We start from the raw sequence: 46,424 nt of genomic DNA on the forward strand, positions 1-46,424 counted from the left end.
CCGAGCGGCATCTGCCAGCGGAGGGCCATGTATCGCAGGGCCTCGGTCTTGGAGGCGGTCAGCGGCAGCACATCGAGATACCAGTGGTGGAAGAGGTGGGGCCGGGCCAGCAACCTGTGCTGGCGAAGGGTCTGGCGCACCAGCGGGATGATCCCCTGATCGGGTTCGGTGAGCGTGTAGCTCACCTTGAAGGGTCCCTGATCAGCCTCGGGTTGCAGCTCCAGCCGAGTGCCCAGTTCCGAGAGGGCCCGCTCCACGGCTGCGCGGTCCCAGCGACGACCGATATGGCGCTGCCAGTGGGGATCCGACACATCGCCATGGGGTGTGGCGATGTGGATCTCAGTGCCCGAGCTGCTGATCCAGAGGCAGGGATCGGGCAGGTGCAGCTCGGCGTAGCGCTGGCGAGCAGCCTTGTAGCCACGGCCGGTGCAGACCGCCAGGGCCAGGCCGGGATGCCGGCCCAGTCGGCGCCGCAGTTCCGCCAGGCTGGCGGGCTCGGGGCAGGACAGGCTGGCGTCGAGATCGAGCACCAGCAATCGCTGGGGCGGCCGGCCGGAACCGGCCTGACCCTGCCGGAACCAGAGGGTGGGGCGCAGACTCACCGCCTGCCGGGCGCTGGCCAGAGCCTCCCCCAGGTAGTGGATGACGTGGGCATCCCAGCTGAAATGGCGGCTGACCACCTCGATGCCGTTGTCGCGCCAGCGGCGCCAGCGATTCGGATCGGCCAGGCTCTGCTCGATCGCCGACTGCAGAGCATCGAGATCGGAGACATCCACCAGCAGACCGTTGTGGCAGCGGTTGAGAATGTCGCGCGGGCCGCCGTCATCCGTGGCCACCACGGGCAGACCGCTGGCGGCCGCTTCCAGCAGGGTGAGCCCGAAGGGCTCTGTGAGGGCTGGATTCACGAACACGCCCCCGAGCCGGGAAGCCCAGCGGTAGATCTCGGCAATCTGACTGCGCTGGTGCTGCTTCGGATAGGCGACCTGGCCATAGAGGTCATAACGGTCCACCAGCTCGAATACCTGCTGGAGCACATCCCGCTGCGCCGTCTCCAGCTGGCGGGGGTCATCGCGACACCCCAGCACCAGCACCAGGTTGTGGCGCCGCCGCAGGCGCTCCGACCGGCCGAACACCTCCACCAGCGCCGGGATGTTCTTGCGCGGATCGGCTCTGCAGATCGCCAGCAGTGGTGGCTTGGCCGGATCGCGGAGGAAGGGGGCCATCAGTTCCCTGATCGCCGATTCATCGGCACCGGCCTGGGGTGGGAAGAACTGACGGCTGTCGACCCCCGGAGGAATCACCCGGGCCTGGTCCGCCCGGAAGCGCCCGTAGCGGGCGTACTGGTGGTCCAGCTCCTGGCGGGTGCTCGTCACCACCAGGTTGCTGTGGGCCAGAGCCAGCTCCTCGGCGTCGATCCGCTGCGCCATGGAGTAGTGGCTGTCGATCTGGACGGCATCGAGCCCGGCGGCCAGCAGCCGTCGCCGCTTCTCCCGCCCGAGCGAATGGGCGGTGAAGACCAGCGGGATGCCGAGGCGGCGACGCAGCAATGCACCCACATAGCCGGCATCGGCGTAGTGGGCGTGGATCCAGTCGGGCAGCCGCTCCTGAGCCAGCAAGGCCTCGGCCAGGGCATCGGCCAGCTCATCGAGATGGATCCAGAGAAGTTCCTTGCGCAGGTAGCGGCTGGGCCCGAAGGCGAACCGGCGGATCGTGGCGTCCGGTGCCAGGGGCTCGAGGGGCTTCGCGTAGTCGGCCGACACCCGCCTGTCGCGGATCAGCCGGGTCACCACATCGACCCGCTCCACCTCGGGACGGGCCGCCATGGCCCGAGCCAACTCCAGCACGTAGGTGGTCTGCCCGCCGGTGTCGGGATCACGACCGAGCTCGAGGTCATGGGATCGAAACAACCCATGCAGGTGCAGATGCAGCACGTAGAGGCCGGCCATGGCGGGCTCCTGGCGAACGACGAACGGCAATGGCGGTTGTCGTTATCGATAGCCGGGATCTGACTGGCTGTCAGCCCTGCAGTAGCGCGATCAGCGCAGCAATAGTCTCAGTCAGGATGGCGAGACTCGCTGTGTGGAGAGCCCACTGAGCGAACGCTGGGCAGGCGCGGGTCGGCAATGATTTGTGATGAAACGCCCACTTCAGGCCGCCGCCCGTGCAGACGGATGCTGCGCCAGCACCTGCCTGAGGTAACGCCCCGTGTGACTGGTGGAATGCTCGGCCACCTCCTCCGGGGTTCCCGTCACCACGATCTCGCCTCCCTTGTCTCCCCCTTCCGGCCCGAGGTCGATGACCCAGTCGGAGCAGCGGATCACATCGAGATTGTGCTCGATCACCAGGATCGAATTGCCCTTGTCCACCAAACGCTGCATCACATCCATCAGCTTGTGCACGTCGTAGAAGCTGAGACCGGTGGTGGGTTCGTCGATCAGGTAGAGGGTCTTGCCGGTGGCCCGCTTGGAGAGCTCGGTGGCCAGCTTCACCCGCTGCGCCTCGCCGCCCGAGAGGGTAGGCGCAGGCTGACCCAGCTTGATGTAGCCCAGGCCCACATCCACCAGGGTGCGCAGGCGATCGGCGGCCTGAGGGATGGCGGAGAACACCTCACAGGCCTGCTCCACCGTCATCTCCAGCACATCGGCGATGGTGTGGCCCTTGTAGGTCACCTGGAGCGTCTCGCGGTTGTACCGGGCGCCCTTGCAGACGTCGCACTGCACATAGACATCCGGCAGGAAGTTCATCTCGATCACGTTCACGCCCTGGCCGCTGCAGGCCTCACACCGGCCGCCCTTGACGTTGAAGCTGAACTGGCCCACCTGGTAGCCGCGGGCCTGGCCTCCACCGTGGCGGCGAACACCTGGCGGATGGGGTCGAACGCACCGGTGTAGGTGGCGGGGTTGGAGCGGGGGGTGCGGCCGATCGGGCTCTGATCGATCACGATCACCTTGTCGATCGCCTGGATGCCCCGCAGTTCGTCCAGCCCCGCCGGAAAGGGCACCTTCAGGCCCAGCTGGTGTTCGAGTGCCGGATGCAGCAGCTCGTTCACCAGCGTGCTCTTGCCACTGCCGCTCACACCGGTCACACACACCAGGCGGCCCAAGGGGATCTGCAGATCGAAGCCGCCGAGATTGTTGCGGCGGCAGCCCACCAGGGTGAGCCGGCGCGAGCCGCTGCTGCGCCGCTGGGAAGGGGTGGGGATGCTTCGCCGGCCGCTCAGATAGGCCCCGGTGAGCGACGTCTCGGCCGCCAGCAGGTTGGCGAGGCTGCCCTCCGCCACGATGTGACCGCCATGCACGCCGGCGCCGGGGCCGATGTCAACGATGTGGTCGGCGGCGCGGATCGTGTCCTCGTCGTGCTCCACGACGATCAAGGTGTTGCCGAGATCCCGCAGCTTGATCAGGGTGTTGAGCAGCCGGTCGTTGTCGCGCTGGTGCAGACCGATGCTCGGTTCATCCAGCACGTAGAGCACCCCGGTGAGGCCGGCACCGATCTGGGTGGCCAGGCGGATCCGCTGGGCCTCCCCACCACTGAGCGTCATCGCCGGCCGGTCGAGGCTCAGGTAGTCGAGCCCCACATCCAGCAGAAACTTCAGCCGCAGACGGATCTCCCGCAGCACCAGATCACCGATCTGGATCTGGCGGTCCGAGAGCAGCGGTGCGGACCCCTCGCTCTCGCCCACGCCCATCAGCTGCTCGATGCGGCGCAGACTCTCGGCCACGCTGGTGGAGGTGAGCTCATGGATCCGGTAGGGCCCCACCCGCACCGCCAGGGCCTCGGGCCGCAGGCGCAGCCCCTGACAGGTGGCACAGGGCACCAGCTCGAGATACTTCTCGAGCTTCTGGCGCATCGCCTCTCCACTGGCGTCGCGCAGCTGGCGCTCCAGGATCGGCAGGATGCCCTCGAAGGGCCTCACGTAGGTCTGGGAGCGGCGATAGCGGCTGTCGGCCTGGATCGGGATGGCTCGCGTGAACCGTGCAGCAGCACTTCGTGCTGCTCGGGGCTGAGCTGATTCCAGGGGGTCTTGATCTCGAACCCGAACGCCTCGCCCACCGAATAGAGCAGCGAGAAGTAGTAGGCGTTGTCCTTCTCGGCCCAGGGCGCCACGGCGGCATAGACCGGCAGCGAGGGATCGGGGATCACCCGCTCCACGGTGAACTTGCGCAGATGGCCGATGCCGTGGCAGTCGGCGCAGGCGCCGTAGGGGCTGTTGAACGAGAACAGCCGCGGCGAGAGCTCCTCCATCACCGCCCCGTGCACCGGGCAGGCGAAGTTCTCGGAATAGAGCCGCTCCCGCTCGATCCCCTCCGGCAGCGCCTGATCGGCCTTGGGCACCACCTCCACCAACGCCAGGCCATCGCCGCGCTTGAGGGCGGTGCGCAGCGAATCGGTGAGCCGCTCCTGGATACCGTCGCGGGCGACGAGCCGGTCGACCACAACCTCGATGTGATGGCTGTGGTTCTTGTCGAGCTCGATGTTGTCGGCCAGCTCACGCACCTCGCCGTTGATGCGCACGCGGGCGAAGNCCTCGGCCACCAGGCCACTCAGCAGCTTCACATGCGTTCCCTTCTTGCCCCGCACCACCGGAGCGAGCAGCTGGTAGCGGGTGCCCTCCGGCAGCCTGAGGATCTGATCCACCATCTCATCGATCGACTGGGGCCGGATCGATCGGTCGCACTCCGGGCAGTGGGGCTCACCGGCGCGGCCGAACAGCAGGCGCAGATAGTCCTGGATCTCGGTGACCGTGCCGACGGTGGAGCGGGGGTTATGGCTGGTGGATTTCTGGTCGATCGAGATGGCCGGGGACAGGCCCTCGATCGCGTCGACGTCGGGCTTGTCGACCTGCCCGAGAAACTGACGGGCATAGGCCGAGAGGCTTTCCACATAGCGCCGTTGCCCCTCGGCGAAGATCGTGTCGAAGGCCAGCGAGCTCTTGCCGCTGCCGCTGACGCCCGTGAACACCACCAGCCGGTTGCGTGGAATCGTCAGATCGACGTTCTTGAGGTTGTGCTGTCGAGCACCCCGGACCCGGATCACCTCCTCGAGTGAGCCGCCGTTGAGGCTCATCAGGGCGGCCTTTTCGTTCACGCTCTGGGCGAGGGCGCGGGGCATCCAGCCGGCTCGGGAACGGATGAGTCTACGGCGGATCTCCTGGGGTGCTCAGGCGGCCCGTTTGAGCAGGCTGGCGGCGTAGCTGCGGGCCTCCCCGGAATCGCCACCGGCCAGTTCGGCCAGTTCGGCCTGGCGGGCCTGAACGTCCCGCAGGTGGGACACTCGGGTCACGGTGGAGCCGTCGTGCACCTCCTTGCGCACCTGGAGGTGGTGGTCGGCCGCCGCCGCCACCAACGGCTGGTGCGTGACGCAGAACACCTGCCGGCGGTCCGCCAGGCGTCGCAGCAGCTCCGCCATGGCGCCGCTGACGCGACCACTCACGCCCGCGTCGATCTCGTCGAAGAGCAGGGTGACATGGGGATCGGCGGCAGCCAGGCAGGTCTTCAGGGCCAGCAGGAAGCGGCTCATCTCCCCACCGGATGCCACCTCGGCCAGGGGAGCCAGAGGCTGGCCGGGGTTGGCGGAGAAGAGGAACTGCACGGCATCTGCACCCTCCTCGCCGGGGGGAGCCGGTTCAATCAGCACTGCGAAGCGCACATGGGCCAGCCCCATCGGTCGCAGCGCCGCCATCAGTTGCTCCTGCAGCCGGGCCGCCGCCAGTCGCCTGGCCTCGCTGAGAGCGGCATTGAGCCGATCACGCCGACTCCGCGCCGAGGCCTCGGCGGCTTGCAGCGCCTCCAGACCGGCATCGGCGCCGCCTGGCGCGAGCCGCTGCCGCAGCTGGTCGCGCCAGGCGATCAGCTCGCCGAGATCCTTGCCATGGCGGCGCTCCAGCCCCTTGAGCTGGGCGATGCGCTCCTGCAGCTGAGCCAGGCTTTCGGGATCGCTCTCCAGGACCGCGCCGTAGCGGTCGAGATCGCGGGCCAGATCCTGCAGCAGGGCGAGGCCATCGCTGCAGCGACCGGCCAGTTCGGCCACGGCGGGATCGAGCTGCTGCATCTGGAGCAGCTCCAGCTCACAGGCGGCCAGGTGATCCAGCACCGACGGTGCCTGTTCCGCTCCCTCCAGCAGCCGGCCGATCAGGGTCATCACCCCCTCCTGGAGCCGCACGCCATGGGCGAGGCGGTTCTCCTCCGCCAGAAGCCGCTGCCGCTCGCACGGATCCTCCAGTTCGGCCGCCTCCAGATCGGCCAGCAGCTGTTCCTGGTGCTGCCGCTCCTGCTCCATCTGCTGCCAGCTGGCCTGGGCCTCCTGCAGGGCAGCGGCAGCCTGCTTCCAGGCGCGGTACGCGGCCATCGCCGGCACGAGCTGCTGCTGGAGGGTCTCCCCCGCGAACCGATCCAACCAGCGGCGCTGCTGACCGGGCCGGGCCAGCTGCTGGGTCTGACCCTGCATGGTGAGATCGATGAGCAGAGGCCTGAGCTCCTGGATCTGGGGGCGACCTACGGCGACCCCCTGAAGGCGATGCCGACTGCTCAGTCGACCTTCGCTCAGCCGCCACTCACGGCTGATCAGGATCTCTCCCTCCTCCACCTCCAGCTGCTGCCGCTCCAGCCAGGCCTGCAGCGGCGGTGTGAGGCTGAAACTCGNCTCGATCAACCCGCGCTTGGCACCCTGGCGCAACAACCGCGGCGCGGATCCACCGGATCCGCCCCCGAGCAGGGCGTCGAGGGCATCCAGCAGGATCGACTTACCGGCTCCGGTCTCGCCGGTAAGCACCGTGAATCCACTGCTGAACTCGAGCTGCAGTTGCTCGATCAGGGCGATGTTCTCGAGGCGAAGTCCGGTGAGCACANGCGCGTCCGGCAGCCGGAGGGTATGGGGCCCGACCGTAGCGGCTGCGTCTTTCGTTTAGAAGAGGATCGACCTCAACCGGCCCCACACGGCCCACGGCATGGAGAGCACCAGCGACTTCATCGAAGCCGCCGGCCTGCTGGAGTACGACCCGGCCGCGATCAGCCGGATCTACGCCGGCCATCCGCAACGGCTGCTGCGGCGTGTCTGGCAGACCCTGGTACCGATCGGGCTCTACCTGCTGGGCGTGACCACCGACTGGCTCACCCAGCGGATCAGGGATCCCGATCATGCCCGCGCCCGGGCCAAGGAGGCGGCCGATCTGGTGGCCTCCCTCGGCCCGGCCTTCATCAAGGCCGGTCAGGCCCTCTCCACCCGGCCCGACATCGTGCCGCCGGTGCTGCTCGAGGAGCTGGCCCAGCTGCAGGACCAGCTTCCCGGCTTCGACCCGGACCTGGCGATGGCCTGCATCGAGGAGGACCTCGGCCAGCCGGTGGAGGCGGTCTACGCCAGCCTGGAGCGGGAGCCGATCTCCGCGGCATCGCTCGGCCAGGTGCACCGCGGCACGCTCAAGGACGGCCAGAGGGTGGCGGTAAAGGTGCAACGCCCTGGCCTGCGCGAACAGATCACGCTCGATCTCTACATCGTGCGCAACATCGCCGCCTGGCTGAACCGCAACGTGGGCCTGATCCGCTCCGATCTGGTGGCCCTGATCGATGAGCTGGGCACGCGGGTGTTCGAGGAGATGGACTACTGCAACGAAGCCAGCAACGCCGAGCGGTTCGCCGCCCTGCACGCCCACAACCCGCGCATCGCGGTGCCGCGCATCCACCACGAGGCGACCAGCCGGCGGGTTCTCACCATGGAGTGGATCGACGGGGTGAAGCTCACCAACCTGGCGGCGGTGCGTGAGCTGGGCATCGATCCCGACGAACTCGTGTCGGTCGGGGTGAACTGCAGCCTCGAGCAGCTCCTCGAGCACGGCTTCTTCCATGCCGATCCCCACCCTGGGAATCTTCTGGCGCTGCCGGATGGCCGCCTGGCCTACCTCGATTTCGGCATGATGAGCGAGGTGAGCCGCGAAAGCCGCACCGGACTGATCCAGGCGGTGGTGCATCTGGTGAACCGCAACTTCGGCAAGCTCAGCCAGGACTTCGTGAGCCTGGGATTCCTGGCCGAGGATGTGAACCTCGAGCCGATCGTGCCGGCCTTCGAGCAGGTGTTCGGGCAGGCGCTGGAGATGGGTGTGAGCCGCCTCGACTTCAAGGCGGTCACCGATGACCTCTCCGGCGTGATGTACCGCTTCCCCTTCCGGGTGCCGCCCTACTACGCCCTGATCATCCGCTCGCTCGTGACGCTGGAGGGCATCGCCCTGAGCGTGGATCCCGACTTCAAGATCCTCGGCGCCGCCTACCCCTACTTCGCACGGCGGCTGATGGAGGATCCCGATCCCAGCCTGCGCCAGAGCCTCAAGGAGATGCTCTTCGATGGCGAGGTCTTCCGCTGGCAGCGGCTCGACAACCTGATCGCCAGCGCCGCCCAGGGCAGCCAGCTGGATCTCGAGAGCCTGCTCGATGAGGTGCTCGATTTCCTCTTTTCCGCCAATGGCGGCCTGCTCCGCCAGCAACTGGTGGAGGCCATGGTGCATCGGATCGATGTCCTGGCCTGGCAGACCACGTTGCGCATCGGCAAGCGGCTGCCGACGCGACTGCAGCCGCCGGGACTGCGCCAGCGATCGGTTCTGGACGCCAACGAACCCTGCTGGATCTCGAGCCGATCCAGCAGTTGCTCAGCATCCTCCGCGCGCTGCCGGGATTTGAACCTCAGCTGTTGCTGCGGCGCCTGCCGCGACTGCTGGGAGAACCGGAACTGCGGCGGATGGGCACCGATCTGGCCAGGGGGCTGGCGGAGCGGAGTGTGGTGCGGCTGGTGCGCGATCTGCTGGTGGCCCCGGGACTGGCCACCGCCTGAACCACCTACGCTGCTGCCATGCAACGCCGCTCAAGACCGCATCGGTTGCTGGCGACCCTGCTGGGTCTCAGCCTCTGCCTGGCCACTCCGGCCGGCCGGGCTGCCGAGAACCTGGTCTTCGTGAGCGGTGCCTTCCGGCGCTCGATCGCCGTGGCCGACCTCGATCACCTCGCCCGCACGGGCGAGGCGCGGGGACTGCTGAGTGACGTGCTCAGCTTCAGCAATCAGAACCCTGCCGATGTGGCCAAGTTGCTGAACCAGTCGGTGACCCTGCCGATCACCCTGGTCAGCCGGCTGCTGAACACGCGCATCGGCGAGGCGATCCTCAAACGGGTTGCCCAGATCGTCCATCCCCTCAAGGCATCCCAGGTCGGGGTGCCCGCGCTCCGCTCCGCCGTGGTGATGGCCCTGGCGGAAGGAAAGGGATCGGTCACGGCTCTGTCCTTCCTGCGGGCCTATCCCAGCCGGGAGATCGAGGTGAGCATTCCGGCCCTGCTGAGCCTGATCAACAAGACCGAGTCGATCTCCGATCTGGTGCGCTTCTTTTCCGAATCCCCTCTCGATGGCCTGAAGGGCAGCAGCCAGCCCGAGGCTGGAGCGGCGAAACCCGAGCCGTAGATTCGCCAGCACTGCATCCAGCCGGCCAGTGCCCCTGCTCCGATCCCTGCGGCGTCTGAGCAAGCGGCCCTCCCTGCACGACTGGCCCGGCCTGATCGAGGCCTACCGGCCCTGGCTCCCGGTGAGCGAGTCAACCCCCGTGATCACCCTGCGGGAGGGCGCCACCCCACTGATCCCGGCCCCTGCCATCGCCGCACGCATCGGCCGCAGGGTGCGGGTGTTCCTCAAGTACGACGGCCTCAACCCCACCGGCTCCTTCAAGGACCGGGGCATGACCATGGCCATCTCCAAGGCCAGGGAGGCGGGCTCCGAAGCGGTGATCTGCGCCAGCACCGGCAACACCTCCGCCGCGGCCGCCGCCTATGCCCGCCGCGGCGGCATGCGCGCCTTCGTGCTGATTCCGGATGGCTATGTCGCCCAGGGAAAACTGGCTCAGGCGCTCCTCTACGGCGNCGAGGTGATTGCCATCCAGGGCAACTTCGACCGGGCCCTGGCGATCGTGCAGGAGGTGGCTGACACCTACCCGATCACCCTGGTGAACTCGGTGAATCCCTACCGCCTGCAGGGCCAGAAGACGGCGGCCTTCGAAGTGGTGGATGCCCTCGGCGAGGCGCCCGACTGGCTGTGCATTCCCGTGGGCAATGCCGGCAACATCACCGCCTACTGGATGGGCTTCAACGAATACCGCCAGGCAGGGCATTGCCGCGGCCTGCCGAGGATGATGGGCTTCCAGGCAGCCGGATCCGCCCCGCTGGTGCTGGGGCACACCGTGGAGCAGCCCGACACGATCGCCACCGCCATCCGCATCGGCAATCCGGTGAACCGGGAGAAGGCCCTGCAGGTGCGCCAGGAGAGCGGCGGCGACTTCATGGCCGTCACCGATGCGGAAATCATCGACGCCTACAAGCTGCTGGGCAGCCAGGAGGGTGTGTTCTGCGAGCCCGCCAGCGCCGCCTCCGTGGCCGGCCTGCTGAAGCGGGGCGACGAGGTGCCCAGCGGCGCCACGGTGGTGTGCGTGCTCACCGGCAACGGCCTCAAGGACCCCACCACCGCGATCGAGCACAACGAAGCCCGCTTCCACACCGGCCTGGAAGCCGACACGGCGGTGGTCGCCAAGGTGATGGGCTTCTGAGTCCGGTCCAGGAAGCGGCCCTCGCCGAAGCCGGCTTCGACTGCGGAAAAGCAGCAGTCAATCTGCGGAATGCGTCACGAGGGGATGGCGGCAGGGAGGGCACCGGATTTCCGCATCGCCGGACATCGCCGCAGGAGGTCTCTCCCTTCCCCAGTCAGCGCTCCCCCATCCCCGGGCGATCGTGGCCCGGAACACCGGTCACAACTGGGGCGAGCAGGGCTTTTCCGCAATTCCCCAGTCCCTACTACGACGGTCTTGATGGTTCTCTTTCAATCCTTTGATGGAACCGGAATCAACCGCGCCGGGAAGGGGGAACCGACCGTTGCGTAACCGTCCGGTCTGTGGAAGGGTGGGACGCTCATCGGGCGGCCTCCGGCTCGCCTTGCCCTCAGCCCATGAAGCTGGTCTGCTCCCAGTCGGAACTCAGCTCCAGCCTGCAGCTGGTGAGCCGCGCCGTGGCCGCCCGGCCCACCCATCCGGTGCTGGCCAATGTGCTGCTCACGGCCGATGAGGGCACCGGCCGGCTCAGCCTCACCGGCTTCGACCTCAACCTCGGCATCCAGACCACCCTGCCCGCCTCCGTGCAGTCCAGCGGTGCGATCACGCTGCCGGCGCGGCTGCTNGGGGAGATCGTCAGTCGTCTGCCGGCCGACTCCCCGATCACCCTGGAGGCTGCCGACACGGCCGAGCAGGTTGAGCTCACCAGCCTTTCCGGCAGCTACCAGATGCGCGGCATGCCGGCGGAGGATTTCCCCGACCTGCCTCTCGTGCAGAGCGGCCAGCCGATCCGGCTGGAGGCCGAAGCCCTGGTCAAGGGCCTGCGCGCCACCCTCTTCGCCAGCAGCAGCGATGAGGCCAAGCAGCTGCTCACGGGGGTGCATCTGCATCTCGATGCCGATGGGCTCGAGTGCGCCGCCACCGATGGCCATCGCCTGGCGGTGTTGCGTCTGGCCCATGGCGGGCCGCTCGGGGAGCACGACGCGGCAGGCGAACCCTTCGCCGTGACCGTACCGGCCCGCTCCCTGCGTGAGCTCGAGCGGCTGCTCACCGGTCGCCAGTCGGAGGAGCCTCTGGCACTCTTCTGCGACCGGGGTCAGGTGGTGTTCCTGTGGGCCGATCAGGTGCTCACCAGCCGCAGTCTCGATGGCACCTACCCCAACTATCGCCAGCTGATTCCCGAGAGCTTCAGCCGCACGATCCGTGTCGATCGTCGCAGTCTGATCGCGGCCCTCGAGCGCGTGGCGGTGCTCGCCGATCAGCACAACAACGTGGTGAAGCTCAGCACCGATCACGCCGGTGAGCTGCTGATCCAGGCCGATGCGCAGGATGTGGGCAGCGGCTCCGAATCCGTGCCGGCCGAGAACAGCGGCGAGCCGATCCAGATCGCTTTCAATGTGCGCTACCTGCTGGATGGTCTCAAGGCCATGGGCGCCGATCAGGTGGTGCTCCACTGCAATGCGCCCACCACCCCGGCGGTGCTGCGGGCCGCCGATGAGGCGGCCTTCACCTACCTGGTGATGCCGGTGCAGATCCGCAGCTGAGCGGGGTGGCCCTGCCCGAGCAGCTGCTGTTGTCCGATCTGCTGCGCCGACGCGTGCGCTGTGATCAGGGCCTCGACCATGGCCCCGGAGCTGCGGTGTGGATGCACCCGCCGGTGCATCGGGTGCTGGGCTGGGTGAGCAGGCCCTCGGCCTTCGGCACGCGGCGGCAGGTGTGGCGCCTCGATCAGCTGCGAGGGCTGGTCGAGCTCGAGGCCCTGGTGAAGGGGGAGCCTGCCGACACCGACCAGGCCACGGTGGAGCGGCTGCCCACGCTGATCGAGGCCACACTGCTCGATGGTCGTCGCGAGGCGATCGGCCTGGTGGCCGATGCCGCCTTCGAGCTCCGCACCGGGCGGATCCTCCATTATCTGGTGAGTCGGAGTGATCCACGCCTGCCCGGCAGCAGCCGCTGGCGCCTCACGCCCGATCGCATCGTCGATCAGCAGCCCGGCCAGGTGTTCACCGCCCTCGANGGCCTGGATGATCTGCCCCTGGCCCGAGCCAGCGTGCGTCAGGAGCTGCTGCGCCGCTCCAGGCGCTGGCGCGATCAGGTGCAGCAGGTGGGTGATCGCTTCGAGCAGCGTCTCGAGGGCTGGCTCGACCAGCCCCCCTGGCAGGATGACTCGGCCGTCGGGCCGGNCCCGAGTGGCCTGGCGAGGAGCGCTCGGCTGAGCCCTGGGATGAATTCTGGGATCAGCCTCAGCCGCGCCGCCGGCAGCCGCCACCCGATCCCGATCGGGGTTCCGGCCCTGGCCGCGCCAGACGGCGCGACGACGAGGATCCCTGGATCTGAGGTGCTCAGCCACACTGGAGCGATCCGAACAGCAGGCCGTGGTAGCAGCTCCTGAGACCGCCACTCCCGACGTCCCTGCACCCGATGCCCCCCTTGCCGACGCGCTGAAGAAGGAGAACCTCAGCCAGTCCGACTACGACGAGATCTGCCGCCGCCTCGGCCGTGCCCCCAACCGAGCCGAGCTGGGCATGTTCGGCGTGATGTGGTCGGAGCACTGCTGCTACCGCAATTCCCGGCCCCTGCTGCAGGGCTTNCCCACCAGCGGCCCGCGCATCCTGGTGGGCCCTGGCGAGAACGCCGGCGTGGTGGATCTGGGCGAGGGTCAGCGCCTGGCCTTCAAGATCGAGAGCCACAACCACCCCTCGGCCGTGGAGCCGTTCCAGGGCGCGGCCACGGGCGTGGGCGGCATCCTGCGCGACATCTTCACCATGGGCGCCCGGCCGATCGCCCTGCTCAACGCCCTGCGCTTTGGCCCGCTGGAGGACGAGCGCAACGTCGGCCTGATGGAAGGCGTGGTGGCCGGCATCGCCCACTACGGCAACTGCGTGGGCGTGCCCACCGTGGGCGGTGAGGTGGCGTTCGATGCCAGTTATTCCGGCAACCCGCTGGTGAACGCCATGGCTCTCGGCCTGATGGAGACCGAGCAGATCGTGTGCTCCGGTGCCGAGGGGGTGGGCTATCCAGTGGTGTATGTAGGCAGCACCACCGGCCGTGACGGCATGGGTGGGGCCAGCTTCGCGAGCGCCGAGCTCAGCGAGGCCTCCCTCGACGACCGACCCGCCGTGCAGGTGGGCGATCCCTTCCTCGAGAAGGGGCTGATCGAGGCCTGCCTGGAGGCCTTCCAGAGCGGTGATGTGGTGGCCGCGCAGGACATGGGCGCCGCCGGCCTCACCTGCAGCTGCTCGGAGATGGCCGCCAAGGGAGGCCTTGGCATCGAGCTGGATCTCGACCGCGTGCCCGCCCGCGAGGCCGGCATGACCCCCTATGAATTCCTGCTCAGCGAATCCCAGGAGCGGATGCTGTTCGTGGTGAAGCCCGGCCGTGAACAGGCACTCATGGCCCGCTTCACCCGCTGGGGCCTGCAGGCGGCGGTGGTGGGCCGCGTGCTCGCGGAGAACGTGGTGCGGGTGCTGCAGCACGGGGCGGTGGCCGCCGAGGTGCCAGCCAGTGCCCTGGCCGACGACACCCCGATCAACCGCCACGAGCTGATCAGCGAACCACCGGCCGACATCCAGGCCCACTGGCGCTGGAGCGAGGCCGAGCTGCCCGCCGCCGGCGCTGCCGGCATCACTCCGGCCTCCGGCCCTCGCGCTGGCCAGCCCACCAGCTGGAACAAGGCCCTGCTGGCGTTGCTCGACGATCCCACCATCGCCTCCAAGCGCTGGGTGTACCGCCAGTACGACCACCAGGTGCAGGCCAACACCGTGGTGCCCCCCGGCGGCGCCGATGCGGCGGTGGTGCGGTTGCGGCCCCAGCAGGGCAAAGGGTCCCTCACCGCCTCACGGCGCGGCGTGGCGGCCGTGGTCGACTGTCCCAACCGCTGGGTGGCCCTCGATCCCGAGCGCGGGGGCATGGCGGCGGTGGCCGAGGCGGCCCGCAACCTCAGCTGCGTCGGCGCCGAGCCTCTGGCGATCACCGACAACCTCAACTTCCCCTCACCCGAAACCCCCACCGGCTACTGGCAGCTGGCGATGACCTGCCGGGGGCTCTCCGCCGCCTGCACGGCCCTGGAGACCCCTGTCACCGGCGGCAATGTCTCCCTCTACAATGAGACCCGCCTCCCCGACGGCACCATGCAGCCGATCCACCCCACGCCCGTGGTGGGCATGGTGGGCCTGGTGCACGATCTGGCGCATGTGCGCGGTCACGCCTGGCGCGAACCCGGCGATGTGATCTGGCTGCTGGGAGTGCCGCTGGCCGAGGCCGGCGATCCGCGGGTCTCCCTGGCCGGCAGCAGCTACCTCGAGCGGCTCCATGGCGCGGTCACCGGGCGCCCGCCGCTGATCGATCTGGCTCTGGAGAAGGCCGTGCAGACCTTCCTGCGCGAGGCGATCACCGCCGGCCTGGTGGCCTCCGCCCACGACCTCAGCGATGGCGGCCTGGCCGTGGCTGCGGCGGAATGCTGCATCGCATCCAAGCCGGTCGGGCTGCTCGGGGCCGAACTGGATCTGCCGCCCGCAGCCGGTCGGCTTGACCGTCAGCTCTTCGCCGAAGGTGGAGGCAGGATCCTGGTGAGCGTGCCGGTGGATCGCCATCCAGCCTGGGAGCAGGCTCTGGCGGCAGCGTCGATCCCCGCTGAACGGCTGGGTGTGGTGACGGCGCAGCCCAGCCTGCTCATCCGTCGGGCCGGAGAGGCTCTGCTTCAGCTCCCGATGGCTCTGATGGCTGACCACTTCGAGCAGGCGATCCCGCGCCGCATGGGTGTGGATCTTCCCCCCACCGCCTGAGGCCGTGGCGGCGTGGCCTGATGCACAATGTTGAAGTAAAGACGAATCCAGCTGGGCCCGTGCTGACCGATCGGCTGCTGCCGGAGCCCTGGCCCGGGGACAATCTCGCCGGGCATGAAGCCGGGATCGAGCAGCGCCCCGACAAGCCGGAGGAAGCCTGTGGCGTCTACGCCGTGCTGGCCGCCGACCAGCCGGTGGCCAACCTGAGCTATTTCGGGCTCTATGCCCTGCAGCACCGCGGGCAGGAGTCGGCCGGTATCGCCGTCTTCGGCGGCGACGGCAAGGTGCGCCTGCACAAGGACATGGGCCTGGTGAGCCAGGTGTTCGACCAGGAGGTGCTGGAGCGCCTGCCCGGTCATCTGGCGATCGGCCACACCCGTTACTCCACCACCGGCAGCAGCAGGGTCTGCAACGCCCAGCCGGTGCTGCTCAGCACCCGGCTCGGTCCACTGGCGCTGGCGCACAACGGCAATCTCGTGAACGCGGCCGAACTGCGCCTGGCGCTCGACGATCAGGCCACTGAACTCACCTCCACCACCGATTCCGAATTGATCGCCTTCGCGGTGCAGGCGGCGGTCAACGCCGGCCTGGGCTGGGACGCGGCGATCCGCCAGGCGGCCGGTCGCTGCCGCGGTGCCTTCAGTCTGGTGATCGGCACACCCGAGGGTCTCTACGCCCTTCGCGACGGTCACGGGATCCGGCCGCTGGTGTTCGGCCACCTTGGGGATGCGGCGGAGGCCCGCTGGGTGGTGAGCAGCGAGACCTGCGGTCTCGACATCATCGGTGCCGTCTATGACGACGATGTGCGGCCCGGTGAACTCATTCACTTCCGCCTGGGTGATCCGCAGCCTCTGCGGAGCCGCTGGATCGACGAACCGCCCAAGTTGTGCGTGTTCGAGATGATCTATTTCGCCCGCCCCGACAGCCGTTTCTTCGGTGAGTCCCTCTACAGCTACAGGGTGCGCATCGGGGAGGCGCTGGCCCGCGAAACCCCTGTCGAGGCTGACATCGTGATCGGTGTTCCCGACTCAGGCATCCCGGCGGCGATCGGTTATTCCCAGGTGAGCGGGATTCCCTTCGGCGATGGCCTGATCAAGAACCGTTATGTGGGCCGCACCTTCATTCAGCCCACCCAGGCGATGCGCGAGGCCGGCATCCGCGTCAAGCTCAACCCCCTGCCGGACGTGCTCGCCGGCAAGCNGGTGGTGGTGATCGACGATTCGATCGTGCGCGGCACCACCAGCCGCAAGCTCGTGGCCGCCCTGCGGGAGGCCGGTGCCACCGAGGTGCACATGCGCATCAGTTCGCCGCCGGTGACCCACCCCTGCTTTTACGGCATCGATACCGACACCCAGGACCAATTGATCGCAGCACGGCTCAGCCTGGCCGAGATCGCCGCTCACCTGGGTGTCGATTCCCTCGCCTACCTGAGCAAGCAGGGGATGGTCGATGCCGCCTTGTCCCATTCCGAGCACTTCTGCACCGCCTGTTTCGACGGCGCCTATCCGATCGAGATGGATGAGGCCGTGCGCAACAGCAAGCTGATGCTCGAACCGGCCGGAGTGGCTGCCGCCCCCGTTTAGTCCGTCTCAGTCCGTCAGCAACGGAAGCACGGCGGTGACCGTCGCACCGCTCGGCAGGTTCAGCCGCTCACCGGCGTCGCTGCCCGGTTCCTGAGCCAGCCCAGCGGGATCGAGCCGCAGACTGATGCCGCCGGCCTGAACGCTCACCAGCGGGGCATCCGCCGGGCAGAGATCCACCAGCTCGTCGTCGCGCTGGGCGAAACGCAGGCCGATCTGGCCCAGATCGCCCCGGGCGCAGGAGCGCAGCTCGTCGACGGCCTGGCGTTTGAGCTGACCGAGCCGACTGGCCAGCAGCAGATCCCCCCCGGACTCCACGGCAGCGGCCCCCACCACCCGCTCACCGGGCAGCAGGCGCAGCAGTGCAGGGCCCTGAGCTGCTCGCCCCATCACGGGCAGGTTGGCCTCGTTCACCGCCAGCCGCAGAAGCCGGCCGGTGCTGCTGCCCACCACCAGTTCCTGCCCCTCCCGGCAGAGCAGCACCCGCTGCAGGGTGACGCCCTCCTTCAGCCGCAGCACGGAAGCCGCCCGGCCGGAGAGCTCCTGGAATTCCTCCAGCGGCAGCCGTTTGAAGCGGCCATCGCTGCTCAGCAGGCCGATGCTGACGCCCGTCTCGGCAGTTTCTTGGGGTAGCCGCAGCAGCTGCACCACCCGCTCCCCCGCCATGCCCTCCGGCAGAAACCTCTCGAGCGTGCCGGGCTGCTGGCCGGCGAATTCCCAGCGCAGCAGGGCCACCCTGCCCGCATCGGTGAAGGCCAGCAGTGCCGGTCTTGCCCTGACCGCCAGGATCATCCGCGCCGGGGCGGGATGCTCACCCGGTTCGGCGGGCTCATCGAGGTGAAGTCGCCCCAGCTGCTGCGGACCGACGATCCGCACACTGCCATCGGCCTGGATCAGCAGCCGGCTGTCGTTCGAGAGGGCGTCCAAGGCTTGCTGGCGCTGCAGCTCGGCGTTGGGACGGGACACGGCGGCCCGCTGCGCCACGAGGACATCGCCACCCTCCACCAGGCGGGTGCGGCGTGGCGTGGCATAGCGCTTCCTGAGCGCCCTGAACTCCGCCACCATGGCATCGAGCAGGGCGCCGCGGTCATCGAGCAGGTGGCGCAGGCGGCTGCGCTCCTGCCGCAGATCCTCCGCCTCCTGGCGCAGGCCTTCCTGCTCGAGGCCGGTGAGCCGCCGCAGCGGCATCGCCAGCACGGCATCCGCCTGGCGTTCGCTGAGATCCAGGTGCACCTGCAGGCTGGCGCGCGCGCTCGAGGCGTCGCGGGCCTGCTGGATCATCTCGATCACTCGTGGCAGGTCATCGAGAGCCCTGATCAGNNCTTCCANCCACTTCGAGCCGATCCTCGGCCTTTCGAAGGGCATGGCGGGTGCGGCGGATCAGGGTGAGTTCCCGGTAATCGAGGAACTCCTGAAGCATCTGTCGCAGGCTCAGTTGCCGCGGCTGGCCGTTCACCAGCGTCAGCAGGATGGCTCCGAAGTTGCTCTGCAGGGCGGTGCGGCGCTGCAGCTCGTTCAGCACCGTCTCGGCGTTGGCGTCGCGGCGCAGCTCCACCACGACACGCATGCCCTCGCGGTCGCTCTCGTCGCGGATGTCGGCGATGCCTCCGATCTTGCCGTCGTTGACCTGTTCCGCCAGCTTCTCGATCCAGCCGGCCTTGCTCAGTTGATAGGGGAGTTCGGTGACCACCACGGCACTGCGGCGATGACGGCCCTTGCCCGGTTGCACCTCCTCGATGTGGGCCACGCCGCGCATCGGGATGCTGCCGCGGCCCGAGAGGTAGGTCTCGCGCACACCGCTGCCGGTGAGCACTTCACCGCCGGTGGGGAAGTCGGGTCCCGGCACCAGCTCCAAGAGTTTCTCGTCGCTCAGCGTCGGCTTGCGGATGAGGGTGATCAGTGCGTCCACCACCTCGCCGAGGTTGTGGGGCGGGATGCTCGTGGCCATGCCCACGGCGATGCCGGTGCAGCCGTTGAGGAGCAGGAACGGAAGCTGGGCGGGCAGCACCGTGGGCTCCTGCTGGGAGCCATCGAAGTTGGGGGCGAAATCGACCGTGTCGTCGCCGATCTCATCGAGCAGGGCCTGGTTGGCGATCGGTGCCAGCCGGGTTTCCGTGTACCGCATCGCGGCCGGCGGGTCGTCGTCGACGGAACCGAAATTGCCGTGGCCATCCAGCAGAGGGTGGCGGCTGGCGAAGGTCTGCACCAGGCGCACCANGGCGTCATAGACAGCCTGGTCGCCGTGGGGGTGGTACTTGCCGAGCACATCGCCCACGACCCGGGCGCACTTGCGGAAAGGCCGGTCCGGGGTCAGGCCCAGTTCGTGCATCGCGTAAAGGATGCGCCGCTGCACTGGCTTGAGGCCGTCGCGCACATCGGGGAGCGCCCGCCCCACGATCACGCTCATGGCGTATTCGAGGTAGGAGCGCTGCATCTCCTGATGCAGCTCGATCGGCTGGATGCGCGGATCGCCGTTCCGCTCGTTCGATTCTCCTGAGCGCTCCTCGGCCATCCGGTGCTGGTGTCAGGGGAGGAAGCTGGCGCTCAGCCTACTGATCGTGCCAAGACCTTTCGGAAGCCGTCTGCCGGTGCGACTGCGATTCAGAGCTCCTCCTCAGCCCCTTCGTCCTCGGTGCTGGCATTGGCCAGGGCACGCTCCACCGCCGGGCGGAGTGCCGGTTCCTTCAACAGCACCTGGGTGGCGGCCCGCAGCCGCGGTCCCCAGAGCTGGGTGGTCTGATAGCTCTCCAGCACGTAGTTGGGTTCGGCGGCCAGGGCCTTGTCCGCCAGCTGGAGCGCTTCGGGGTTCTGGGGCCCCTTCAGCTGGTGGAGAGCGGCGGCCAGGGCCAGGCTCGGTTCGGCTGCGTCCGGCTTGATGCCGAGCACCTGCCGCCAGCGCTCCACCGCAGACTTGGTCTGACCCTGCTCGAACAGCACCAGGGCCTGGTTGTTGATCGCCTCCCAGAAATCACGCCGCAGCTTCGCCGCCCTCTCGAAGGNCGCGAGAGCCTGTCCGGGTTGGTTGAGCAGGATGCGGGCATTGCCCAGATCGAAGTAGGCGCTGGCATTGTCCCCATCCAGGCGCAGGCCTTCCTCCAACAGGGTCACCGCTTCCTGGGGACGGTCGTCGCGCAGCGCCAGCGAGCCCTCGGCGAACCAGATGCCGGGATTGCGGGGATCGAGCAGCTTGGCCTTCGCCAGCGACTGGGCAGCCGGCTTCAGCTGGTTGCTGCGCAGCTGGGCTTCGGCCAGCAGCACCCAGCCGCGCGGATCCTCCGGCAGCAGCCGCACCGTGAGCTCCGCCAGCCTGGCGGCATCGTCGGCCTGGCCGAGCCGCAGCAGCCGGGCCGCCGCCTGGGCGATGCCCAGCCCGGCGGCCTCCAGCTCGACCGAGCGCGGCACGTAGGCATAGGGAACCAGAGCGCGTGCCGGTAGACCCAGGGCCAGGCTCCAGCCCAGGGCCAGCACAGGGAGGGCTCGCAGCCAGCGCGGCGCCATCGGCACACCACAGATGGCGCCAGCCTAGGGACCGGCCTCAGGGCTGGCAGCCGAGCCGGCGGCCTGGATGTTGCGGCGCCACATCCAGGGTTTGAGGCGCCGCAGGGCGGAGGCCCGCAGCCGTTCGTCCCAGTCGCTCTCGCTCCAGCCCAGGGCCTGATGCGGTTGCAGTTCGAGCAGCCAGGCTCGTGGCTGCAGTTCTGGATCCGCCGTGCTCTGCAGCGGCTGCTGATTCCAGGGGCACACGTCCTGGCAGATGTCACAGCCGGCCACCCAGCCCTCTAGCCGGCTGGCGATCTCCGCTGGCAGGTCAGCCTCCCGGTTCTCGATCGTGTGAAAGGCGATGCAGCGGCGGCTGTCCACCACGAAGGGTTCCGTGATCGCGCCGGTGGGGCAGGCCGGGATGCAGCGGCTGCAGCGGCCGCAGAGGGGCCGGCCGGGCTGGTCGGCCGGCAGCGGCAGGCTGGTGAGCAGATGGCCCAGCAACAGCCAGGAGCCCCGCTGGCGGTGGATCAGATTGCCGTGCTTGCCGATCCAGCCCAGGCCGGCCTGCTCGGCCCAGGCCTTGTCCATCAGCGGGGCACTGTCGACGCAGGCGCGCCAGCGCACGCCGGGCTTCCGCTCCTCCAGCCAGCGGCCCAGCCGCCGCAACCGGCCGTCGATGACGCGGTGGTAGTCGCGTCCCCAGCCATAGCGGGCCACCTTCAGCGCTCCCGGCGCCCGCTCGGCATCCACGTAGTAGTTGAGTCCCACCGCCAGCAGGCTGCGCACCCCGGGCAGCAGCTCCTCCACCGCGCGGCGACGCGGGTCGCCATCCAGCCCATGCCCGCCTGGTGGCCGGCGGCGAGCCAGCGTTCCAGGGCTGCGGTGCGCAGGGCCAGGCGCTCCCCGGCCGGGACGCTGGCGATCCCCACCGGATCGAAGCCCAGCTGGCGTGCCTGCTGCTTCAGCCGCTCCGCCAGGAGCCGGTGGGCGTCGTCCGCCATCACCCGTACAGTTGCGCCACTCCCTCAGTCTGCTGCGATCTTCTGTGACTCCTGCTGCCTCCGGCCGGCTGGCCCCTGTTCTGCGTTGGCTCGGCCTCACCCTGGTGGCCCTGTTTGGCCTGCAGATGCTGGTTCTGCTGGCCAGCTGGCAGTGGTCTTTCGAGCCCTTCCGCCAGGTGGTGGTGGACCGGCTGGTGGATGAAGCGCCGATGGCCCTGGTGGGTCTGCTGATCATGCTGTTCGGTGCCAGGCTGGATCAGCTGGCCTCAGGCCGCACGCCCCTGCGCTGGATTGTTGGGCTGCTGGCTGCCCTGCTCACCCTGGCGATGCTGGTGGCGGTGCCCGTCTCGATCAGCACAAGCCAGGCCCTCAGTGCGCAGGTGGATCAGGCCGAGTCGGCCATCGCGATGCAGACCAGTCAGCTGGAGATGCAGAGAAAGCAGGTGCAGGATCCGGCCTTCATCGACCGTTTGATCGCCGAGGCTGAGCGCGAGGGCCGGATCCCCGCCGATGCCAGCCCCGAGCTCAAGAAACAGAAGGCCCAGGAATTCATCGACACCCAGCTCAAGCCCCAGCTGGAGCGGGCTGAACAACAGCTGGCCCAGGCGCGTCTGGGTCGTGATCTGGCTGTGCAGCAGCGCCGCTTCGGGGTGACCGGCCGTGCCGTGCTGCTGGCCATCGGCTTCGCCCTGGTCGCCCTGGTGGCCCTGGTCTGAGGGTCGCCTGGCAGGCCCCTGGGAACCAGCCAGCCTGGCGGCTGGCTAAGTTGCCTGAAGCGCACTGACGGCCGGATCTCCGGGTTTCCACTTGGTTCAATCCAGCCCTCGTCCCGATCAGCCCCTGGCTGAGCGCCTCCAGCAGGACCTCAAGAACGATCTGATCGCGGGTCTGCTGGTGGTGATTCCTCTCGCCACCACGATCTGGCTGGCCACCACGGTCAGCCGCTTCGTGCTGGCGTTTCTCACCTCGATCCCCAAGCAGTTCAACCCCTTCAACACCCTCAATCCGGTGTTGCAGGAACTGATCAACCTTGGTGTGGGCCTGCTGGTGCCTCTGCTGGGCATCCTCCTGATCGGTCTGATGGCGCGCAACATCGTGGGTCGCTGGCTGCTGGAATTCGGCGAGGGCACGCTGCTGCGGATTCCGCTGGCCGGGTCGGTGTACAAGACCCTCAAGCAGCTGCTGGAAACCTTCCTGCAGGGCAATTCCAGCCGTTTTCGGCGTGTCGTGCTGGTCGAGTATCCCCGCGANGGTCTCTATGCCCTGGGATTTGTCACCGGAACCCTGGGCACCAGCCTGCAGGCCGGATTCGACGAAGTCATGCTGAGCGTCTTCATTCCCACCGCACCCAATCCCACCACGGGCTGGTATGCGGTGGTTCCCCAGCGTTCGGTGAAGGATCTCGACCTCTCGGTCGAGGATGCCTTCCGCACGATCATCTCGGCGGGAATCGTCAGCCCCGACGAGCGCGAAACCCCCTCCAACCGCAGCTTCTCCAGCCTGCTGGCCCAGCTGCGGGCTCCCCAACTGTCCTGATGCAGAGCCGCACCCTGTCCCGTGAACTGGCCCTGCTGATGCTCGGCCAGGTCAGCGACCGCGCAGGTGAGCCGGCGCCGGCAGCCGACACCGCTCTGGAGGCTCTGCTGCACCAGGCCCTGGNCCAGTCTCAGCCAGCATGTGCGCGAGGCCCTCGACCGCTCCGCCGCTGATCTGCAGAGCGCCGATCAGCATCTGCTCGACAGCGAGCTGCAGGAGGCGGGCGCGGATCAGCTGCCGCGTGTGCGCCAGCACCTGCGCGATGGCCTGGCCGCCGCCGAGCAGGCTCTCAATCGGCTCTCCGCCAGTCTGGAGCTGCCGCGCCTGCTGCTGCTCGCCGACCAGGAGGAGGTGCGCCGCAATGCCATCGCTCGCACCCGTGCGGTGCTGCATGGGCGGGAGGCCATCGACCGACAGCTCGATGGGGTGATGGAGGGCTGGCGGCTCAGTCGTCTGCCCCGCATCGATCGCGACATCCTGCGGCTGGCGGTGGTCGACCTGCGTGAGTTCGCCACACCCGCAGCGGTGGCCTGCAACGAGGCGGTGGAGTTGGCCAACCGCTACAGCGACGAGCAGGGCCGCCGCATGATCAACGGCGTGCTGCGCCGCTTCACCACGGCGGCGGCGAAGGGGCAGGTTCCGGCGCCACAGCCGATCTCGGGCAGCTGATGGTCTACGACTGGTTCAATCGCGCCGCGGCTCGCCCCGACTCCCGGCCAGCCGACCCCGAGCCGGCTGACGATTCCCCGCTGCAGCCGACCGCCGACCAGGCGGAGGCCGCCACGGCTTCCCCTGCGGCCCAGCCCTCCAGCTCCGCCTCGGGCTCCGGTCTCGATGAGGACGCACTGGCCTGGGCCCGCGAGGCGTATGCCCGCCTCAAGGCCCAGCAGGAGGCGGCCCGACGGGCCGCCGAGCAGGAGCCGCCCGCGGCCGCCGACACCAGCCGCGATCAGGTTGCCCCGGCTCCCACCGCTGCTCCGCCGCCCGCGGCACAGGAGTCCGAGCAGATCCCCGCCACGCCTGCGGCCGCTCCCATTCCTGATGACGGACCGTCCCTGCTGGAGCAGGCGGCGGCTCGGCGTGCCGAGCGNCAGCAGGCCCTGGTGGTCGAAGCGGCCGATGAGGCCGAGATCGGCCCTGTTCCCGCTCCGGCGCCCATGCCGGCGGTCGCCGACAGCAGCGAGGAGGCCGAACCCCGCCTCGGTGCCTTCGACGAGAGCTTCACCTGGAGTGCGGAGGTGCTGGCGGCCCAGGGCAAACGTGCTGACCAGGTGTCGCTGGAGGAGATCGACTGGTTGGGGCGCCTCCGTCAGGGGCTGGAGAAGACCCGGCGCGGGCTCGTCACCCAGTTGCTGGAGAACCTCGGCGATGANCCCCTCACCCCCGAGGTGCTCGACGACCTCGAGACCACGCTGCTGCGTGCTGACGTTGGCGTGAGCGCCACCGATCAGGTTCTGGAGGCTCTGCGCCGGCGGCTCAACCAGGAGGTCGTGGAGCCCAGCGAAGGCATCCGCTTTCTCAAGCAGCAGCTGCGTGAAATCCTTGAGGCCCCTCTCGAGCGCAGTGGCGTTCCCCTGCTCGCGCCCCAGCGGGATCGCCTCAACGTCTGGCTGCTGGTGGGGGTGAATGGCGTGGGCAAGACCACCACGCTGGGCAAGCTCGCCAATCTGGCTGTGCGCAGCGGTTACAGCTGCCTGATCGCCGCTGCCGACACCTTCCGAGCCGCAGCCGTGCAGCAGGTGCAGGTCTGGGGTGAGCGCAGCGGCGTGCCGGTGATCGCCAACCCCACGGCCAACGCCGACCCCGCTGCCGTGGTCTACGACGCGATCGGCGCCGCCAGGGCCCATGGCACCGAACTGGTGCTGGTCGATACCGCCGGTCGTCTGCAGACCAAGCACAACCTGATGGAGGAGCTGGCCAAGGTGCGCCGCATCGTCGACAAGCTGGCCCCGGACGCTGCGGTGGAGTCCTTGCTGGTGCTGGACGCCAGCCAGGGGCAGAACGGTCTCAAGCAGGCCATGGCCTTTGCCGGTGCCGCTGGCCTCACTGGCGTGGTGATCACCAAGCTCGATGGCAGTGCCCGCGGCGGCGTGGCCCTGGCGGTGGCCTCCGAGGCCGGTCTGCCGATCCGCTTCATCGGCGCCGGTGAGGGGATCCGCGACCTGCGGCCCTTCAACAGCTTTGAATTCGTGGAGGCCCTGCTGGCCAGCTGAGGCCGGCTATCTTGCAGGCTCCGCAGCGGCCGTGCGGTGAGCCAGATGCCGCCATCCCGCCCAGCAGCAGCCCATCCAGCCGTTGCGCAGGCCGACGCCACGGCAACGCTGCGCCAGTTGATGGACAGCCTCAGCCGGGAGCAGCGCCGCAACCAGGAGCTCATCGCCTCGCTGGCCTTTCTGCTGCGCAGCTTCACCAACATCGGCCGCTTTCTGGAGGTCGTACCACTGGTGGTGAGCCAGCTGATGGAGGCCGATGGCTCCCTGCTGGTGCCCCTCCATGAGGACGGCAAGCTCTGGCGCGATCAGCTGCAGGCCGTGCCCCAGGAGCGCTGCAGCGAGGCGCTGCGTCAGCTCGCTGCAGCGCCTGACAGCGAACTCACCGCCCTGCAGGGGGAGGCCTCCGTGGCGGCCTGGCTGGACCAGCGGATCGGCCGGACGCTCGGAGAGGTGCAGCTGTTCGCCACCTCGGTGATGGCGCGCAGCCAGCTGCATGGCCGGCTTTATGTGTTCAGCCGACGCGAGGGCTATGGCTGGAGTGAGATCCGGCGCCGTCACCTGCAGCTGGTGGCCGATCTCTGCGGCGTGGCTCTGGAGAGCGATGGTCTGCAGCAGAATCTGCGCCGCCATCAGCGGCTCGATCGCCAGCTCAGCATCGGCGCCGAGATCCAGGCCCAGCTCCTGCCGGATCGCTGTCCGGTGATCGAGGGGGTCGAGCTCGCCGCTCGCTGCCGGCCCGCCTACGAGGTGGGTGGCGACTACTACGACTTCATCCCCACCCAGCCGAACCTGCAGGGAAAGCAGCTCGAGCAGGCGCGATGGGCGCTGGTGATGGGCGATGTGATGGGCAAGGGGGTGCCGGCAGGCCTGCTGATGACCCTGCTGCGCGGCATGCTGCGGGCCGAGGTGCTCAGCGGCCTCGCGCCCGATCGGATCCTGCAGGATCTCAACCAGCTGGCCCAGCAGGATCTGGCCCGCTCCCACCGTTTCGTGACCCTCTTCTATTCCGACTACGACCCTCTCAGCCGACTGCTGCGCTACGCCAATGCGGCCCACAATCCGCCGCTGCTCTGGCGGCGACGGGCCAACCGGGTGGAGCGGCTCGATGCCCCGGGCCTGTTGATCGGCCTGCAGCGTCATGCCGACTATGGCGTGGGAGAGAGCGTGCTCGATCCCGGCGATGTGGCGCTTCTCTACACCGATGGTGTCACCGAGGCGACGGGCTTCAGTGGCGATCGTTTCGATGAGGAGCGGCTGCAGCGCAGTTTCCATGGCGTCTGCCGCTCCGGTGTCGGGGCCCAGGCGATCCTGGATCACCTGTTCGCCAGGCTCGATCGCTTCGTGGGGGCCGACCGCCAGCTTGAGGATGACGCCTCGATGGTCGTGCTGAAGCTGCGCGACGAGGTGCTGCTGCCCTCCCTGCCCGTCGGCTCCGGCGGAAGTCCGATGGCAAGCTGAAGCGTCGCCCCGCCTGCCTCGATGGCTGTTGAGTCTTCGGCCTCCACCTGGAGCAACCGCTTCGATCAGGGGCTGCATCCCGCCATCGAGCGCTTTAACGCCTCGATCGGCTTCGACATCGCCCTGCTGCAGGAGGACCTCGACGGCTCCATCGCCCACGCCCGCATGCTGGGCCGCTGCGGTGTGATCAGCGAGGTCGAGGCGGCCGAGCTGATCGAAGGCCTCGAGCAGGTGCGGGCCGAGGCGGCGCGGGGGGCCTTCAACCCGGGGCTCGAAGCCGAGGATGTGCACTTCGCCGTGGAGCGGCGGCTGATCGAGTTGCTCGGCCCGCTCGGCAAGAAACTGCACACCGGTCGCTCCCGCAACGACCAGGTGGGCACCGATCTGCGCCTGTGGCTGAGGCGTCGCATCGACGTGATCGACAACGCCCTGCTGCGCTTCGAACGGGCGCTGCTCGGCCAGGCCGAGCGCCATGCCGACACGCTGATCCCGGGCTACACCCATCTGCAGCGGGCCCAGCCCATCTGCCTGGCCCATCATCTGCTGGCCTACATCGAGATGGCCGAGCGCGATCGCCACCGGCTCGCCGATGTGCGCAAGCGGGTCAACATCTGCCCGCTGGGGGCAGCGGCCCTGGCCGGCACGCCGGTGCCGATCGATCGCCGCGCCACGGCGGCCGAGCTCGGCTTCGAGGCGATCTACGCCAACAGCCTCGATGCGGTGAGCGACCGCGACTTCGCCGTGGAATTCATGGCGGCCGGCTCCCTGGTGCTGGCCCACCTCAGCCGCCTGGCCGAGGAGGTGATCCTCTGGGCATCGGAGGAATTCGGCTTCTTGGCACTTTCCGACCGCTGCGCCACCGGCAGCAGCCTGATGCCACAGAAGAAGAACCCCGATGTGCCCGAGCTGGTGCGGGGCAAGAGCGGCCGTGTGTTCGGCCATCTGATGGGCCTGCTCACGATGATCAAGGGCCTGCCCCTCGCTTACAACAAGGATTTCCAGGAAGACAAGGAAGCCCTGTTCGACGGGGTGACCACCGTGCTCGATTGCCTGGAGGCGATGACGATCCTGCTGGAGGAGGGCATCGAGTTCCGCCCCCAGAGGCTGGAGGCGGCGGTGGGATCCGATTTCGCCAACGCCACCGATGTGGCCGACTACCTGGTGGCCCATGGGGTTCCGTTCCGGGAGGCCTACCAGCTCGTCGGCGGTCTGGTGAAGACCTGCCTCGCCGAGGGAATCCTGCTGCGTCAGCTGCCGCTGCAGCGCTGGCAGGAGCTGCACCCCGCCTTCGGGCCCGATATCTTCACGGCGATCGAACCCCGCCAGGTGGTGGCGGCCCGCCGCAGCGAGGGGGGCACGGCCTTCGAGCAGGTCAGGCTCCAGCTGCAGCATCACAGGGCCCGTCTGGGCAGTTGATGGTGCCGGACCTAGGCTGACTCCGTTAGGGCCTGTGAGGCCTCCAGTCACTGTCGTGAGTATTTTTGTCGGCAACCTCCCCTTCCGGGCCGAGAAGGAAGACGTCTCCGAACTGTTTGCACCCTATGGCGAGGTTGTGAACTGTGCCCTCCCCCTGGAGCGGGACACCGGGCGCAAGCGCGGCTTCGCCTTCGTGGAGATGGCGGATGACGAGAGCGAAACCCGTGCCATCGAGGCGCTGCAGGGTGCCGAACTGATGGGTCGGCCGCTGCGCATCAACAAGGCTGAACCGCGCAGTGGCGGTGGCGGCGGTGGCGGCGGCGGTGGAGCTCCCCGTCGCGGTGGCTACGGCGGCGGCTATGGCGGCGGTGGCGGTGGCTATTCCGGCGGTGGTGGCTACGCCTCCGGCGGCGAGCGCGCTTCCGGAACCCGTGGCTGGGAGGACCGCAGCAGTGGTGAAGGGGGCGATGCCTTCGCTGCCGGGCGCACCCGCAGGCGTCGCAGCGGCGGTGGCGACTCGTTTCAGTAGCCCCGTTCCTCCAGCTGCCGGGCAGCCAGCTCCAGCACCTCGGGAGCGGCGTTGCGATCGCCGGCGGCCCTGCTGAGCTGATACCGCCAGTGGCGGGCCCCGCTCACGCCTTCCACCAGATGAACCAGATGGCGGGCGATCGGCCAGAGCCGCCCGCCACGGCCGCACCACCGCTCCGCGTAGGGCAACAGCCCGCGCAGCACGTGCGAGGGCGGCACCGTCTCCGGAGCGGCGGCATCCTCGAACAGCTCCCGGTCGATGCCGCACCAGCGCAGTGGATGGTCGTACACAGCCCGACCCACCATGGTGCCGTCGAGGCTCGTGCCGAAGCCATTGGCCTGCAGATGAGCGCGGCAGTCGTCGAGCGACTGCAGGCCGCCGTTGAGTTCGATCCGCCGCTGCGGGCGATCGCGCTTGAGCTGGTGCACCAGCTCGTAACGCAGGGGGGGGATCGTGCGGTTCTGCTTCGGATCGAGCCCCTCCAGCCAGGCCTTGCGGGCATGCACGCTGAAGCGCCGGCAGCCTGCCTCGGCCACGGTGTCGACAAACCGCAGCAGTTCGGCATAGGAGTCGCGGTGATCGATGCCGATGCGGTGCTTCACCGTCACCGGCAGAGGGCTCGCGGCTGCCATCGCCGCCACACAGCGGGCCACGTGATCCGGCTCGGCCATCAGGCAGGCCCCGAAGCGTCCTTTCTGCACCTTCTCGCTGGGGCACCCCACATTGAGGTTGATCTCGTCGTAGCCCCAGTCGGCCGCCAGCCGGGCAGCCTCCGCCAGCAGCCCGGGGTCATCGCCGCCCACCTGCAGGGCCAGGGGGCGTTCCACGGGGTCGAAACCGATCAGACGCTCCAGCCGCCCTCCCAGTTGCGCCGCACCCGGCTCGCAGCGGGCATGGTGGAGTGCCTGTGCCACCACCATCTCGGTGTAGAGCAGGCTGTGGCGGGTGATCTGCCGCATCAGCACCCGGAAGTGCCGATCGGTGTAGTCCATCATCGGCGCCACACTGAAGCGGTGACGCGGCCAGGCGGCATGCTGCATGCCTCCATCCTCTCCAGTGATGCTCCCTGAACGGGCGGCCGTGGTGGTGGCCGGTGGCGGAGCCGCCGGCTTCATGGCCGCGATCAGTGCTGCGGAGGCCGGCGCGGGCGATGTGCACATCCTTGAGTCCACGCCCGAGCCGCTGCACAAGGTGCTGATCAGCGGCGGCGGTCGCTGCAACGTGACTCACGCCTGCTGGGATCCGCGCGCCTCGTGGGTCACTATCCGCGCGGTGGGCGGGCCCTGCGCGGCCCGTTCTCCCGCTTCGCCACGGGCGATGCGGTGGCCTGGTTCGAGGCCCACGGCCTCGAGCTGGTGGAGGAGCCCGATGGACGCCTCTTCCCCCGAGCCAACCGCTCCCAGGCCGTGGTCGCCTGCCTGCGGCGTGCAGCGACCGCTGCCGGTGTGCGGCTCCACACCGGCGTCAGTCTGCTGCGGGCCACCCCGTCTGCCGGTGACGGCTTTCAGCTGGAGCTCCGACGAGGCTCAGCCCGCCTCACCATGGGGGCTGGGCGGCTGGTGCTGGCCACAGGCAGCCATCCCAGCGGCCGGCAGCTGGCGAGTGGCCTGGGGCACGGCCTGGTGCCGCCGGTGCCGTCGCTGTTCACTCTGGCCCTGACCGGCGATCCCCTGCTGGCCCTGGCGGGTCTGGCCGTGGATCCGGCTGAGCTGGAGCTGAAGTTGCCGGATGGCCAGCGCTTCCGTGAGCGGGCCCCGATGCTGATCACCCACTGGGGCCTGAGCGGCCCTGCCGTGCTGCGGCTCACGGCCTTTGCCGCCCGCGATCTCCGGACGTGCGGCTACCGCGGCGAACTGCGCATCCACTGGGCTCCCGGCCTGGGGCCGTCGGAGCTCGAACACCGTCTGCTCGCCTGCCGGGAGCATCAGGCCCGTCGGCAGCTGGGGAGCTGGCGACCCTGGCCCGAACTCAGCCGCCGCCTCTGGAGTCACCTGCTGCAACGCTGCTCGATTCCTGCCGAGCAGCGCTGGGCCGATCTCAGCAGGCTCCAGTACCTGGCACTTCTGGAGGCGCTGAGGAGCAGCCATCACCAAGTGAGTGGCCGCGGCCCCTTCGGTGAAGAGTTCGTCACCGCGGGAGGGGTGCCGCTGGGGGAGGTGAACCTGGCGACCATGGAAAGCCGTCTCCAGCCTGGCCTGTTTCTGGTGGGGGAGCTGCTGGATGTGGATGGCGTAACCGGTGGGTTCAACTTCCAGCACTGCTGGACCTCGGGCTGGCTGGCTGGGAAGGCCTGCCTTGAACCACCCTCTGCCAAGGATTAGGAGGCTGCTGAAATCGCCGTCAAATCAAATCCTGCCGTCCTCTCTTGGGCCGTAGGGGGCCATGGTCATGGTCAGTTCCACCCAGGCGGATTTTTTCGCTTTCTGCAGCGTCCCCCCCCCCCGCCCCCCGGCATCAGGAGCCTTTGCCAGAAGCAGCGTCTTTCCTGATCCCCTCGCTGCTTCCCTTTCATGCCGGCACCACCTGCGGGCTGAGCAGGTGGGCCAGGTCGACCAGGTTGCAGGTAACCCATGCATGCAGCCGGAACACACACCCCACCCGTGATCGCACCCGAGCCTTGAGCTGCCTCAGCCCTGCTGCCAGTTACTCCTTCGGAGAAGACTTCGTCTCGATCCAGCCAAACACCTGATCGATCTGCCTGCGGTCGTGGATCGATTGGCCGTAGNCCGGATGATGAAAGGTGGGGCGATCCATAGCGGAGTGGCCAAGGGTGTGGATGTTCTGGGCGACGGGGCCTGATGCCTGAGAAGCGCAGATCGGCCACGAAATCCCTGGTGTCATAGCCCTTGTCGGCCCCGGTGTCTTCTGGTGGTCACGCCACGTGCGCGCGCCATCCGTACGGCCGGCCGCCGCACGGTGCCCATAGCCGTCTGCTGGGGTGATCTCGCTGGCCACGACCGCACCGTGGCTCCGGAAGTCGCTCCTTCCGCTGCGAGGCGGTTCTCCATGAGGCAGTGCCCCAGGTCGCTGAGGCAGGCCCCGGACATCACCCCTGGGGCGCGTCCTTTCCTTGCCGGTTGAGCCGCCGAATCCCTTGCCGCCACTGGTCGGTGGTGGAACGTCGTCGATTCCGTCGATCCGCTGCAGCGAACTGTGGGAGGGCCAGGCCTGCAACAGGGTGCCATCGACCGAGACGTGCGCTGAACTGAGCAGCGGCATGACGGCCGGCGCCGCCAGTAACAGCTCGAGGAACGCCGCCATGAGTTGCTCATCGAGCAACGGTTCGCGGTTCATGGTGTAGCCGAAGTCGGCCGGAGGCCATCGGTGCTGGGATGCCAGACGGGATCGTGCGGGTCAGGCCGACAAACCAGCGGAACAGCAGAGCCAACAGCAGCGGCTGCGGCGGAATCGACCTCTCGTTGGGGCACGTTTTGGCAGTGGTATGCGCGTCATGGCCTTGGTGAAGCCTTCAGTGAATCGCTGGTTGCACCGCTCGCTGCACAGCAACTCAAGACTGAACGGTAATCACAGATTTTGTCCGGCGTCAGGCAGGTTTTGGGGAGCCAACCCTTCCGTGACTGTGAATTGATTGACCAAGGATGACCGAGGCTAAGCCCAGAGACGCTATTTGATCTTCTCNAAAAATAGAAAACATTGGCAAATACATTGCAAGCAAAATAGTTCCTACGATAAGGCCAACAATGATGATCATGATGGGCTCAAGTAAGCTTGTTAGCCCTTTCGTTAAGGTTGAAACCTCGTCCTCATAGAAATCTCCAACCTTGGACAACATCTTATCAATCTGACCTGTTTCTTCGCCAATGGCCAGCATGGACAACGCCATTGCAGGAAATACGTTCTTGCGTTGGAGAGATTCACTGAGGGGGATTCCCTGCATTACATCCTCGCTACTGCTTTTGATCGAGNTCAGAGATAATGGCGTTTCTTGTGGTGTCTTTGACGATCTCGAGTGATGTCAGCATTGGTACTCCAGCGGTAGTCAGCGCGCTGAAGGTACGGCAGAATTGAGCTGTGGAAGCTTTTAGGCTGAGCTCACCAAAAATAGGCAGTTTCAGGATGAGAAAATCCACTGTTCTCCTGCCTGTTGGAGATCCGTAGTACCCTCGGAAAAGCATTACGCCTCCAATCAGTATAGCGATCAAGAGAAGGGCAATGGGAGACCTTAAAAGCTCACTGAATGCGACGATCAGTTGAGTAAAAGCGGGCAGTTCAGCGCCGAGCCCTTCATACATTTCTGAAAATTTTGGCACAATGAACAAGGTCATGCCAAGAAAAACCAAGATGGCGATACTCAATACAGCCAATGGGTAGATCATTGCCCCCTTCATCTGGCCTTGAAGCTTAGATCGATCTTCAAGAAGTTTTGCGAGACGACGCAAGGTTTCATCCAGCACACCGCCGACTTCTCCAGCTTCCACCATTGGCACGGTGAGGCCGTCAAAAACCTTTGGCCAACTCCGCATCGATGATGCCAGGCTCTGCCCTTNGCTCACAGCTGCACCAACATCAATCAGAGCTCGTCGAAACAGTTGGTTTTTCTGCTGGCTCGCCATCAACTCGATGCTGCGGACGATTGGTACCCCAGCATTGAGCAAAGCTGCCAGTTTGTTGGCGAACAAAGCTTTCTCGGTAATGCTCGGAGGTTTCTCGAACAGAGAAACTGATAGTGTTGCGGAGGGGTTTTTTGNTTTTTGCTGCTCGTGTTCCTCGTTGACCGTATGGGAGGCGCTCTTGTCGTTCAATCTGGGAGCTGATGATGCCGCGCCGTCGCAATATGTGCTTCGCCATCATCAGATCCGGAGCCTGAATCGAGAGGCTGCGATCTCGTCCAAGTCTGTCCTTGTAAGTGGCCGTGAAGGTTGCCATCAGATTCGTTCTCCGGCTAGACGTTTCAATTCCTCAGGTCGGCTGCTCTTGGTTGTGGCCTGCTCCAAGGTGATGTCGCCGGCAAGAACGAGGTCGGCGAGTGCTCTTTCCATGGTCTGCATGCCATATTGGGCGCCCGTTTGGAGTTGTGAATAAATCTGGGCTGTCTTTCCTTCCCTAATCATATTGGCGACGGCTGGAGTGTTGACCAGGATCTCCTGAGCCATCACACGCCCCCGCTCGCCGACTCTGGGTTTGTAGCGTTGACAGAGCGTTTGGGCGAAGACTGCTTTGAGGCTTGAGCTGAGCTGCACCCTCACCTGAGTCTGTTGGCTCGGCGGAAACACGTCGACAATGCGGTCCACGGTCTGGGCAGCAGAGCTGGTGTGCAGGGTGGCGAACACCAAATGACCAGTTTCTGCAGCTGTGATGGCGAGTTGGATTGTTTCAAGATCGCGCATCTCGCCAACCAGAATCACATCTGGATCTTCTCTCAAGGCGGCTCTCAGGGCATTTGCAAAACTATGGGTATCGTCATTCAATTGACGTTGGTGAATCACGCTCTTGTTGGATTCAATTGCGAATTCAATAGGGTCTTCGATTGTGAGAATATGTTCAGATCGGCTATGATTGATGCTGTCGAGAATCGAGGCCAGGGTCGTCGTTTTGCCAGACCCTGTGGGTCCTGTCACCAACACCAACCCATTGGGCAGGCGACTGATCTCTTCCACGATGGGAGGAAGATTAAGGGAGCTGAGTGAAGGGATCTCGCTGCCCAGAGATCTCAGACAGGCAGCAAAAGTTCCCCGCTGTCGGTAGACGTTGACACGGAAGCGTGCAACATTCTGAAGTTCGTAGGCGCAATCCAGCTCCCAGGTTTCCTCAAGCAATTTGCGCTGTGAGGTGCTGAGCATTGAGAAGATCAGCCGATCGCAGGTTTCTGGGTCAAGCCTTTGCTGCAGGATCGGCCTCAGTTGGCCGTTGAAGCGCCCGTAGGGCGGCAGCCCGACGCTGATGTGAAGATCACTGCCCCCATTATCCACCAGGAGAGCCAACAGATCTTCGATCATCAATCCGGTGCTGGCCATGGCTGGTTAGCGGGCAGTGAGGCAATAGGGGCACTCGAGCCAGTCCTCATCCAGGCCCCCACCACAGCCTTTGCAGGTCAGGGAGCTCAGGGATCGGGCCCGACGCTCGGACTCCAGACTGGCATCAGTTAACAGCATCCGTTCCACTTCGGCAAGGGTGGTCCGGCCTTCTCGAACGAGATCGAGACCATACCCCAGCAAGGTTTTCATGCCATTTTCAAGGGCCATCCTGCGCAACTGATCGGTGGTGGAACGGCTGGATACTGCTGTTGATAGCTGTTCCGTCATCTGCAGGATTTCAAAGACACCGATGCGCCCTTTGTAACCCGTTCCCTGACAGGTTGGGCAGCTGTCGACNGCGCCGTGCGCCGTGATGTTGGCCCTGTAGAAACTGGTCTCAAACTCCTGGCTGGCCAACAGACCGAAACGCCTCAATTCGGCTGGATCGGGTCGATAGGTGATCCGGCATGTGGGGCAGACTCGACGCACCAGCCTCTGGGAGATGATGCCGATAAGGGAGGAACTCACCAGGAAGGGTTCAACGCCCATTTCGTCAAGGCGGGTGATCGCGCCAGGCGCATCANTGCAGTGCAGGGTCGTCAGCACGAGGTGCCCTGTCAGAGCCGCTTCAATGGCGGTCTTAGCGGTTTCCAGATCACGGGTCTCGCCCACCAGGAGCACATCCGGGTCCTGGCGCATGAAGGCCCTGAGGGCGAGGCTGAAGTCGTATCCCTTGTCCCGGTTCACCTGAGTCTGGGTGATTCCGGGGAGGGTGTATTCGATCGGATCTTCGACTGTGGAGATGTTGATGCCCGGATTGTTGCGCTCCGCGAGCATGGCGTACAGCGTGGTGGACTTGCCCGATCCCGTGGGTCCCGTGACCAGGATCATCCCGTANGGCTTCGAGCCCATCTCCCGCACCAGCTGGCGTGCCCGTTCGCTGGTGATCAGGTGGTCCAGCCCCAGCTGGTTGGCGTTGCTGTCGAGCAGGCGCAGCACAACCTTCTCGCCATGGCGGCTCGGCAGGGTGCTGACCCTGAAATCCATCTTGCGCCCCTTGTAGATCCGGCGGATGCGGCCGTCCTGGGGCAGGCGACGCTCGGCGATATCGAGGTCCGCCATGATCTTGAAACGCGAGGTGACGGCCGGAATCAGGCTGGCGGGGAGTTGCTCGAAATGCTTCCTCAGCACGCCGTCCTGCCGGAAGCGCACCTCCAGGCCGAATTCCTGGGGTTCCACGTGAATGTCGCTCGCGTCGCAGTCGAGGGCCTCGACCAGGATCTGATTGACCAGGTTGATCACGGGAGTGTCGGGACTCCTGGCACCGGGTGGCTCCAGGACCTCGATCTGCGACTCCACGGCTGGCTGGGCGTCCTGGCTGCTGGGGAACCGCAGATCCTGGAGCAGGGAGCGTCGCACGGTGGGGCTCTCAAGGCCGGACGGCTCCATGGGGACCGCTGAGATCGGGGACTTCCTGTCTAGCGGCATTGTGGGCTGGGCAGCCTCTCTGCCGCCAGGTTCGAGGTGCGGGCTTCCGCAGCTTGTGGCGGGAGCCGCTGCCCGTTCAACATGACCTCATCCGATGTTTGGCTCGGGCCAGTCATGAGCGGCGACTTCCCCATGGACGCTGACACCACCCCGGCGGAGATCGCCGCTGATCAGACCGTTTCTCGGGATTCAGGGGCCCTGGGCGACAGTGCCGCTCCCGGCCTGGCTGATGCTTCTGGTGATCCGGCTGGTTCTGAGGCGGGCATGGCCAGCAGCGATGACGACCGGGCCTCACGCCTCGAGGCCGAGCTGGCGGCCCTGCGCGCTGACTACGACAACCTCAACGGCCAGTACATGCGCCTGGCAGCTGATTTCGACAACTACCGCAAGCGTCAGAGCCGCGACAATGAGGACCAGCGCCTCCAGATCGTCTGCTCCACCCTGAGCGAGATCCTGCCGGTGGTCGACAACTTCGATCGGGCCCGCCAGCAGCTCAATCCCCAGCACGAGGAGGCCCAGACGCTCCACCGCAGCTATCAGGGCCTCTACAAGCAGCTGGTGGAGGTGTTCAAGCAACTGGGGGTCTCGCCGATGCGAGCTGAGGGCGAGCCCTTCGACCCCAACTTGCATGAGGCCGTGCTGCGGGAGGAAAGCCACGCCCATCCCGAGGACATCGTGATCGAGGAGCTCCAGCGGGGTTACGTGCTCAACGACCGGGTCATTCGCCATGCCCTCGTCAAGGTTTCCATGGGCCCCGGCCCGGGCGGAGTGAATCCCGGCCCTGAAGCCGCCGCCACCGAGTCGGCCGGGGCCCAGCCCGCTGGCGAGGAGCAGGCCGGCTGATGGCCGACTACTACGAGCTGCTGGGGGTCAGCCGCGACGCCGACGCCGACACCCTCAAGCGTGCCTACCGGCGCCTTGCCCGTCAGTACCATCCCGACGTCAACAAGGATCCCGGCGCTGAGGACACGTTCAAGGAGATCGGTCGGGCCTATGAGGTGCTCAGCGATCCCCAGACCCGCGCCCGCTACGACCAGTTCGGCGAGGCAGGTCTCGGCGGTGGCGGCATGCCCGACATGGGCGACATGGGTGGATTTGCCGATCTGTTCGAAACCTTCTTCAGCGGCTTCGGTGGCGGCATGGGCGGGCCCGCCGGCCCAAGGCGGCGAGGGCCGCGACAGGGAGACGATCTCCGCCTCGATCTGAGCATCAGCTTCCAGGAGGCCATCGTCGGCCAGGAACGGGAGGTTCAGATCCGCCATCTGGAAACCTGCTCCACCTGCGACGGCTCGGGCGCCAAGGCCGGCAGCGGACCGGTGACCTGCACCACCTGCGGAGGTGTGGGTCAGGTACGTCGTGCCACCCGTACCCCCTTTGGAAGCTTCACCCAGGTGGCGCCCTGCCCCAGCTGTGAGGGGGCTGGTCAGGTGATCGCCGACCCCTGCAGCGCCTGCGGCGGTCAGGGACTGCAACAGGTGCGCAAGAAACTGCGCATCAACATCCCGGCCGGGGTGGATACCGGCACCCGGCTGCGGGTGGCCGGCGAGGGCAACGCCGGCCAGCGCGGCGGCCCGGCCGGCGATCTCTACGTGTTCCTCACGGTTCAGCCCCACCCGCAGTTGCGCCGCGAGGGCACCACCATCCACTCCGAGATCACGCTGAATTATCTGCAGGCGATCCTCGGCGACACGATCGAGGTCGACACCGTCGACGGTCAGCGCCAGCTGGAGATTCCCGCCGGCACCCAGCCCGGCGCGGTGCTCACGCTCCAGGGCATGGGTGTGCCCAGGCTCGGCAATCCGGTGGCCCGCGGCAATCACCAGTTCACGGTCAAGGTTCAGCTGCCTTCCAAGCTCAGCGCTGAGGAGCGCGAGCTGCTGGAGGGCCTGGCTGGTCACCACACCCGCCGAGGCCATAAGCATCACCACAAGAGCGGCCTGTTCGGTGGTCTGTTCGGGGGGCACTGATGCCTCGACCCCTGCAGCCCTCAGCGCGGCTCGACCTGCGGGGTACACCCTGCCCGCTCAACTACGTGCGCACCCGGCTGGCCCTGGAGACGCTGGAGCCGGGCGCCTCGCTCCAGGTGGACCTGGATGCCGGTGAACCGGAGCAGATGGTGAGTGAGGGCCTGCGGGGCGAGGGTCATGCCGTGAGCATCGAGCCCCACCCCCAGGCTCAGGCGGCCGTGAGGCTGCGGATCGTGCGCCGTGGCTGACGGCCGCACCGGCCTGGTGGTCGCCCTGCAGGCGAACTACTGCTGGGTCGAACTGGATGAGCCCGGGCCGGGCGACTGCCGGCGCCTGCTCTGTACCCGCCGCACCCGGCTGAGCAAGACGGGCCAGACCATCTGTGTCGGCGATCGGGTGCAGGTGGATGGGATCGACTGGGCCGCCGCCAGGGGAGCGGTCGCCCAGCGGCTGCCGCGCCACTCACTGCTGCAGCGCCCAGCCGTGGCCAACGTGTCGCGGGTGGTGGTGGTGGTGTCGCTGGCGGAGCCGCCCCTCGATCCCGATCAGCTCACCCGATTTCTGATCACTGCCGAAGCCACCGGCCAGCCCGTGCTGCTGGTGCTCTCCAAAGCCGATCGTCTGCCCCAGGAAATTGTGGCGCTCTGGTGCGGCCGGCTGCGCTGCTGGGGGTATGAGCCCCTGGTCACATCGGCTCAGCGCGGCCTGGGTCTGGAGCAGCTGCGCGCCGAGCTCGGGCGGCCTGGAATCGCAGTGCTCTGCGGACCCTCAGGCGTGGGCAAGAGCAGCCTGCTCAATGGACTGCGGCCGGATTTGCAGCTGCGGGTGGCTGCGGTGTCGGGCCGGCTGCAGCGCGGTCGCCACACCACCCGTCACGTGGAGTTGTTCGCCGTGGCCCCGGGTGCGCTGCTGGCCGATACGCCGGGCTTCAACCGCCCGCAGCTGCCGGGCGACCCGGCTGCCCTTGCGCTGCTGTTTCCCGAGCTGCGCCAGCGCCTCGGCGAGGCCCGCTGCCTCTATGCCGATTGCCTCCATCTGGGGGAACCCGGCTGCGCTGTGGGCAGCGACTGGGACCGCTACGGCCTCTACAGCCGCTGCTTGGCCGATCTTCAGGAGGAGCAGGCGGGCTTTCGGCGCACGGGCCCGGGAGCCATTGACGCCGGTCGTGACGATGAAGCGGGACTGCGCCGCCGCGGTGACCGTCTGGAGCCACGCCTGGCGCCGGCGTGGCGTCAGCCCTCCCGGCGCCGCCAGCGGCAGCGGCTCAGCTCCCCAGACCTGGCAGATTCAGACCACCCGTGAGTTCCTCCATGCGGGTCTTCATGGTGCCGGTGGAGAGTTCGTAAGCCGCCACCAGGGCTTCCAGCACCGCCGCCTCGCAGCGCTCGTGCCCCTCGGCGAGGAGCTCGGGCGCGAGCCGCACCCGCAGCGGCTGCTGGTTGCCCGAGAGCCAGATGCTGGCCCGGCCGTCGCCGCTGCGGCCCTCGAGCTCCATGGCGTCGAGCTCCTCCTGGAGTTTCTGGGCGTTCTGCTGCAGTTCCTGGGCCTTCTTGAAGGCCTCGGTGAGCTGACCGAAGTTGGGAAGTCCGAAGCCGGCCATGCCGTGGGGTTCGCTGGCAGCAGGTTAAAGGCCCAGGCGTTTCACCTCCGGCTGCAGGTGGACTCCATGGACTTCCTGCACCCGTTGCTGCACCCGCTGGATCAGGGTGTCGATGTCGGCAGCGGTCGCCCCGCCGACGTTAACGATGAAGTTGGCGTGCACGGCGGACACCTCGGNCCCCCCAATGCGAAGCCCCTTGAGCCCGAGTGCCTCGATCAGCTGCCCCGCCTTCTGTGGTTCGGGGTTGCGGAACACGCTGCCGCAACTGGGTTGCTGGTAGGGCTGGGTGCTCGTGCGGCTGTGCAGATTGGCGCTGGTGCGGGCGGCGACCGCTGCCGGATCGTGACCTGCTTCCAGCCTGAACCGGGCCGAGAGCACGATCAGCGGTTCGCTCTGCAGGCGGCTGTGGCGATAGGAGAAGTCCAGCTCCGCTGCCGTGAGCTCAAAGGGGGTCTCGGGCCGGTCCGGGTTGATCACGCGCACCGACTCCAGCCACTCGGCGGTGCAGCCTCCCTGGGCGCCGGCATTCATCACGACGGCGCCGCCCACGGTGCCGGGAATCCCGACGGACCACTCCAGGCCGTGCAGTCCGGCCCGTGCCGCCTTGCGGGCCAGGGTGGGGATCGGTTCTCCGGCCTGGGCTTCCACCCAGCCGCTGCTGGAATCGAGCTGGCTTCCCTGCAGGCGACGGTTGCACACGGTCAGACCGGGCAGGCCGGCATCGGCGATCAGCAGGTTCGAGCCGGCACCGATGCAGCGCAGCGCGATCCGGTGATGCCGGGCCCAGGCGATCAGGGCGACCAGCTCGCCCTGATCGGCGGGCTCGCCGAACCATTCGGCCGGTCCGCCCACCTTCCAGGTGGTGAAGTCCTGCAGGGGAACCGCCTGGCGCAGGCTGTCAGGCGCGGTGCAGGCGGTGGAGCTCATCGCCGTCAGGCGGCCAGGACCGACGCGATCGGCTCGACGGGCTCGCTGCGGCGGCTCAGCCGCTCCCAGAGGCTGTTCACATCCCCGGCCCCCATCGCCAGCACCAGATCCCCAGGGCGGGTCTGCTGGGCCACAAGGGACGCGAGTGCGTCGAGGCTGTCGGCCACAGCCACAGGCAGGCGGGGTGCCTGGCGCCGCAGCTGCTCGGCCAGGGCCTCGCTGTGGATGCCCTGGAGCGGCGCTTCACCGGCGGCGTAGAGCGGAGCGAGCAGCACCAGGTCGGCCTGGCTGAGGGCTTCGGCGAAGCCTTCCAGGAACTGGGCCGTGCGGCTGTACCGGTGTGGCTGGAACACCGCCACCAGCCGCTGTGGAGGCTCCGGCAGGGGGCTGCTGCCGCTGCGCACCATGAGCCTGGCCATGGCCACGGTGGCGGCCACCTCGCTGGGGTGGTGGGCGTAGTCATCGANCACTTGGCGGCCCTGCCAGCAGCCCCGGAAATCAAAGCGCCGGCCGGGTGTTCTGAGGGCTGCCACAGCCTGGCGCAGCTCGGCGAAGGACACCCCTTCCAGGCGACAGGCGGCCATCGCTGCGGCGGCATTGCTGAGGTTGTGGCGACCGGGAAGGGGCAGCTCGAAACTNCCCACCCGAACCCCGGCCTCATAGAAGTCGGCCAACGTGCCGTCACCCCGTTCCTGCAACGGGATCGCCGCGTAATCCGCGCCGGCGGGATCCTCGATCGACCACCAGTGGTCGGCGCTGAAATGCTCCCGCAGGGTCGGGCAGTCGCGATTGGCGAGCAGCTGCTGGGATCGGGCCGCGAAGCGCTGCAGCGTGGCGATCAGGGCTTCGAGGTTGGGGTAGTGGTCGGTGTGGTCGAGCTCGAGGTTGGTGATCACGCCGCGATGGGCCTCGAATTTCACCAGGGAGCCATCGGATTCATCGGCTTCGGCCACCAGCAGCCGCCCCGAACCATGGCGTCCGTTGCTCCCGAATGCCGGCACCACGCCACCGATCACGGCCGTGGGATCGTGGTTGGTGGCGGCCAGCAACGTGGCGATCAGGGTGCTGGTGGTGGTCTTGCCATGGCTGCCGGCCACGGCGATGGAGGGCTGGGCGTTGATCAGAGCGGCCAGCACGTCCGAGCGGTGGTGGATCTGCAGACCGGCACGGCGGGCCTCCTGCAGCTCCGCATTGGTCTCGGGCACGGCCGAGCTGATCACCACCTGGGGAGGCACGGATGTGCCGCTGCGGATCGCGGACACCGTGGCGGCGCTCTGCTCCCGGAACACCCGGACCCCGAGCCGGCGCAGGTTGTCGAGCACGGCAGTGTCGCGGGGGTCGGAACCGCTCACCGGATAGCCCCGCTCCGCCAGGATCCCGGCCAGGGCCGACATGCCGATACCGCCGACGCCGATGAAGTGGAGCGGTTGATGGCGATCCAGCAGGACGGGCAAGGCGGGTCTCCTCAGGCTGTGATCCACGACGAAATTAGGCTGGCAGCTGGCCTCGCGCCGTTACGAGTTGCTGCGCCCGAGGGCATGGTCGGACCTTCGCGCACGTGGGGCAAGGGGGGAGGCGCCGGCGATTTCTGTATGATTCGCGCCCAAATGCCCCTTGCAAGCGGGATTCCCCGCGTTTTGCCATGACCCTGCGCGTTGCGATCAACGGATTCGGCCGCATCGGTCGCAACTTCATGCGCTGCTGGCTGAGTCGGGGCGGCAACACCGGCATCGAGGTGGTGGGCATCAACGGCTCTGGTGACACCAACACGAACGCCCATCTGCTCAAGTACGACTCGATGCTGGGTCCTCTGCGCAATGCGGAGGTCACCACCACCGAGGACACGATCGTCATCAATGGCAGGACGATCAAGACCTTCTACGACCGCAATCCCGCCAACCTGCCCTGGAAGGAATGGGGTGTCGATCTGGTGATCGAGTCCACCGGCGTCTTCAACGACGACGTGGGCGCCAGCAAGCACTTCGAGGCCGGTGCCAGGAAGGTGATCCTCACCGCCCCTGGAAAGGGAGCCAAGGTGGGCACCTTCGTGGTGGGTGTGAATGCCGATCAGTACCGCCACGAGGACTGGGACATCCTCAGCAACGCCAGCTGCACCACCAACTGCATGGCGCCGATCGTGAAGACCATCGATCAGGCCTTCGGGATCGTGAAGGGCACCATGACCACCACCCACAGCTACACGGGTGACCAGCGCATCCTCGATGCCGCCCACCGCGATCTTCGGCGCGCCCGTGCTGCCGCCGTGAACATCGTGCCCACCAGCACTGGCGCTGCCAAGGCAGTCGCCCTGGTGTACCCCGAGGTGAAGGGCAAGCTCAGCGGGATCGCCCTGCGCGTTCCCACCCCCAACGTCTCGGTCTGCGACATGGTGTTCGAGACCGGCCGCGACACCTCTGCCGAGGAAGTGAACGCCGTGCTCAAGGCCGCTTCCGAGAACGGCATGAAGGGGATCATCAAGTACTGCGATCTGCCCCTGGTGTCGAGCGATCATGCCGGCACCGACGAGAGCACCATCGTGGACGCGGATCTCACCCTGGTGATGGGCGGCAACATGGTGAAGATCGTCTGCTGGTACGACAACGAGTGGGGCTACAGCCAGCGCGTGGTCGACCTGGCCGAGATCGTGGCCAAGAACTGGAAGTGAACCGAACCCTCAGCTGAGGAAGTGGCAGAAGCCCACTGCATCATCGGGAAAGGTCAGATCCGGGTCCTGCCAGCCGATCGATCCGGTGGGGTCGGTGGCGGTGAGTGTGCCGATCCTCTGGCTGCCGGGTAGCTGGGCCAGCAGGGCTTCTGCCCAGGCCGGTTCCAGGGCCAGCACCAACTCAAAATCCTCGCCGCCGCTCAGGCACCACTGCTCGGCCTGTGCCAGGTCGGCCATCGCGGGTTCGATGGGGAGGGCATCGTGATCGAGCAGGACCCTGCACCCACTGGTCGTGGCGATGCTCCTTGACGCAGCGGCCAGCCCATCGCTGCTGTCGGTCCCGGCGACACGCCANGGGCAGTGCAGCGGCCGGCTGGTATGAAGGGCCATCACGGCGTCGAAGCGTGGCCGTGGTTGGCGATGGGCCGTGATCGCCCGTTGCCGCAGGCTTTGCGGCAGGTTTCCAGCCAGCGAATCCGGCAATTCATCCTGCAGCAGCGCCAGTCCGAGGCGGCTGAGGCCATGGGGCCCGCTGCTCACCAGCCAGTCGCCCGGTCGCCCGTCGGCCCGATGGATCGCCGCCTCGGCGCCGCTGTCCTGCGGGTGAAGCCGGCCCAGGGCGGTCACCGCCAGCAGCCTCTGGGTGCCGCTGCTGCAATCGCCCCCCAGCAGCAAGCCTCCATGGCACTGCAGACAGGCCAGCAGTCCCTCATAGACCCCCTCCACCCAGGGCCAGGGCGTCGCCGGCGGAGCCACCAGGCCAACGGTGAGGCCCAGGGCGCCGCTGCATCCCATGGCAGCCAGGTCGGAGAGGTTGGCGGCGGCGGCGCGCCAGCCCACATGGATGGGGGCGGTGGTGGTCTCACTGAAGTGCACTCCCTCCACGAGCACGTCGGTGTTCACCACGAGGGTGCCTCCGCCCTGGCGCAGCAGGGCAGCATCGTCGCTGAACTGACCAGGCGGGGCGAAACGACCCAGCCGCTCGATCAGCCGCCATTCCCCGAGATCCCCCAGACGTTCGACCTGCGGCCCATCCAGCACCCTGCCNGGGGGGGGGCCGCCTTCAGCCATGGGGATGGTCAGCCATGGGATTGAAGGTTCTCTGCCCCGTCGATCAGCCTGATCTTCACGATCCGATCGTCAACTCCCAGCTCTCCGAGCACATCGAAGCCGTCCACCACGTAGCCGAAGGCGCTGTAGCGGCCATCAACGAGGTTGAGGCCGGCCGGTGTCAGTTCCGGTTCGTAGAGAAAGAAGAAGAACTGGGACGAGCCGTCATCAAGCCGCTCATCGGAGTGAGCCCAGCCCAGGGTTCCGAGGGTCGCGAAGGGCAACACCGCCTCAGCCTTGAACAGGCCCAGATCTTCGAAGGTCTGGTTGTAGAAGGGAGCGCTTTCGCCGGGGATGCGGATCTCCAGCGGCACGGTGCGCTCCTGTTTGGTGCGTGGATCGACGTAGCCCGAGGCCGGGCCCTCCGGATCACCGGTCTGCAGCACGTAGAAGTCTTCGGCACGGGTGAAGGGCAGCCCGTCATAGAAGCCCTTCTCCACCAGATCAATGAAGGCTCCGGCCGTCAGCGGCGCGTTGTAGCCATCCACCACCGCGGTCAGATCGCCTTTGCTGGTTTCGATCTCCACAGTGGCGCGACCCAGAAGCCGCGGCAGCGCATCGAACTGACTGGGAATGGCGTAGGGGAAGGGTCCCACCAGCAGGGCTTCGGCCTCGCCGATGCTGGCCAGGGCGTCGCGGCGGGCCGCAAGGAAGGCGTCCCGCTGTTCAGCTTCGGCGGCGGTGGCCAGGGCCTGAAGGTGTTCAGCCAGTTGATCGAGCAGTGTCTCGGCCTGGGGTCTGTCGCTGCTGCCGAACTGTTCGAGAATGGCGTTGTGGCGGGTGCCGAGGCGGGCCTGACTACGGCGAACCGTGTTGACCAGGGCGGCCCAGCGTTTGGCGCGCAGATCATCGCTGGTGGCCTCCAGACGATGCTGCAGGTCCTGCAGGTCAGGAGCCTCGACCGGCAGGGCATTGCGCAGGATGGCCGACGGATCCTTGACGGCGTTGCCCTGGGGCAGGGCGGCCTGCACCGGGGTCGGCAGCAGCAGGGCCAGGCTCAGCAGCGGCAGAATCGCCAGGCTGAGCAGAGCCCGACGGGCCTGGCAGGCCCACGCGCCGGCACTGGGGGCAGGCTGCTGTGCCATGGCTTCCGCGTGTCGCTGTCTGGACTTTGGCACAGCTCTCCGACTCCTGCCGGCCCGTTCTCGGGCCGGCTCCGGTAGCCAGCCGTACAATCCGGCCGATCCGATTCGCCGGAATGATCTCCAGCAACGATTTCCGTACCGGTACCTCGATCGAGCTGGATGGCCAGGTCTGGCGGGTCGTTGAATTTCTGCATGTGAAGCCCGGCAAGGGTTCCGCCTTCGTGCGCACCAAGCTCAAGGCGGTGCAGAGCGGCAACGTGGTGGAGAAGACCTTCCGCGCCGGCGAGATGGTGCCCCAGGCTGTGCTCGAGAAGAGCACCTTGCAGCACACCTACATGGATGGCGACGACTACGTGTTCATGGACATGGCCAGCTATGAGGAGACCCGGCTCACCGCCAAGCAGATCGGGGACAGTCGCAAGTACCTCAAGGAGGGCATGGAGGTGAACGTGGTGTCTTGGAACGGCAAGCCCCTGGAGGTGGAGCTGCCCAACTCCGTCGTGCTCGAGATCACCCAGACCGATCCGGGGGTGAAGGGTGACACCGCCACCGGCGGCACCAAGCCGGCGATCGTCGAGACGGGCGCCCAGGTCATGGTGCCCCTGTTCCTGTCGGTGGGCGAGAAGATCAAGATCGACACCCGCACCGATACTTACCTCGGCCGGGAGAACTGATCGCCATGCAGCTCGATCACGATCAGCTTCAGCGGTTGCTGGCCCTGCTGGCGGAGAGCGACATTCAGGAGCTCAAGCTTGAGGGTGACGACTTCCGTCTGGAGGTGCGTCGCAACCTGCCCGTCGCGGCCCCGGTGGCCGTGGTCCAGGCGCTGCCGTGGCCGCCGCTCCTCTGGCCTCCCCCGCGCCGGACCATCCTTGGGCACCGCGGCCTTCGGGCAAGTGGGATATGGATATCCTTGCGCGCGAAGATGCTGGGCTTGGATGCCATAGGCCGGGGGCCCGCGCCTGACGAACGAGAAGGCCGCCTGCACCGATTCCTGCATCACCTCGCCCAGCTTGCCGGTGGTCTTGATCGCGCCTTGCCGG

31 protein-coding genes and 6 pseudogenes are annotated in these 46,424 nt (G+C 67.4%); 20 read left to right on the top strand and 17 right to left on the bottom strand.

Annotated elements, in window-relative coordinates:
* The 3 genes and pseudogenes from SYNGFB01_RS01860 to recN all read right to left on the bottom strand — a co-directional run.
* A partial coding sequence (locus tag SYNGFB01_RS01860) for an HAD family hydrolase (RefSeq protein ID WP_048016694.1) occupies positions 1–1,946 on the bottom strand: 1,946 nt, incomplete at its 3' end.
* A 201-nt stretch (positions 1,947–2,147) separates the two neighbouring features.
* Positions 2,148–5,112 (bottom strand): annotated as a pseudogene (gene uvrA, locus SYNGFB01_RS01865) (excinuclease ABC subunit UvrA).
* Positions 5,113–5,160: 48 nt separating this feature from the next.
* Positions 5,161–6,846: a DNA repair protein RecN gene (recN, locus tag SYNGFB01_RS01870; RefSeq protein WP_048016695.1), complete on the bottom strand. Its 1,686-nt coding sequence runs from the start codon at positions 6,844–6,846 to the stop codon at positions 5,161–5,163.
* A gap of 100 nt (positions 6,847–6,946) precedes the next feature.
* On the opposite strand from recN, the pseudogene SYNGFB01_RS01875 reads away from it, so the two are divergent.
* From SYNGFB01_RS01875 to purF, 6 genes and pseudogenes are all read left to right on the top strand, one after another.
* Positions 6,947–8,817 (top strand): annotated as a pseudogene (locus SYNGFB01_RS01875) (ABC1 kinase family protein).
* 45 nt (positions 8,818–8,862) lie between these two features.
* A complete protein-coding gene (locus SYNGFB01_RS01880) occupies positions 8,863–9,435 on the top strand; it encodes an alpha/beta hydrolase (protein WP_369795453.1) in 573 nt (190 codons plus the stop codon).
* Between the two features lie 28 nt (positions 9,436–9,463).
* A complete protein-coding gene (thrC, locus tag SYNGFB01_RS01885) occupies positions 9,464–10,567 on the top strand; it encodes a threonine synthase (RefSeq protein WP_048016697.1) in 1,104 nt (367 codons plus the stop codon).
* Between the two features lie 395 nt (positions 10,568–10,962).
* Complete coding sequence (dnaN, locus tag SYNGFB01_RS01890; protein ID WP_048016698.1) at positions 10,963–12,108, top strand: DNA polymerase III subunit beta; 1,146 nt, start codon at positions 10,963–10,965, stop codon at positions 12,106–12,108.
* Positions 12,109–12,939: 831 nt separating this feature from the next.
* The gene (gene purL / locus SYNGFB01_RS01900) at positions 12,940–15,348 is read left to right on the top strand and encodes a phosphoribosylformylglycinamidine synthase subunit PurL (protein WP_048016699.1); all 2,409 of its coding nucleotides are present in this window, start codon (positions 12,940–12,942) and stop codon (positions 15,346–15,348) included.
* A 20-nt stretch (positions 15,349–15,368) separates the two neighbouring features.
* A complete protein-coding gene (gene purF, locus SYNGFB01_RS01905) occupies positions 15,369–16,931 on the top strand; it encodes an amidophosphoribosyltransferase (protein ID WP_082325802.1) in 1,563 nt (520 codons plus the stop codon).
* A 6-nt stretch (positions 16,932–16,937) separates the two neighbouring features.
* Here the strand turns inward: purF and SYNGFB01_RS01910 are convergent.
* The 3 genes and pseudogenes from SYNGFB01_RS01910 to queG form a co-directional block, all read right to left on the bottom strand.
* Positions 16,938–19,440: pseudogene (locus tag SYNGFB01_RS01910) on the bottom strand (DNA topoisomerase (ATP-hydrolyzing) subunit A).
* An 89-nt stretch (positions 19,441–19,529) separates the two neighbouring features.
* Positions 19,530–20,426, bottom strand: coding sequence for a tetratricopeptide repeat protein (locus SYNGFB01_RS01915; protein ID WP_048016700.1), 897 nt, complete (start codon positions 20,424–20,426; stop codon positions 19,530–19,532).
* A gap of 24 nt (positions 20,427–20,450) precedes the next feature.
* A pseudogene (queG, locus tag SYNGFB01_RS01920) lies at positions 20,451–21,412 on the bottom strand (tRNA epoxyqueuosine(34) reductase QueG).
* A gap of 44 nt (positions 21,413–21,456) precedes the next feature.
* Here queG and SYNGFB01_RS01925 point away from each other — a divergent pair.
* The 7 genes and pseudogenes from SYNGFB01_RS01925 to SYNGFB01_RS01955 all read left to right on the top strand — a co-directional run bounded on the left by SYNGFB01_RS01925 (position 21,457) and on the right by SYNGFB01_RS01955 (position 28,564).
* Positions 21,457–22,128 carry an HpsJ family protein gene (locus SYNGFB01_RS01925; RefSeq protein WP_048016701.1) on the top strand — a complete coding sequence of 224 codons (672 nt, stop codon included), beginning with the start codon at positions 21,457–21,459 and terminating at the stop codon, positions 22,126–22,128.
* A 91-nt stretch (positions 22,129–22,219) separates the two neighbouring features.
* Entirely contained in the window at positions 22,220–22,948 is a 729-nt protein-coding gene (locus tag SYNGFB01_RS01930; RefSeq protein ID WP_048016702.1) for a DUF502 domain-containing protein, read from the top strand.
* Positions 22,948–23,617: pseudogene (gene nusB, locus SYNGFB01_RS01935) on the top strand (transcription antitermination factor NusB). The gene SYNGFB01_RS01930 and the pseudogene nusB overlap by 1 nt, the downstream one beginning before the upstream one ends.
* Positions 23,617–25,161 carry a signal recognition particle-docking protein FtsY gene (gene ftsY, locus SYNGFB01_RS01940; RefSeq protein WP_048016703.1) on the top strand — a complete coding sequence of 515 codons (1,545 nt, stop codon included), beginning with the start codon at positions 23,617–23,619 and terminating at the stop codon, positions 25,159–25,161. The pseudogene nusB and the gene ftsY overlap by 1 nt, the downstream one beginning before the upstream one ends.
* A gap of 36 nt (positions 25,162–25,197) precedes the next feature.
* A complete protein-coding gene (locus SYNGFB01_RS01945) occupies positions 25,198–26,619 on the top strand; it encodes a PP2C family protein-serine/threonine phosphatase (RefSeq protein WP_369795451.1) in 1,422 nt (473 codons plus the stop codon).
* 21 nt (positions 26,620–26,640) lie between these two features.
* The gene (gene argH, locus SYNGFB01_RS01950) at positions 26,641–28,035 is read left to right on the top strand and encodes an argininosuccinate lyase (RefSeq protein ID WP_048016704.1); all 1,395 of its coding nucleotides are present in this window, start codon (positions 26,641–26,643) and stop codon (positions 28,033–28,035) included.
* Between the two features lie 55 nt (positions 28,036–28,090).
* Positions 28,091–28,564, top strand: a complete 474-nt coding sequence (locus tag SYNGFB01_RS01955) for an RNA-binding protein (protein ID WP_048016705.1) — start codon at positions 28,091–28,093, stop codon at positions 28,562–28,564.
* Here the strand turns inward: SYNGFB01_RS01955 and dusA are convergent.
* On the bottom strand, positions 28,558–29,604 hold the full coding sequence (dusA, locus tag SYNGFB01_RS01960; RefSeq protein WP_048016706.1) for a tRNA dihydrouridine(20/20a) synthase DusA: 1,047 nt from the start codon (positions 29,602–29,604) through the stop codon (positions 28,558–28,560). The two genes, SYNGFB01_RS01955 and dusA, sit on opposite strands and share 7 nt — an antisense overlap.
* 19 nt (positions 29,605–29,623) lie before the next feature.
* Here dusA and SYNGFB01_RS01965 point away from each other — a divergent pair.
* Positions 29,624–30,885, top strand: a pseudogene (locus SYNGFB01_RS01965) (NAD(P)/FAD-dependent oxidoreductase).
* Between the two features lie 1,223 nt (positions 30,886–32,108).
* On the opposite strand, the gene SYNGFB01_RS16100 reads toward SYNGFB01_RS01965, so the two are convergent.
* From SYNGFB01_RS16100 to SYNGFB01_RS01975, 4 genes are all read right to left on the bottom strand, one after another.
* Complete coding sequence (locus SYNGFB01_RS16100) at positions 32,109–32,462, bottom strand: type II secretion system F family protein (RefSeq protein ID WP_072061515.1); 354 nt, start codon at positions 32,460–32,462, stop codon at positions 32,109–32,111.
* 10 nt (positions 32,463–32,472) lie between these two features.
* Positions 32,473–33,327, bottom strand: coding sequence for a type II secretion system F family protein (locus SYNGFB01_RS13615; protein WP_369795452.1), 855 nt, complete (start codon positions 33,325–33,327; stop codon positions 32,473–32,475).
* Positions 33,328–33,450: 123 nt separating this feature from the next.
* Entirely contained in the window at positions 33,451–34,539 is a 1,089-nt protein-coding gene (locus SYNGFB01_RS01970; protein WP_048016707.1) for a type IV pilus twitching motility protein PilT, read from the bottom strand.
* Between the two features lie 6 nt (positions 34,540–34,545).
* The gene (locus SYNGFB01_RS01975) at positions 34,546–36,027 is read right to left on the bottom strand and encodes a GspE/PulE family protein (RefSeq protein WP_082325803.1); all 1,482 of its coding nucleotides are present in this window, start codon (positions 36,025–36,027) and stop codon (positions 34,546–34,548) included.
* Positions 36,028–36,141: 114 nt separating this feature from the next.
* Here SYNGFB01_RS01975 and grpE point away from each other — a divergent pair, with 114 nt between their 5' ends.
* From grpE to rsgA, 4 genes are read left to right on the top strand one after another with little or no spacing between them, the layout of a single operon-like run.
* Entirely contained in the window at positions 36,142–36,870 is a 729-nt protein-coding gene (gene grpE / locus SYNGFB01_RS01980) for a nucleotide exchange factor GrpE (protein WP_048016708.1), read from the top strand.
* On the top strand, positions 36,870–37,994 hold the full coding sequence (gene dnaJ, locus SYNGFB01_RS01985) for a molecular chaperone DnaJ (RefSeq protein WP_048016709.1): 1,125 nt from the start codon (positions 36,870–36,872) through the stop codon (positions 37,992–37,994). The genes grpE and dnaJ overlap by 1 nt, the downstream gene beginning before the upstream one ends.
* On the top strand, positions 37,994–38,242 hold the full coding sequence (locus tag SYNGFB01_RS01990; RefSeq protein ID WP_048016710.1) for a sulfurtransferase TusA family protein: 249 nt from the start codon (positions 37,994–37,996) through the stop codon (positions 38,240–38,242). Before dnaJ ends, SYNGFB01_RS01990 begins: the two co-directional genes overlap by 1 nt.
* Positions 38,235–39,296: a ribosome small subunit-dependent GTPase A gene (gene rsgA, locus SYNGFB01_RS01995; RefSeq protein ID WP_048016711.1), complete on the top strand. Its 1,062-nt coding sequence runs from the start codon at positions 38,235–38,237 to the stop codon at positions 39,294–39,296. Before SYNGFB01_RS01990 ends, rsgA begins: the two co-directional genes overlap by 8 nt.
* Here rsgA and SYNGFB01_RS02000 read toward each other — a convergent pair.
* The 3 genes from SYNGFB01_RS02000 to murC all read right to left on the bottom strand — a co-directional run bounded on the left by SYNGFB01_RS02000 (position 39,259) and on the right by murC (position 41,975).
* Positions 39,259–39,594 carry a YbaB/EbfC family nucleoid-associated protein gene (locus tag SYNGFB01_RS02000; protein ID WP_048016712.1) on the bottom strand — a complete coding sequence of 112 codons (336 nt, stop codon included), beginning with the start codon at positions 39,592–39,594 and terminating at the stop codon, positions 39,259–39,261. The two genes, rsgA and SYNGFB01_RS02000, sit on opposite strands and share 38 nt — an antisense overlap.
* A 24-nt stretch (positions 39,595–39,618) precedes the next feature.
* Positions 39,619–40,521, bottom strand: coding sequence for a UDP-N-acetylmuramate dehydrogenase (gene murB / locus SYNGFB01_RS02005; protein WP_048016713.1), 903 nt, complete (start codon positions 40,519–40,521; stop codon positions 39,619–39,621).
* A gap of 5 nt (positions 40,522–40,526) precedes the next feature.
* The gene (gene murC, locus SYNGFB01_RS02010) at positions 40,527–41,975 is read right to left on the bottom strand and encodes a UDP-N-acetylmuramate--L-alanine ligase (protein WP_048016714.1); all 1,449 of its coding nucleotides are present in this window, start codon (positions 41,973–41,975) and stop codon (positions 40,527–40,529) included.
* Positions 41,976–42,163: 188 nt separating this feature from the next.
* Between murC and gap the strand changes: the two genes are divergently transcribed.
* The gene (gene gap, locus SYNGFB01_RS02015; RefSeq protein ID WP_048016715.1) at positions 42,164–43,186 is read left to right on the top strand and encodes a type I glyceraldehyde-3-phosphate dehydrogenase; all 1,023 of its coding nucleotides are present in this window, start codon (positions 42,164–42,166) and stop codon (positions 43,184–43,186) included.
* A 9-nt stretch (positions 43,187–43,195) separates the two neighbouring features.
* On the opposite strand, the gene thiL is transcribed toward gap, so the two are convergent.
* Both thiL and SYNGFB01_RS02025 read right to left on the bottom strand, forming a co-directional pair.
* The gene (thiL, locus tag SYNGFB01_RS02020) at positions 43,196–44,227 is read right to left on the bottom strand and encodes a thiamine-phosphate kinase (RefSeq protein ID WP_235299860.1); all 1,032 of its coding nucleotides are present in this window, start codon (positions 44,225–44,227) and stop codon (positions 43,196–43,198) included.
* Positions 44,228–44,265: 38 nt separating this feature from the next.
* Positions 44,266–45,381: a peptidylprolyl isomerase gene (locus tag SYNGFB01_RS02025; RefSeq protein ID WP_048016717.1), complete on the bottom strand. Its 1,116-nt coding sequence runs from the start codon at positions 45,379–45,381 to the stop codon at positions 44,266–44,268.
* A 113-nt stretch (positions 45,382–45,494) separates the two neighbouring features.
* Here SYNGFB01_RS02025 and efp point away from each other — a divergent pair, with 113 nt between their 5' ends.
* Positions 45,495–46,055, top strand: a complete 561-nt coding sequence (gene efp / locus SYNGFB01_RS02030) for an elongation factor P (protein WP_048016718.1) — start codon at positions 45,495–45,497, stop codon at positions 46,053–46,055.
* On the opposite strand, the gene SYNGFB01_RS16105 is transcribed toward efp, so the two are convergent.
* The gene (locus tag SYNGFB01_RS16105; protein ID WP_369795454.1) at positions 46,034–46,381 is read right to left on the bottom strand and encodes a S16 family serine protease; all 348 of its coding nucleotides are present in this window, start codon (positions 46,379–46,381) and stop codon (positions 46,034–46,036) included. The genes efp and SYNGFB01_RS16105 overlap by 22 nt on opposite strands.
* Positions 46,382–46,424: the final 43 nt, after the last annotated feature.

The sequence above is a fragment of the Synechococcus sp. GFB01 genome (assembly GCF_001039265.1).
Classification (GTDB): Bacteria; Cyanobacteriota; Cyanobacteriia; order PCC-6307; family Cyanobiaceae; genus NIES-981.

Excerpts from the sequence above, each read along its gene's own strand:
- argH (WP_048016704.1), top strand. The coding sequence starts at position 26,641 with ATGGCTGTTGAGTCTTCGGCCTCCACCTGGAGCAACCGCTTCGATCAG.
- dusA (WP_048016706.1), bottom strand. The coding sequence starts at position 29,604 with ATGCAGCATGCCGCCTGGCCGCGTCACCGCTTCAGTGTGGCGCCGATG.
- SYNGFB01_RS01970 (WP_048016707.1), bottom strand. The coding sequence starts at position 34,539 with ATGGCCAGCACCGGATTGATGATCGAAGATCTGTTGGCTCTCCTGGTG.
- grpE (WP_048016708.1), top strand. The coding sequence starts at position 36,142 with ATGAGCGGCGACTTCCCCATGGACGCTGACACCACCCCGGCGGAGATC.
- dnaJ (WP_048016709.1), top strand. The coding sequence starts at position 36,870 with ATGGCCGACTACTACGAGCTGCTGGGGGTCAGCCGCGACGCCGACGCC.
- SYNGFB01_RS01990 (WP_048016710.1), top strand. The coding sequence starts at position 37,994 with ATGCCTCGACCCCTGCAGCCCTCAGCGCGGCTCGACCTGCGGGGTACA.
- SYNGFB01_RS02000 (WP_048016712.1), bottom strand. The coding sequence starts at position 39,594 with ATGGCCGGCTTCGGACTTCCCAACTTCGGTCAGCTCACCGAGGCCTTC.
- gap (WP_048016715.1), top strand. The coding sequence starts at position 42,164 with ATGACCCTGCGCGTTGCGATCAACGGATTCGGCCGCATCGGTCGCAAC.
- SYNGFB01_RS02025 (WP_048016717.1), bottom strand. The coding sequence starts at position 45,381 with ATGGCACAGCAGCCTGCCCCCAGTGCCGGCGCGTGGGCCTGCCAGGCC.
- efp (WP_048016718.1), top strand. The coding sequence starts at position 45,495 with ATGATCTCCAGCAACGATTTCCGTACCGGTACCTCGATCGAGCTGGAT.
- SYNGFB01_RS16105 (WP_369795454.1), bottom strand. The coding sequence starts at position 46,381 with ATGCAGGAATCGGTGCAGGCGGCCTTCTCGTTCGTCAGGCGCGGGCCC.